Below are 55,592 nucleotides of genomic sequence, written 5' to 3' on the forward strand. Positions count from 1 at the left end.
GCGATCGACGACTGCGGCATCGCCGTGACGCCGCGCGCGACGCCGGCGGAGCGCATCCTCGCCGTCAAGTCGACCGCCGCAGAGCTCGTCGTCGCGCTCGGCCTCGGTGACGCGCTCGAGTCGACCGCGTTCCTCGACGGACCGCTCGAGCTCGAGCCGGGCATGGATGCGGTGCCGACGATCGATGGCTTGCCGTCGCGGGAGGCGGTGCTCGCCCTCGAGCCGGATGCCGTGATCGCGGGCTGGGAGTCGGCGTTCGCGCCAGAGGCGGCGGGCGACCGCGCGGCGCTGCACGAGCTCGGCATCACGACGTGGGTCTCCCCCGCCGCGTGCCGCTCCGTCGACGTCGCGCCGCTCACGTGGGATGCGCTGCTAGGGGAGTTCGGCGATGCGGCTGCCGTGCTCGGCGTGCCCGAGGCGGGCGCCGCGCTCATGGCGGAGCAGCGCGCGGCGCTCGACGCGATCGAGCCGCTCGACGGCGGCGCGACAGCGCTCTGGTACTCGTCGGGCGAGGACGCGCCCTACGTCGGCGGCGGCGCGGGGGCGCCGCAGCTCGTGCTCGACGCCGCGGGGCTGTCGAACGTGGCGGCCGACGTGCAGGATGCGTGGACGACGATGTCGTGGGAGGCGCTCGCCGCGAGCGACCCCGACGTGATCGTGCTCGTCGACGCCGGGTGGCACACCGCCGAGTCGAAGATCGAACGGCTGCGGGCGAACCCCGCGACCGCGCAGCTGAGCGCCGTGCAGGACGGACGCTTCGTCGTCGTGCCGTTCCCGATGGCGGAGGCCGGGGTCGGCTCGGTCGGTGCCGTCGAGCTCGTCGTCGATGGCGTGCGCGCGATGGAGCTGCCGTGACCCGCACCGATCGCCCCGCCGCGCCCGACGCCCGGGGGCTCGGCGCAGGTGGAGGGCCAGCGGCTGTGGAACCGCGCGCACGGGAGCCCATCGCCCTGCATCTGTCGCGGGACGGCGGGCCGCGCGGGCGGGACGGCGCGCGGCGCTGGCGACGCCGCTGGGCGCTGCCGGCGCTCGGGGCGCTGCTGCTCTCGCTCGCGGTCGCGGCCGCGTGCATCGGCGTCGCGGGGGTCGCGCCCGCCGACGCGCTCGCCGCGATCGGCGCGCGGCTCGGGATCGGCTCGAGCGAGCTCGGCCCCGTCGGCGACGCGATCGTCGTCGACCTGCGGGTGCCGCGCATCCTCACCGCGTGCGCCGTCGGCGCGGGCCTCGCGATCGTGGGCGCCGTCATGCAAGCGCTCGTGCGCAACCCGCTCGCCGACCCGTACCTGCTGGGCGTCTCGTCCGGCGCCTCCGTGGGCGCCGTGCTCGTGCTCGTCACCGGGCTCGGCGCGGGCATCGGCGGCGCCCTCGGCGGCGCGCTGCTGCCCGCCGCGGCGTTCGCGGGCGGACTGCTCGCGCTGCTCGCCACCCTCGGCCTCGCTGGCGCGGCGGGCGGGGCGACGCCCACCCGCACCGTGCTCGCGGGGGTCGTCGTCGCATCCGCCGCGAGCGCCGTCGTGAGCCTCGTCATCTTCTGGCGCGCCGATGGCGACGCGTTCCGCGAGATCCTCGCGTGGCTGCTCGGCTCGCTCGCGTCGTCGAGCTGGTCGAGCGCGACGATCGCGCTCGTCGGCGCCGCGCTCGCGCTGCCGCTGCTCGCGAGCGGCCGCATGCTCGACGCGCTGCAGCTCGGCGACAGCGCGGCCGGCGCGCTCGGCGTCGACGTGCGCCGCACGCGCTGGGCGCTGCTCGTGGCGTGCGCGCTCGTGACCGGCGTGCTCGTCTCGGTCTCGGGCGCGATCGGGTTCGTCGGCCTCGTCGTGCCGCACGCCGTGCGCCTCGTCGTCGGCGCCTCGCACGCGCTGCTGCTGCCCGCCTCGGGACTCGCGGGCGCGATCGTGCTGCTCGTCGCCGACACGGTCGCGCGCGCCGCGTTCGACCCGCGCGAGCTGCCCGTCGGCATCGTGACGGCGCTCATCGGCGCGCCCGTCTTCGCGGCGCTCCTGCTCACGGGGCGGGTGCGCACGTGAGCGGGCCGACGATGCGCGGCCTCGCGGTCGAGCGGCTCGCGGTCGCCGTGCGCGGCCGGATGCTCGTCGACGACGCCTCGTGGACCGCCCCCGCCGGGCAGATCACGGCGCTCGTCGGCCCCAACGGTGCGGGCAAGTCGACGATGCTCAGGGCGATCGCGGGTGTCGTGCCCGAGCGGGCCTCCCGGTCGGGCGGCGTGCTGCTCGACGGCGAGCGGCTCGACACGATGCCGGCGCGCGAGCGCGCCCGGCGCATCGCGCTCGTCGAGCAGTCGACGGATGCGGTGCCGCAGCTGACCGCGCGCGACGCCGTGCGGCTCGGCCGCACCCCGCACCACCGCATACTGGGCTTCTCGCTCGGCGACGAGGCTCGGGTCGAGGCCGCGCTCGCCGACGCGGGCGCCGGCCCGCTCGCCGACCGGCAGCTCGGCGAGCTCTCGGGCGGCGAGCTGCAGCGCGTGCACCTCGCGCGCGCGCTCGCGCAGCGGCCCGCGGCGGGCGAGCCGAGCGCGCTGCTGCTCGACGAGCCGACGAACCACCTCGACGTCGCGTGGCAGCTCGAGCTGCTCGCGCTCGTCCGCCGCCTCGCCGACGACCGGGCGGTCGTCATGACGGTGCACGACCTCGCGCTCGCGGCGACGCACGCCGATCGCGTCGTGCTCGTCGACGGCGGTCGGGTCGTCGCGGAGGGCAGCCCGGACGCGGTGCTCACGGCCGACCGCATCCGCTCGGTCTACGGCGTCGAGGCGACGATCGACGCGGCGCCCGACGGCGTCGCGATCCGGTACCGGAGGATGGACGCGTGAGGCCATCGAGGCATGAGGAGCACGGACGCTTGAGGAGCACCGACGCATGAGGATCACCGTGCTCGCGGGCGGCGTCGGCGGCGCGCGCTTCGCGCTCGGGCTGCGCGACGCGACGGCCGCTGCCGACGACATCCGGATCGTCGCGAACGTCGGCGACGACGTGTGGCTCGCGGGCGTGAAGGTGTGCCCCGACCTCGACTCGCTGCTCTACGCGCTCGCGGGCGTCGGCGACACCGAGCGCGGCTGGGGCCGGGCGGGCGAGAGCGAACGCGTCGCGGCCGAGCTCACCGCCTACGGCGTGGGCTGGCCGTGGTTCACGCTCGGCGACCTCGACCTCGGCACCCACCTCGCCCGCTCGGCGATGCTGCGGGACGGTGCGACGCTCACCGAGGCGACGGCGCGGCTCGCCGCCCGCTGGCCGATCGGCGCGACGCTGCTGCCGGCCACCGACGACGAGGTGCCGACGCACGTCGTGACCGACGAGGGCACGATGCACTTCGAGGAGTGGTGGGTGCGCACGCGTGCGCAGGTGCCGGCCCGACGGTTCGTGCAGCACGGTCTCGAGCGCTCGCGCATCTCGCCCGCCGCGCGCGCGGTGATCGCCGACGCCGACGTGATCCTGCTCGCGCCGTCGAACCCGGTCGTCTCGATCGGCACGATCCTCGGCATCCCGGGCGTGCGTGACGCGCTCGAGACGGCGACAGCGCCGATCGTCGGGGTCTCGCCGATCATCGGCGGGCGAGCCGTGCGCGGCATGGCGGCGGCGTGCCTCGACACGATCGGCGTCGAGGCGGATGCGGCTGCGGTCGCCGCGCACTACGGCGCCCGGTCGCGCGGTGGGCTGCTCGACGGGTGGCTGCTCGCCGAGGAGGACGCCGGTTCGCTCGAGCGCGTCGAGGCGCTCGGCATCCGCGCGGCGGCGAGGCCGCTGTGGCTGACGGCGGGCGAGCCGGCGGCGCAGGTCGCGCGCGATGCGCTGGAGCTCTCGGCTGCCGTCCGCGCCTCCGCGCCCGCCGGCTGAGCCGCTCCGCGCCCTCAGGGCGCTGAGCGAGTCGAAACCACGCCCCGACGTGGAGGTGGTTTCGACACGCTCAGGGCGCTGCGCGCCCGGAGCGGCTCAACCAGCGAAGGTCAGGTCGAGAGCGAGGCGCCGTCGAGGACGGCCTGCGTGTGCGCGCCCACCCCGAGGTCGAGCGCGGCGTGCAGGTCGGCGAGCTCGTCGACGTCGAGCCGCAGTCCCGAGTCGTGCTCGACGGGCAGCGGCACGTGCCCCGCGCGCCGGTGCAGCTCGGCGGAGCCCGGCCCGAACCGCGGCCGCAGGGCATCCGCTCGCTGTGCGGCGAGCATCGTCGTGCCGGTCGTGAGCGCATCCGGCACGCACGAGCGCGGCTCGCGCGCCGCGAGCTCGAGGGCGCCGTCGAGCGCGGCGGGCGTGAGCGCGGGGAGGTCGCCGAGCAGGACGGCCGCGGGCGCCGCGGGGTCGAGCGCCGCGACACCGGCGGCGATCGCGGCGTGCAGCCCGCCCTCGGGGTCGTCGACGATCTCGATGCCCTGGATGCCGCCCGTCACCGCGGGATCGCACGTCACGACGACGACGCGGCCCACCGCATCCGCGTCGCGCGCCGCGGTGATCACGTCGCGCGCGAAGGCGACCGCGAGCGCCGCCCGCGCGTCGCCGGCGTCGAGGCGCGACTTGCCGATCGATCCCTTCACGGGGATGACGATCGACCACAGCATGCCGCCAAGCCTACGTCGGCCAGGATGCCCGCCCGACCGCGCACGGCGCGAGGCGCGCTCCGGCACCGGTAGGGCATTGCGGCACCGAGCTGCCCGTGCGTGCCCGGACGCACCCGCAACCCCGTACCGCAGACGCGACGGCCCGCGCCGCCGCTCGGAGCTCCGGTACCGACGTGCGGGCGCGGGCACACGCAACCCGCAAGCTCGTACCGAAGACGAAGGCGGGGGCTCAGTCCTCGGGCAGCGGCGGGATGACGCGGAACAGGCTCGGCGGGAGCACGAGCGCGAGCGCCCGCCGCCACGGCGGGAGCTGCGCGGCGAGCGCCCGCCGCACCTCGCGGACGTCGCCGTCGAGGGCCCCCGGTTCGCGCGGGCCGGCGTCGAAGACGGCGCGCTCCGCCGCGAGCCGCACGCGATCCGACGCCGCCGCTGCGGCGGGCGCCCGCGCGGCGATCGCGCCCTGCACCGCACCCGGGGTGGCCGAGCCCGGGAGCCGCTCCCCCGCATCCGCGAGCGACGCGCGCAGCTCGAGCCACGCGCCCGGCGCCCCGCGCCGCAGTCGCAGCGTGCGCTGCAGCGCCCGCACGGCCCACGGGACCGCGAGCAGCAGCAGCACGCCGAGGCCGATGAGCCACCCGCGCACCGCCGCCCAGTCGATCTGGATGCCGCCCGCGCCCGGCACCGCCGACTCCGACGGTGAGGGCGCGGCCGGCGACGCGGTGGGGCTGGGCGACGCCGTCGGCGTGGGCGTCGCGGTGGGCGTCGGCGTCGGGGTCGGCGTCGGGCTCGGCGTCGGGCTCGGCGTGGTCTGCGCGCCCTCGGGGCTCGCGACGCCCGTGCCCGCACCGGGCGTCGTCTCCACGCGCACCCAGCCCGCACCGTCGACCCACGCCTCGGCCCACGCGTGCAGGTCGTTCGTCGTCACCGACCAGCCGCCCTCGATCTCTGCGCCGGGCAGGAAGCCGACGACGACCCGCGACGGCACGGACGCGCCACGCAGCAGCGTCGCGGTCGCGCTCGCGTAGTGCACGCAGTAGCCCGAGCGTGTCTCGAGGAACCCCTCGAGCGCATCCCACCCTTCGCCGCCCTCACCGGCGAAGCCCGGCAGGTCGAGCTGCTCGGAGTAGTTCCAGAGCCCGCTCGTCATGAAGCCGTGCACGGCGGCGATGCGCGCTGGCGTCGACATGCTGTCGTCGACGAGTGCCGCGCCCTGCGCGCCGATCTCGAGCGCGCCCTCCGGGAGGGCGAGCAGCGCGTCGAAGCCGGTCGAGCCGGCCCCCACGGGCAGCCCGGTCAGGAGCGGCGACCGGCTGCCCGAGGCCGAGTACTCGAGGCCCGCCTGCACGACACCCGACTCGACGCGCAGCGCGTCGTTCGCGTCATCCCAGCTCGAGCCCGCGGGTGCGGAGATCTCGGCGGCGCGCTCCGGCGTCGGCAGGCTCTCGCCGCGCACGTCGCTCATCCGCACGGTCATCTGCATCGGCGCGTTCGCGTCGGCGCCCTCGACGAGGATCGACGGCTCCCCCGCTTGCTGCTCGATCTCGCGGAACCCTGTCGGACCGGCCTCGGGCAGCGTCATGAGCCGCGTCACGGTCGGCTCGCCGTCGGTCGTCGCGTACGTGAACACCGGCCGAGGCTCGGGCCGGCGCAGCTCGTCGCCGAGGTCGATCGAGGCGTCGAGGATGGGCGTGGCCGGCTGGAACAGGTCGTCGACCGTCGGCAGGTCGAAGTCGGCCTCCCGCGGGCTGGGCGCCACGAGCGGCACCGCTGCCGCGAGGAGCGCCGCGACCGCGACGAGCGCGGCGGGTCCGACCCACGCTCGACCGAGGGCGATGCGCTCGTCGATCGAGGGAGCGGCGAGCACGAGGGCGGATGCGGCGACCCCCGGCAGCGCGTGCCACCACGGCACATCGATGCGGAACGCGATGGGCAGCAGCAGCGGCACCGCGGCGAAGAGGATCGCGATCGCAGGCGCGCGCAGCGCGAGACCGATGAGGTCGGCGCTCACGGCGAGCACGACGGCGGCCGCGACGATCGTGGCGAGCACGGGCGCCTCGATCGTCACGGGCGTCGTGACGGTCCACGCGATGTCCTGCACGCCGACGGTGAGCACCCGCAGCGACTCCGCCATCGCGGCGGGCGTCGGCACGACACCGAGCAGCGCGTCGTCCGCCGCGGTGAGCGCGACGACCCAGCCGACGCCGACGACGGCCGCGGCGGCGGAGCCCGCGAACGTCGACCAGGCGGCGCGCACGATGCCGGCCGCGAGCGCCATCGAGACGATCGCGAGCGCGACGGGCCACAGCCACTCGATGCCGAGCACCGATCGCGTCGCGAGCAGCCAGGCGAGCGGCAGCACGCCGAGCGCGATCGACTCGACGAGCCCGGCCCGGATGCGTCGCGCCGGCCGCACGCGCCCCTCGGCCGGGTCGGCGGTCGCCGGCCGCTCCTGCACGGGCGCGCTCATCGCAGCTCCCGCGCGGGCCCGACCCAGTCGAGCCACCGCTGGACGCGCACGCGCGAGCCGGGCGCGAGCCGCTGCGCGGGCGCATCGCGCGCGGCGACGAGCCACAGCGTCGAGCCGGGCGGCAGCGTCCACCGCTCGGGCGCGGCCTCCTCGAGCGCGACGACGTGCGCGGCGGTCGTCGACCGCGCACTGCGCGCGGTGGGCTCGGCGCGCTCCTCGGCTGCGAGCGACGCGAAGCCCGCGAGCGCCGCCGCGCGGTCGCGCCAGTCGGCGGAGGTGATGCTCGGCTCGCCCGTCTCCTCCACCTGCACGACGCGGTCGCGGCCGGCGAGGGCGCGCACGATCGAGCACGCGGCGCGCGCGAGCCGGTCCTCGGCATCGCGACCGTGCCCGACGGCACCCGCGGTGTCGACGAGCACGACGAGGGCGTCGGTCGCGGGGTTCGCCTCCTGCCGCACCATGAGCTGCCCGCGCTTCGCCGACTGGCGCCAGTGCACGCGCCGCTGCGGATCGCCGGGCCGCCACTCGCGCACCATCGCGTCGGTCTCGTCGGCGTTCCGCGACTGCGACTGCCGGCCCGACTCGCGGTTGGAGCGGAGCGCCGACGAGTCGACCGGCAGCAGCGCAGGGCCCACCACGAGGTTCGCGCGCGGGTCGACGGTGCGCTCGGTGCGCATGACGCGGAAGGGGTCGAGCGCGGTGATCTGGACGGGCGCGAGCCGCCAGCGGCCGCGCGGGTGGTCGCCGAGCGGCACCGTCGCGCCGCCCTCGTCGTCGAGCTCGCCCTCGAGGTGCAGGTAGCGCTCGGGGCCGGGCGCCCACGTCCCCCACCGGTCGCCCGCCTGCCGAGGATCCGCGACGATGCGCAGCACGGCATCCTCGCCCTCCTCGAGCACGCCGGGGGCGACGACCCGCACCTTCGAGGCGGTGCCGAGCACCCACCAGGCGCCGAGCAGCACGACGCCGAGGCACAGGGCAGCCGGCACGAGCAGCACCGCTTGCCGCTCCCAGTAGGCCGCGACCGCGAGCGCGACGCCGAGCAGCACGAGCACGACCCCGCGCGCCGTCGGGCGTGCGCGAGCGCGATCGCGGGCCATCAGCGCATGACGGGGGCGACCGTGGTCGCGAGGGCGTGCGCCACCACCCGCCGGGCGTCGTCGTGGCGCGCGTGCGGGTCGTGCATCACGAGGTGGTGCGGGAGCACGTGCGCGGCGAGCTCCTTGACGTCGTCGGGCGAGAGCCAGTCGCGGCCGTGCAGGTGCGCGCGCGCCTTCGCCGCGCGCACGAGCTGCAGCGTGGCGCGCGGGCTCGCGCCCAGGCGCACCTCGGGGTGCTCGCGCGTGGCGCGCGAGAGGCGCACCGCGTAGCGCTCGACGAGCTCGTGGGCGCGCACGGCGCGCGCGACGCCGATCTCGTCGCGGAACTCGTGCTGCGTCGTGACCGGCCGCACCGCGTCGAGCGGCTGCGCGGTCTCGCGCGCCTGCACCATCGCGAGCTCGGCGTCCTGGTCGGGGTAGCCGAGCTCGAGCCGCGCCATGAAGCGGTCGCGCTGCGCCTCGGGCAGCGCGTAGGTGCCCTCCATGTCGATCGGGTTCTGCGTCGCGACGACGAGGAACGGCGTCGGCAGCACGTGCGTGACGCCGTCGACCGTCACCTGCCCCTCCGCCATGCACTCGAGGAGCGCCGCTTGCGTCTTGGGGCTCGCGCGGTTGATCTCGTCGGCGATGACGATGTTGGCGAAGACGGGGCCGGGCTGGAACCGCAGCTCGCCCGTCGTCTGGTCGAGCACCGACATGCCGGTGATGTCGCTCGGCAGCAGGTCGGGGGTGCACTGGATGCGGCGCACGGTGCCGCCGATCGCCGCGGCGAACGCGCGCGCGAGCTGCGTCTTGCCGACCCCTGGCACGTCCTCGAGCAGCACGTGACCCTCGGCGAGCAGCACCGTGAGCACGGTGCGGATCTCCTCGGCCTTGCCCGAGATGACCGAGGCGACGGCCTGCTCGATGCGAGTGCCGGGCGTCGCCGGCAGCTCGGGGACCGCCTCGACGACGGCCTCGCGCTCGTCAGCCTGCATGCGCCGCTCCCGCCTCTGCCAGTGCGTCGATCCTGCCCGCCTCGCGCCCCGCCCGATAGGCCTCGTCGGAGCCGAGCCGGAACATGTCGTCGCCCGACGCTCGCACGAGGCGCGCGGCGCCCGGCTCGTCGAGCCCGGCCACGTGCCGACCGAGGCCGCGCACGAGCACGACCGGCACGGCATCGGCCTTGCCCGCGACGAGCTCTGCGGCACCCGCGATCTCGTCGGCGATCGCCGGCGCGGTGACGAGCAGCGGCCGGCCGTTCGCGTCGACGCTCACGGGCTCGAGCACGCGGATCCCCGCGGCGCCGATGGCCACGTCGGTCTGGCCGACGCGCCAGGCGCGGCCGAGCGTGTCGCTCACGATCACCCCGATCGCGGCACCGAAGCGCGACCGCAGCCGCTCGGCGATCGCGTGCGCCGACGCATCCGAGTCGAGCGGCAGCAGCAGGATCGTGCCGTCGTCGGTGTTCGACGCGTCGACGCCCGCGGCGGCGAGCACGAGCCCCGAGCGGTGCTCGACGATGCGGGTGATGCCGCCGGGGTGGGCGCGCGAGGCGACGAGCCGCACCGACTCCTCGGTGATGGCCTGCTCGCGCTCGGCGGCGGGGCGGATGCGTCCCTCGGCCTTCGAGACGACCTTGCTCGTGACGACGACGATGTCGCCGTCCCGCGGCTCGAGCTCGGAGACCGCGTCGGCGACGATCGCGGGCAGGTCGTCGCCCGGACGGATCTCGCCGATCCCGCGCACGGCGCGGAGCTCGAGGTCTGCGCCGCGCTCGGGATCGCCGTGGCGACCGGTCATCGCTGCTGCAGGAAGGTGGCGACCGCGCGCGGCACGTAGGGGCTGATGTCGCCGCCGAGCTCGGAGACCTGGCGCACGAGGCTCGACGAGACGTGCGCGTTCTCGGGGTTGGGGAGCATGAAGATGGTCTCGACGCCCGCGAGGTTGCGGTTCACGATCGACATCGGCGTCTCGTACGAGAGGTCGGTCGACGAGCGGATGCCCTTCACGAGCACCTCGGCGCCCACCTGCTGGCAGTAGTCGACGAGCAGTCCCATCGACCAGTTGGTGATGCGCACCTCGCCGGGGATGCGGGCCTCCTCGATGGAGCGCTCGATGAGCGCCTCGCGCTCGGGGACCGGGAGGAACGCCGCCTTGTCGGGATTGTGCGTGACCACGACGTGCACCTCGTCGAAGATGCGCGCGGCGCGGTCGATCACGTCCAGGTGCCCGAGGGTCACGGGATCGAAGGAACCGGGCACGACGGCGATGCGAGGCATGCCCACAGCGTACCGGCCGCGACTATGAGGAACCCTCCGCTGCGGGCGCCCGAGCTGCGATGTCACCGGCGGAGGCGATCCGTGGCGGCACGCACGGGCGGAGGCGATCTGGAACGCGCGCGGCGCCGCGCACCTCTGCTCGTGATCCTCCGGGCGATCGGGTCGCGCCGCTCAAGCGGTGACGAGCGCCGCGCGCGCGTCGGGGTCGAGGCGCGAGTGCACGGCGAGGCGCAGCGCGGGATGCGCGACGAGCGTCGGGTCGGCCGCGAGCACCTCGCGAGCGGCCTCGCGGGCGGCCTCGATGATGCCGACATCGCGGGCGACCCGCAGCACGCGCAGCCCGCTGCGCCCGCCCGACTGGGCGGCGCCGAGCACGTCGCCCTCGCCGCGCTGCTCGAGGTCGACCTCGGCGAGCTCGAAGCCGTCGAGCGTGCTCGCGACGGCGTCGAGCCGCTCGCGCGCGGGCGAGAAGGGGTCGGCGGCGCTCACGAGCATGCACAGGCCCGCGTGCTCGCCGCGCCCGATCCGGCCGCGCAGCTGGTGCAGCTGCGAGACGCCGAAGCGGTCGGCCGAGAGCACGACCATCATCGTCGCGTTCGGCACGTCGACGCCGACCTCGATCACGGTCGTGGCGACGATCACGTCGACCTCGCGCGCGCGGAACGCCTGCATGACGGCGTCCTTCTGCTCGGTCGTGTCGGCCCCCGTCAGGGGCGCGATCCGCCGACCGACGAGCTCTGGCCGCAGCCGCAGCCGCTCGAGCGTGGTCTGCACGTCGTCGACCGGCGGCCGGGGGCGCGCGTCGTCGTCGGCATCCGCGCCGGCATCGACCGCCGCCGTGTCGATGCCCTCGAGCTTGCCGGGCGCGATCGCCGGGCAGACGACGAACGCCTGCCGGCCGGCGTCGAGCTCCTCGCGCATCCGGGTCCAGATGCGGCCGAAGAGCTTCGGCTGCTCGCCAGGGTCGACGACGAAGGTCTGGATGGGGCTGCGGCCGGCGGGCAGCGAGCGGATCGTCGAGACGTCGAGGTCGCCGAACGCGGTCATCGCGATCGTGCGCGGGATGGGCGTCGCGGTGAGCACGAGCGTGTGCGGGTGCACGCCCTTCGCGCGCAGCGACTCGCGCTGCGCGACGCCGAAGCGGTGCTGCTCGTCGATGACGACGAGCGCGAGCTCGGCGAAGCTCGTGCGCTCGCTCAGCAGCGCGTGCGTGCCGACCACGATGTGCGCGGAGCCTGCCGCGATGCGCAGCAGGGCGCGCTTGCGCTCGGATGCCGGCATCTGGCCCGTGAGGAGCGTCGGCTGCAGCTCGGCGGCGAGGTCGGGGCCGAGCGCGCGCGTGATCGACCGCAAGTGCTGCACGGCGAGCACCTCGGTGGGCGCGAGGAGCGCGGACTGCCCGCCGGACTCGGCGACGGCGAGCATCGCGCGCGTCGCGACGACGGTCTTGCCCGACCCGACCTCGCCCTGCACGAGCCGGTGCATCGCGGTGCCGCTCGCGAGGTCGGCGAAGATCTCGTCGCCGGTCGCTCGCTGGTCGTCGGTGAGCTGCCACGGGAGCGAGCGGTCGAAGCGCTCGAGCAGCGGTCCCGGGAGCCTCGGCGCGGTCGGCAGGGTGTCGAACCAGTCGCGCGTCGCGAGCAGGTAGGTCTGCAGCAGGAACGCCTCGTGCCACGCGAGCGTGTGGCGGGCGCGGAACGCGTCCTGCTCGACCTTGGGCTGGTGCGCCATGCGGAGCGCCTCGGCGATCGGCATGAGCCGGTGCGCGCGCCGCACGTCGTCGGGCACGGGGTCAGGCACGTCGCCGAGCGCGTCGAGCCCCTGCGCGACGAGCGCCTGGATCTTCGTCGTCGCGAGCGTCGACGTGGCGGGGTAGATCGGCACCGGCTGCTGCGCCCACTCGTCGGCGTCGATGCCCTCGGCCTCGTCGAACAGCTCGTAGTCGGGGTGGGCGAGCTGGCGCTTGCCCTTGTAGACGCCGACGGTGCCCGAGAAGAGCGCGGTCGCGCCCTGGTGCAGCTCGCCCGAGCGCCACGCCTGGTTGAAGAACGCGAGTTCGAGCTCGCTCGTGCCGTCGGTGATCGTGATGCTCGTGAGCGTGCGGGGCCGGCCCTTCGCGTCGCGCTGCAGGTCGCGCTTCTCGACCGACCGCACCTTCGCGACGACCGTGACGTGCTCGCCCGGCACGAGGCTCGCGAGCTCGGTGGGCTCCCCGCGCTTCGCGTAGCGGCGCGGCAGGTGCCAGACGAGGTCGCCGAGCGTCTCCATGCCGAAGGCGCGCGCGAGCTTCGTCGCCGCCGCCTTCGGCAGCACGCGGTCGAGCGGGCGCTGGAATCCGCTGGGCAGCGCCCCGCCCGCATCCTTCGTCGCCACGTGCCCAGGCTAGGCCGTGCCGCCCACGGTCGTGGCGCACGCGACCGGCTCGGTGGGCGCGCTCGTGCGATCGCGGCGCGCGGGCGGCGCCGCCGATGCCAGGATTGCCTGCATGACGCGCATCATCGGAGGGCTCGCGGGCGGCGCGAGGCTGCACGTGCCGGTCCGCGGCACGCGGCCGACGGCTGAGCGCGTGCGCGAGGCGATGTTCAGCGCCCTCGACGCGCGCAGCCTGTGCGACGGGGCGCGGGTGCTCGACCTGTTCGCCGGCTCCGGCGCGCTCGGCCTCGAGGCCGCGAGCCGCGGGGCGGAGTCGGTCGTGCTCGTCGAGCGGGATCGCGGCGCCGCGAAGGTCGCGCAGCGCAACGCCGAGACCGTCGCGAAGGCCGGCGCGACGCGCGCGCTCGTCGAGCAGGTGACGGCCCGCCAGTTCCTGCAGCGGTCGGGCAAGCACTTCGACCTCGTCTTCATCGACCCGCCCTACGCGCTGGCCCACGACGAGCTCTCGGCGACGCTCGCCGACCTCGCGCCGCTGCTGACGCATCCGGCCATGGTGGTCGTCGAGCAGTCGAAGCGCGCCGGAGCGCTCGACCTGCCCGGCGACCTCGAGCTCGAGCGCAGCCGCGACTACGGCGACACGACGCTGCACTACCTCGCGACGACGGGCACGGCTGCCGACGCGGGGCACGCGGACGCCGGGCCCGCCGACTTCGGGCACGCCGAGCCGTGACGGCTGAGCGCCGCGAAGGGCGCCCGGTGACGGCCCTCGCGATCGAGCGCGCCGACTTCGCGGACCCCGCGCTCGTCGCCTTCCTGCAGGCGCACCTCGACGACCTCGCCCCGACCGCGCCGGCGTGCAGCCAGCATGCCCTCGATCTCGGCGGCCTGCAGCGGCCCGACGTGCGGCTGTGGACGGCGTCGGCGGATGCGTCGCTCGTCGGGACCGTCGCGCTCGCTGCCGTCGAGGCGGGGCACGAGGAGCTCAAGTGCATGCGCACCGACCCCACGCATCGCGGCGCGGGCGTCGCCTCGGCGCTCCTGCGGCACGCGCTCGACGACGCGCGCGGGCGCGGCGTCGAGCGCATCTCGCTCGAGACCGGCAGCCAGCCGTTCTTCGCCCCGGCGCGCGCGCTGTACGCGAAGCACGGCTTCGCCGAGTGCGCGCCGTTCGGCCGCTACCTGCCCGATCCGAACAGCACGTTCATGACGCTCGCGCTCGAGGCTCAGCCCGCGCGGTAGGGGTCCCAGCCCCGGGCCTCGAGCGGCTCGCCGTCGAGCGTCACGGTGCCGCCCTCGTCGGCGGCCGGCGCCTCGACGACGCCGATGCGCCGCACGGGGTGCCCGTCGAGCTCGGGCGGCGGCGCGACGTCGGCGGGGATCGTCACGAGCAGCGCGTGGTCCTCGCCGCCGTGGAGCGCCGCCTCGAGCGACGCGCCGGGCGCGGCGAGGGCGACGCCGGTTGCCTCGAGCGCGATGCGCACCCCGGATGCGCGGGCGACGCGGGCGGCGTCGAGCGCGAGGCCGTCGGAGACGTCGAGCATCGCGGTCGCGCCGAGGTCGGCGAGCAGGGCGCCGGCGCCGATCGGCGTCACGGGCGCGAGCTGCGCGTCGATCGAGGCGCCGTGCGCACCGCGGCGCAAGCGCTCGGCGGCGTCGCGGACGGGCTCCGCGGCCTCGTCGACCGCGGCGGCGAAGAGGTGCCGCAGCCCCGTCGCGGCGAGGCCGAGCGCGCCGACGAGCCACACGGCATCCCCCGCGTTCGCCCCTGAGCGCAGCACGGGCGCGCGGCCCTCGAGGTCGCCGAACGCCGTCACCGCGATGACGCCGTGCCGCGCGGTGCCGAGATCGCCGCCGACCACGCCGACGCCCGGCGCCATCGCGGCGATCGCGTCGGCGAGGCCGCGCGCGAACTCCTCGAGCGCCGCGACGCGCGTCGAGGGAGGCACCGCGAGCGCGACGACGAGCGACGTGGGCCGGGCGCCCATCGCCGCGACGTCGATGAGGTTGGTGGCGACGGCCTTCCAGCCGAGGTCGTGCCAGCGCGACCAGCCGAGCCGGAAGTCGGCGCCCTCGAGCATCGTGTCGGTCGTCACGACGAAGCGGCCGTCGGGAGCGGCGACGACGGCGGCGTCGTCGCCCGGGCCGAGCGCGGTCGCGTCGCCCGCGGGCAGCAGCGGCAGGAAGCGCCGCAGCGCCTCGAGCTCGCCGGCCTCGTGCAGGGTGGCGTCGTCCATGCCGCAACGGTAGCCCGAGCCCGCGGGAAGTAGGCTCGAGGGGTGCGCTCCCTCCCCCTCGCCGCGGCCGCGGCCGTCGTCCTCGCGCTCGCGGGATGCGCGAGCGCCGTCACGCTGCCGCCCGCCGAGGACGCGTCCGACCCGGGGTGCGCGGGCGTCATCGTCTCGCTCGGGCAGGCCATCGGCGACGGGAGCCTGACGGAGCCGCTCGAGCGGCGCGACACGACCGGTCAGGGCACCGCTGCGTTCGGCACCCCGAGCGCGGTGACGCTCCGCTGCGGCATGCCGGAGCCCGCTCCCTCGACCGCGCGCTGCATCACCATCGGCGAGGTCGACTGGCTCGAGGTCGCCGCCGAGGAGAACGTCTGGACGTTCGTCAGCTACGGCCGCTCCCCCGCGACCGAGGTCGTCATCGACACCGACGCCGTGAGCGCGGTCACCGCGCTCGAGGGCGTCTCGAGCGCCGTCGCGCGCACGGAGCGCACGGGCGCCTGCTCCTGACCCGGCGCTAGCTGGCGTCGGCGACGAAGACGTCGGGTAGGAAGACGCGCCCGTCGTCGTGGCCCGGGTCGAGCACGATCGCGTGCCCGGCCGGGATCCCGGCAGCGAGCTCGGCGCCCGTGAGCTTGAGGTGCCGCTTCGTGCGCGTCGCGAAGCCGCCGATGCGCGTCGTCGCGGTGAACGCCACGACGAGCTGCATGCCCTTGTGCGGCAGCACGAGGAACCTGCCGGAGGCTGGATCGCGCGGGTCCTCGACGACCGCGGGCACGACGAGCTCGGCCTCGCGGACGACCGCCCACGCGGCGGCGTGCTCGGTCGTCGGGATGGACTGCAGCGCCTCGAGGGTCGGGTTGGCCATGCCTCCATGCTCGCAGACGCCCGCGCTCGGACGGGGCGCCGTGGCCGGTCGTGTGGGCGCGCGCTGGGAGACTGGACGCATGGCCCTCGACTTCACCGCGATCGACTTCGAGACCGCCAACGGCAACGCGGCATCCGCGTGCGCGGTGGGGCTCGTGAAGGTCCGCGACGGGCTCGTGGTCGACCGGTTCTCGACGCTCATCCGCCCCACCGCTCCGTTCGACGAGTTCTGGGAGTGGAACACGCGCATCCACGGCATCTCCGCCCACCAGGTGCAGGACGCGCCCGATTGGGTCGAGACGCAGCGGCAGATCCTCGAGTTCGGCGAGGACGACGTCTACGTCGCGCACAACGCCGGCTTCGACCGCGGGGTGATGCGCGCCGCCGCGAAGGCCGCGCGGCTGCCGGTGCCCGACATGCGCTGGACCGACTCGCTGCGCATCGCCCGCAAGACCTTCACGCTCGAGTCGTACCGGTTGCCGGTCGCGGCCCTCGCGGCCGGCTTCGACGACTTCCGCCACCACGACGCCGCCGGCGACGCCGAGGCGTGCGCGGCCATCATCATCGGCGCGGCGAAGCGCCACGAGCTCGACGAGCTGCACGCGCTCGTCGCGAAGTGCCTGTCGGCGGTCCACGAGATCGGCGAGCGGCACGAGGAGCTGCGCGAGCTCGAGGCTCGGCGGCGGTCGGCGGAGCGCGAACGCCCGTGGTGGCAGTAGTGCGCGGACACGCCGGGCCATAACGAAACCATCACGATCCGGCGGTGAGGATGCATCGGATTCGCCGAGATTCCGCCAATCTTGCCACGGAGAGCCAGAAGGCGGAGTTCTGGCAGCGGGTAGGGTCGAATGTCGGACGGCTCCCCAGGTCGTCCTGATCCATCTGGACGCGACCGTCGGCCCTGTTGCCGACGAGCGTATGGTGCCGCTCGCAGACGATCCCGATCGTCCTGGAACGGCAGACGACTCACCGCTCGCGCGGCTGCACCCGTCCTCGACTGAACGCCCCCGTGGCGTGACAGGAGTGACATGAGCGAACCGCGCACGCACGACGAGGAGCCCCTCGCCGACGACGTCGCCGTCCGCGTCGACCGCCTCACGAAGGTGTTCGGCCGGCGCGCGAAGGAGGCGGCCGACCGGCTGGCCGACGGATCGTCGCGAGACGAGGTGGCGAAGCTCGGCACCGCCGCGGTCATCGATGCCTCGTTCGAGGTGCGGCGCGGCGAGATCTTCGTCGTCATGGGCCTGTCGGGCTCGGGCAAGTCGACGCTCATCCGGATGCTCAACGGGCTGCTCGAGCCGACGCGCGGCAGCGTCGAGATCGGCGGCGAGACCGTCACCGGCATCGACCCCCAGCGGCTGCGCGCCGTGCGCCGCTCGCAGGTGTCGATGGTCTTCCAGCACTTCGCGCTGCTCCCCCACCGCACGGTGCTCGAGAACGTGGCCTACGGCCTCGAGATCCAGGGGGTGCCGCGCGAGCGTCGCCACGAGCAGGCGCGCGCCGTCATCCGCCGCGTGGGGCTCGAGGCGTGGGAGGAGCGGCTGCCGAGCGAGCTCTCCGGCGGCATGCAGCAGCGCGTCGGCATCGCGAGGGCGCTGTGCGCCGACACCCCGGTGCTGCTCATGGACGAGGCGTTCAGCGCGCTCGACCCGCTCATCCGTCGCGAGATGCAGGAGCAGCTGGTCGAGCTGCAGGCGGAGCTCGGGAAGACGATCGTCTTCATCACGCACGACCTCAACGAGGCGATGTTCCTCGGCGACCGCATCGCGGTCATGCGCGACGGCCGCATCGTGCAGATCGGCACGCCCGAGGACATCCTCACCGATCCGGCCAACGACTACGTCGCGCAGTTCGTGCAGGACGTCGATCGCACGCGCGTGCTCACGGCGTCGAGCGTCATGGAGCCGCCCGCCGCAGCCGTGCCGATGACCGTCGGCCCGCGCGGCGCGCTGAAGATCATGCGCGACCTCCAGACCTCCACCGTGCTCATCACCGGCACGGGCCGCACCGTCATGGGTGCCGTCCGCGACCGCGACGTGCTGCGGGCGGTGCAGAAGGGACAGCGCGATCTCAGCCCGCTCATCGATCGAGACGTGCCGCGCGTGAGCCCGGAGACGAGCCTCGCCGACCTGCCGGAGATCGCCGTCAACAGCGACCTGCCGATCGCCGTGATCGGCGACGACGAGCGCCTGCTCGGCGTCATCCCGCGAGTGCTGCTGCTCGCGGCGCTCGGCAACGTCTCCACCGACACCTCCGAGCTCAACGTGATCGACCTGCCTCCGGCGGTCGACGCGCAGCTCGTCACCCAGACTCTCGACGCCACGCAGGAGGTGTCCGATGCTCGATGATCTCCGCCTGCCGCTCGGCGACTGGGTCGAGTCCGCCGTCGACTGGATCACCGCCAATCTGGCCGTGGTCTTCGACGTGATCAAGACGATCGTGCTGGCGCTGTACGAGTTCGTCGAGGTCCTGCTCGTCGAGCCGCCCTTCTGGGTCATGATCCCGATCCTCGCGGCCATCGCCTTCCTGGTGCGCGGCTGGAAGATGGGCCTCGGCACCATCGTCGGCCTGTTCGTGATCGTGCTCGTGAACCAGTGGGACAACGCCATGGCGACGCTCGCGCTGGCCCTCGTCGCCGCGGTGTTCGCCCTGCTGCTCGCCATCCCGCTCGGCATCTGGGCAGCCCGCAACGACCGCGTCTCGAACATCGTGCGGCCGATCCTCGACTTCCTGCAGACGATGCCCGCCTTCGTCTACCTGATCCCGGCGATCATCCTGTTCAGCGTCGGCGTGGTGCCGGGCATCATCGCCACGATCGCGTTCGCGATGGCGCCGGGCGTGCGCCTGACCGAGCTCGGCATCCGCGGGGTCGACAAGGAGATCGTCGAGGCGGGCACCGCCTTCGGCGCGTCGCCCGGACGCATCCTGCGCCAGATCCAGCTGCCACTCGCCCTGCCGACGATCATGACCGGGGTCAACCAGATCATCATGCTGTCGCTGTCGATGGTCGTCATCGCGGCCATGGTCGGCGCCGGCGGTCTGGGACAGCCCATCGTGCAGGCGCTGCAGCGCATCGACGTGGGGCTCGGCGCCGAAGCTGGCCTGTCGGTCGTGATCCTCGCGATCATCCTCGACCGCGTGACGAACTCGCTCGGGAACCTGAAGGACAGCAGCCCGGTCGCGAAGTACCGCGCGCTCGGCTGGGGCTCCAGGCAGGCCATCGCCGCGGGCCGGGTGCCCGTGACGCCCGGCGCAGCCCCCGCAGCCGAAACGACCAACGCGGCCGCCCCCAGCGGTCGTTGACGGACAGATGACACGAAACGAGAGAGGACGAAGCATGAACAAGCGATTCATTCGCGGCACCGCACTCGCCGCTGTCGGTGCACTCGCACTGGCCGGCTGCTCGGCAGCCGACTCGGAGCCGGAGGCGCCCGAGGAGGGCACCTCGACGACCGACCAGATGGACCTGACGATCGGCGTCTTCAACGGCTGGCCCGAGGGCGAGGCAGTCTCCTACCTGTGGGAGGCCATCCTCGAGGAGAAGGGCTACGACGTCGAGCTCGAGTACGCCGACGCCGGCCCCGTCTTCGCGGGCATCGCCGGTGGTGACTACGACGTCGCGCTCGACGGCTGGCTGCCGATGACGCACGCCTCGTACATGGAGGAGTTCGGCGACGACCTCGTCGACCTCGGCTCCTGGAACGACGACGCCGTGCTCACCATGGCCGTCAACGAGGATGCTCCGATCACCTCGATCGCCGAGCTCGCCGAGCACGCCGACGAGTTCGACAACCGCATCGTCGGCATCGAGCCGGGCGCTGGCCTCACCGCCGCGACACAGGACGAGGTGATCCCGACCTACGGGCTCGACGGCATGGAGTTCATCACCTCCTCGACGCCCGCGATGCTCGCTGAGCTGAGCTCGGCGCTCGACGCCGGCGAGAACATCGCCGTCACGCTCTGGCGCCCGCACTGGGCCTACGACGAGTTCGCCATCCGCGACCTCGAGGACCCCGAGGGCACGCTCGGGGCGGCCGAGGGCATCCACACGATCGCCCGCACGGGCTTCGAGACGGACTTCCCGACGCTGACGCCGTGGCTCGAGGCCTTCAAGATGGACTCGGAGCTGCTCTTCTCGCTCGAGAACGCCATGTTCAACAGCGATGCCGAGGCGAGCGACTACCCCGAGATCGTCGAGACCTGGATCACCGAGAACCAGGACTACGTCGACTCGCTCACGCCGACGGCGTAGCCGAGCGCTCGAGCGGCCCCGCATCCATCACGGACGCGGGGCCGCTCCCGTTCCCGCAGCTCATGTGGGTGGCCCCGCATAGCCTCGTCGTGACGAAGGAGTCGACGATGATTCGGAGCGAGCAGGCAGCAGCAGCGGTCGAGGCCGCTCGCGCCCTGCTCGCCGACGCGGCCTCGCTGTCGCTCGAGCCGCAGGCCGGCTTCGTCGAGATGCTCGGCGCCGTCGCCTCGCTGTCGCGAGTGGTCGACAGCCTCAAGGTGCGCCTCGCCGCGGGCGTCGAGGAGCGCTCGCACGGCTGCGCAGACGAGGCGCTCTGCCTCCGGATGGGCTACCGCAGCTCGCGCGAGGCGCTCGCCGCCGTCTTCGGCATCCGTGAGCGCCAGGCATCCGAGCTGCTCACCATGGCCGCCACGACCTCGCCGACGCAGGGGCTCACGGGCCACGACATCCCCGCCCGGTATCCGCAGGTCGCCGGAGCGCTCGCCGACGGCGCGCTGTCGCTGCCGCAGGCGCAGGCCATCGTCGGCACCCTCGAGCCGGTCGCGCCGCGCGCCGACCTCGAGCAGCTGGCCTGGGCCGAGGACGCGCTCGTGCGTGCCGCGACCGATCCGCACGCGCCGCTCGTGCCCGAGCTGCTCGTGACCCAGGCGCGCGCCTACGCCGCGGCCCTCGATCCCGACGGGGTGCTGCCGGGCGACGAGCGGCAGCGCTCCATGCGGTCGCTCCGGATGTGGCAGCGTCGCGACGGCATGTGGCGGACGGAGATGCTCTCGCCTCCCGAGGACGGCTCAGCACTGAAGTCGCTGCTCGACGCCTACACGGGGCCGCGGGTCAGGGTTGGCTTCCGCGACGAGGACGAGGCCGCCCGCGCGGGCGACGACGAGCCGTCGATCGACGACCGCTCGCCCGACCAGAAGCGGCACGACGTCGTCGTCGGACTCGCGCGGGCGCACGCCGCCTCGGGCGACGCGCCGGTGGCCGGCGGGGAGGCACCGGTGCTCGTGCTCACCGGCACGATCGAGGCCTACACCGCGTACCTCGAGGCGCTGAGGCACCCCCAGCGCACCCTGACGATCGAGCACACCGGCGACCTCGTGCCCATCGAGACGATCGAGCGGCTGCTGTGCGAGACGAAGCTGCAGCACGTGGTCGTCAACTCCTGCCAGCACACGCTCGCCCTGGGCCTCACGGAGCGCCTCTTCAACCGCGCGATCCGGCGTGCGCTCGCGGCGCGCGACAAGGGCTGCCGCGTGCCGGGCTGCGGCATGCCCGTCGCCTGGTGCGAGGCGCACCACATCGTCCCCTGGCAGCTCGGCGGCGCGACCGATCTCGACAACGGCATCCTCGTCTGCAGCTACCACCACCACGAGATCCATGCCGGTCGCCTCCGCGTCGAGCGAGCCGGTCCCGAGCGCGGCCACTGGCGCATCGTCGCCGAGCTGCGGCCGCCCGACCGCTACGCCCGCAGCCGCCGGTCCGAGCCGCGCGCGGCGCTGGCGATCGCCTCCGCCGCGTCGCTCCCATCCGACGCCGCGCCGTCGCTCGCCTCCGACGCCGCGCCATCCCTCACCCGCCGGCTGCCCGACGCGGCGCCAGTCACCCGTCGCCGCCCTCGTCGCAGCGCCCGGCGGCTCGGCGTGGAGCCGCACCTGCGTCCGCTCGTCGAGCGGCACTGCCGCGCAGCACCGCGATCGACGCCGTTCGACCTGCGGCCACCGGCGCACATCGTGATGCGCTCCTGAGCGCTCCCGTGCTAGGGCCGCTCGCTCGCCCCCACGTGAGCGAGGAGCTCCTCGGCGAAGCGCTCAGGATCCTCGAGGTGGGGCGAGTGGCCCGCGTCGTCGAAGACCACCTCGCGGTAGGCGCCGCCGTTCGCGGCGTACTGCTCGAGCACCGCGCGCGACTGCGCGATCATCGGCTGCGGCGGCGCCGCCTCCTCCCCCGGCCAGCCCGGCACGATGCCGTGCTTGCCGAGCGTGTTGAAGTCGAAGAACGACGCGTCGCCGACGATCGCGTCGTGCGCGCCCCGCACCCACAGGATCGCCGGCTTGTCGGCGACGTCGACGATCCCCGTGAGGTCGAGGTGGGCCGCCGACATCGTGTTGAGGATGCCGCGGCCGCCCGCCGCGAAGCCGGGCCACGACTCGGAGGCGACGCCGTCGCCCGGGTAGTTGTCGTCGCCCGTCCTCGTCGACAGCATCGACTCCACCCAGAGGTCCTCGCGCCCGTCGTCGAAGCCCGGCGCGACGTAGCTCGAGCGGAACACGTTCCGCGGGCTCGTCGGCTCGTCCGCGGTGGTGTCGCCGGCGGCGAGCCGCGCGACGAAGTCGGGGTTCGCGCCGAGCCCACCGGTGCCTGCCGCATCCGGCGTGCACAGCGAGCCGTCGAGCCTCGTGCCGAAGCCGTGCGGCGGCACCGGCGCCTGCAGCGTCACCGAGCGCACGAGGTCGGGCCGATCGAGGAGGAGCTGCAGCACGACGCCCCCGCCCATCGACCAGCCCACCACGTGCACGCGCTGGAGGCCGAGCGCGTCGAGCACGCCCGCGACGTCGTCGGAGAAGTCGCGCAGCCCTCGGCTCGCATCGACCGGGAGCGTCTCGCTGTCGCCGAAGCCACGCAGGTCGATCGCGATCGTCGGCCGCGGGAGCGCGAGCATGAGCGGCTGGAAGAACAGCGACGACGAGACGTTGCCGTGCACGAGCACGATCGGGATGCCTGTGCCATCCCCCTGGCCGCCGTGGCTGAGGACGGATGCCCGCAGCCGATCGGTCTCGACGAACCGCTGGTCGATCCCGGCCAGGATCGTGCTCACGCGAGGATCTCCGGCCCGGTCTTCTCGCGCAGCTCCTCGATCGTCACGCCCGGCGCGAGCTCGACGAGCCGCAGCCCCTCGGGGGTCACGTCGAGCACGCAGAGGTCGGTGATGATGCGGTCGACGACGCCCTTGCCGGTGAGCGGCAGCGAGCACGCGTCGAGGATCTTCGGCGACCCGTCCTTGGCCGTGTGCTCCATGAGCACGATGACCTTCGCGGCGCCATGCACGAGGTCCATCGCGCCGCCGGGGCCCTTCACCATCTTGCCGGGGATCATCCAGTTGGCGATGTCGCCCGAGGACGACACCTGCATGGCGCCGAGGATCGCGGCGTCGATCTTGCCGCCGCGGATCATCGCGAACGACGTCGCGGAGTCGAAGAACGACGTGCCCGGCAGCGTCGTCACCGTCTCCTTGCCGGCGTTGATGAGGTCGGGGTCGACCGCGTCCTCCGTCGGGTACGGGCCGACGCCCAGGATGCCGTTCTCGCTCTGCAGCACGACGGTCACGTCGTCGGGCACGTAGTTGGGCACGAGCGTCGGGAGCCCGATGCCGAGGTTGACGTACATGCCGTCCTCGAGCTCCTTGGCGGCGCGGGCGGCCATCTCGTTGCGGGTCAGTGCCATGTCAGCTCTCCTCTGGCTCTCTACTGCTCGGTGTCTCTACTGCTCGGTGTGTCTGCTGCTCGATCGCTCTACTGCTCGGCGTCTACTGCTCGGAGACCGTGCGGCGCTCGATGCGCTTCTCGATGTCGGTGCCGACCTCGATGATCCGATGCACGAAGACGCCCGGCAGGTGCACGGCATCCGGGTCGATCTCGCCGGGCTCGACGAGCTCCTCGACCTGCGCGATGCAGATGCGGCCGGCCATCGCCGCGGGCGGCGAGAACTGGCGGGCGGCCTTGTTGAAGACGAGGTTGCCGTGGCGGTCCCCGCGGAGCGCGTGCACGAGCGAGAAGTCGGTCGTGATGGCCTCCTCGAGCACGAACTCCTTGGGCTCGCCGTCGACGTCGAACGTCGCGGTGGGCTTCGGGGCGGATGCCTTGACGACGGTGCCGTCGGCGTCGTAGCGCTGCGGCAGCCCGCCCTCCTGCACCTGCGTGCCGACGCCCGTGCGCGTGTAGAAGGCCGCGATGCCCGAGCCGCCGGCGCGGAGCTTCTCGGCGAGCGTGCCCTGGGGCGTGAGCTCGAGCTCGAGCTCGCCCGTGAGATAGCGGCGCTCGAACTCCTTGTTCTCGCCGACGTACGAGGAGGTCATCTTGTCGATCTGCCCGTTGCGCAGCAGCAGCCCGAGCCCCCAGTCGTCGACGCCGCAGTTGTTCGAGACCACCTCGAGGTGCTGGACACCGCGCTCCTCGAGCGCCCGGATGAGCGCCATGGGGTTGCCGGAGAGGCCGAAGCCGCCGACGGCGAGCGTCGCCCCGTCCTGGATGTCGGCGACGGCCTCCGCCGCGGAGCCGTAGGTCTTGTCGATCGCCATCGGTCAGCGTCCCTCTCTGTTGGCTACTGCTGTGGGGTCGGATGCTGGCATCCGGTCGTGCGCCGGTCCGTGCGCGGTCGCGACGAGCGAGACCGCGTCGGCCACGGCATCCACCCCTCGGCCCATCAGGATCGTGTAGTGATTCGTGCGCTCGACGTCGCGGACCTCGAGCTCGGGCAGCCGCGACGACCATGTCGCGACCCACTCGTCATCGTAGAGGCCCGGCTCCTCGTCGAAGAGCCCGCGGGGGCTGCGCAGCAGCACCATCGGCACGTCGAGCCGCTCGAGCGCCTCGGCGTAGCCGCCGCGGCCGTCGAGCTCGACGAGGTTGGCGACGACGGCGTCGGGCGCGGCGGAGGGCCGCAGCGCGCCATCCGCGTCGACGAGGTCGTAGTCGACGTACTCCTCGATCGCCGGGCTCCAGTGGGGGCCGAAGGCGGGGTGCTCGCGCCAGAAGGCGCGGTAGTCCTCGGCCGACGGGAAGGTCATGCGGAGCCGCTCGATCGCGGGGCCGAGCACGTCCTCGGGGCTCAGCGCACTGCCCTCCGGCGCGGGGCGCAGCGGCAGGCCGCCGTCGACGAGCACGAGCGACTCGACGAGCTCGGATCGCGCGGCGGCGAGCCGCACGGCGACGAACGCGCCCATCGAGTGCCCGACGACGATCGCGCGCTCGAAGCCCGCGGCGACGATCGCGTCGGCGACGTCGGCGGCGTGCTGCTCGAGCCCGAACGGCCCCGGCAGGGATCGCGAGCCGCCGCGGCCGCGCAGGTCGACGGCGAGCACCGGCCCGTCGAGCCGTGCCGCGAGCGGCGAGAACGAGCGGTGGTTGGCCGTGATGCCGTGGATCGCGACGACGGGCGTGCCGCGCGCATCCGCCCGCCAGAGCGTCGCGACGAGCTCGCCCCCGGCGACGTCGATCCGCAGCGGCCGCTCCGTCATCGGGTCGTCCATCCGCCATCCATGACGTACGAGGCGCCCGTGGCCATGGCCGCATGCGGGCCGACGAGGAAGAGCGCGAGGCCGCCGATCTCCTCGGGCTCGAGCAGCCGCTTGATGGCCGGCTCGGTGAGCATGATGCGCTCGAGCACCTCCGACTCGGGGATGCCGTGGATCCTCGCCTGGTCGGCGATCTGCGCCTCGACGAGGGCCGTGCGCACCCAGCCCGGGTTGATGCAGTTCGACGTGACGCCGTGGGCGGCGCCCTCGAGCGCGGTCACCTTCGAGAGCCCCTCGAGACCGTGCTTCGCGGCGACGTAGGCAGACTTGAACGGCGAGGCGATGAGGCCGTGCACGCTCGAGATGTTGATGATCCGGCCCCAACCGCGCTCGATCATGCCCGGCATCGCGGCGCGCGTGAGCAGGAACGGCACCTCGAGCATGAGCGTGTGGATGCGTCGCCACACCTCGGGCTCGAACTCGACGATCGGCGCGACGCGCTGGATGCCGGCGTTGTTGACGAGGATGTCGGCCTCGAGCGAGAGCGACTCGAGCGCCGCGACGTCGAGCAGGTCGACCTCCCACGACTCGCCGCCGAGCTCCTGCGCGAGCGCCGCTGCCGCCGCGCCGTCGCGGTCGGCGATGACGACGGTCGCTCCCTCGGCCGCGAAGGCCCGTGCGATCGCGGCGCCGATGCCTGCGGCGCCACCCGTGATGACGGCCCTGCGGCCGGAGAGCGTGCTCATGAGTCCTCCTTGGTGCGCGCCGCGGTCGCGGCGCTCGTCGTGGTCGAGACGGGCTCGGGCGCGAGCGGCGCGGCGGTGCCGAGCGCACGCTGCACGAACGCGACCATCTCGTCGAAGACGTGCTCGGGCACAGGCGTCGCTGCGGAGCCGTAGGCACCGGAGTCGCCCGTCGGCCACAGCACGTAGCGCATCCCGATCATCTCGCCGACGCCCATGAGCGCCCACGCGGCGACCTCGGGGTCGATGTCGCCGATCTCGCCGGTCGCCTTCGCTCGCGTGAGCCCGTCGCGGTAGCCGTCGACGATGCGCTCGTAGTGCGCGCGCATCGCGCCGGGCGAGACGAACTCGGCCTCCCGCACGACGCGGTAGAGCGCGGGGTGCTCGGCGGTGAAGGCGAAGAACTCGCGGAAGCCCTCTCGCTCTGCCTCCGCGCGGTTCGTGCCGCGCGCCGCGCCGTCGCTCATGGCCTTGCGGACCCGCCGGTTGAGGTCGTCGACGAGCTGCTCGAAGAGGTCGAGCTTCGACGAGAAGTAGAGGTAGAACGTGCCCTGCGCGACGTGCGCGCGCTCGGTGATGCGCGAGATCGACGCCGCCTGGTAGCCCTGCTCGGCGAACACGGTCTCGGCCGCCGCGAGCAGCTTGGCCTTCGTCAGCTCGCCGCGCTTCGTCCTCGGCTCGTTCATCGCGCCTCCGCCCTGGCAGCCTCGAAGGCCGCGGTGAGCGCCCGGCGCAGCGGCTTGCCGCTCGTCGTGCGCGGGATGCTGTCGACGACGAGGAAGCGCTTCGGGTGCTTGAAGTCGGCGAGCCTGCCGTCGAGGTGCGCGCGCAGCGCTGCGGGCTCGGCCGGCTCGGCGAGCACGACCCACGCCACGAGCTCCTCGCCCCAGCGCTCGCTCGGCACGCCGGCGACCGCCGCGTCGGCGACCGCGGGGTGCTCGAGCAGCGCGAGCTCGACCTCGATCGGCGCGATCGACTCGCCGCCCGACCGCACGATGTCCTTCACCCGGTCGACGATGCGGATGCGCCCCGACGCGTCGCGCGCGACGAGGTCGCCCGTGCGCAGCCAGGGGCCGAGGAAGGCGGCCTCGGTCGCCTCGGGGTCGCGGAAGTAGCCGCGGAAGACGCCGGGGCCGCGCACGAGCAGCTCGCCGGCGCCCGCGCCGTGCTCGACCCGTCCGGCGACGAGCAGCGCGACGTCGACGTGCGGATACGGGCGGCCGACGGTGCCGGCGTCGCTCTCGTCGCGCGTGATCGCGACGTTGGGCGCCGCCTCGGTGAGCCCGTAGCCCTGCCGCACGGCGATGCCCTTGCGCGCGAGCTGCTCGGCGGCGCGCGGGTCGAGCATGCCGCCGCCGACGACGGCGCTGCGCACGCTCGAGAGGTCGCGGGCCTGGAAGTCGGGGTGCTGCACGAGCGCGCGGAACGTGGTGGGCACGCCCATGGTCGCCGTCACCCGGTGCCGCTCGATGAGCGCGAGCGCGCGACCGGCGTCGAACGTGCGCTCGAGCACGACGCTCGCGCCGACCCACCACGCGAGGAGCGGCTGGATGTTCCAGCCCGCCACGTGGTGCTGCGGCAGCACCTGCAGCACGACGTCGTCGGGCGTGAGCGGTGTCGCGCGAGAGAGCGAGAGGTTGGCCCACGCGCAGTTGGCGTGGCTCAGCACGACCGCCTTCGGGGCGCTCGTCGTGCCCGAGGTGAAGAGCATGAGCAGCGCGTCGTCGTCCTGCGGCGCCGCGGCGGCGACGGGATGCAGCGCATCCGGCACCGACGACTCCGCGCCGGCGGCGCCCAGCCCCGTCGTCGGGATGCGGGCGTCGGCGAGGCGCTCCAGCGCTGCTTCCGCGACCGGCCGGTGGTCGTCCTCGACGAGCAGCAGCGAGGGATCGGCGATCCGCAGCTGCGCCGCGAGCTCGCCCGCCGTGAGCCGCCACGAGAGCGGCACGAGCGTCGCGCCTGCTTTCGCGCACGCGAACAGCAGCACGACCTGGTCTGCGGTCGATCCCGTGACGGTCGCGATGCGCGCGCCGCGCCCGTGGCCCGCTTCGCCGAGCGCGTGGGCGAGCGCCGTCGCGCGCGCCTCGAGCTCGCCGTAGGAGACGACGACGCCGCGGTCGACGATCGCCGGCCGCGCGGGCTCCGTCGCGGCGCGGTCGGTCGTCCAACGTCCCAAGGTGAAGGGCCCTGGCGATGTCGGGCCCGCCGTCTGCGCGTCGAGAGCCATGCGCCTAGGCTTCCATGTCCTGCAGCACCGCGGGCTCCTCGACGTCCTGCTTGGTGCCCTTGCGGCTCGTGACGCGGTGCGCGATGCCGACGATGCCGCCGGGCGCGAACATCACGACGAGCACGAAGAGCATGCCGAGGATGAACAGCGGCTCCGAGAGCGGGATGCGCAGGATGTCGGGCAGGCCCGCGATCGCGTCGCTCGAGGCGAGCGCCGCGAGTCGCTGGTCGAGCAGCGTGTAGACGATGCCGCCGACGATCGCGCCCCAGCGGTAGCCGACGCCGCCGAGCACGACGATCACGAGCAGGGTGAGCGTGAAGTCGCTCGTCGAGATGCGCGGCGTCGCGCTCGACTGCAGGAGCATGAACCCCATGCCGGCGACAGCGGCGAGCACCGCGGCGGCGGAGAACAGGAACAGCCGCACCAGGTAGGGCCGCAGCCCCAGCACCGTGACGCGCAGCTCGTTCTCGCGCGCGGCCGCGACGACGTGGCCGAGCCGCGAGCGCTCGACCCACACGCACGCGAGGTAGACGATCACGAGGATCGCGAGCGCCATCCAGTAGAGGTTGCGCGTGTTGACGACCCCGACGAGCCACTCGGGCACGACGGCGACGGTAAGCGTGATGCCCTCCTCGCCGCCGGTGAGGCCACCGACATTGCGCCGGATCATGACGTTCATCGCCTGCGCGATCGCGAGCGTGACCATCGCGAACGAGATGCCGCTCACCCGGAGCGCGAGCGCGCCCACGAGGTTGCCGAGCACGAGCGCGACGACGAGCGTGATGGCGATCGCGAGCAGGAAGACGACCTCGCTCGGCATGCCGGTCGGCGCGAGCAGCCGCAGGATGATGCCGAGCCCGTACGCGCCCGCGGCGAAGAACATCGCGTGGCCGAACGACAGCATCCCCGCCACGCCGAAGATGAGGTGGTAGCTGAGCGCGAGCGCCGCGATGAGCATCGCGTACGCGAGCACGGTGAGCGTGCCGGGCGTGTAGGTGGGGCCCGGCAGCACGCCGGGGATGTCGATCGCGAGCAGCGGCAGGATCGCCGCGATGACGACGACCGCGGCGCCGACGAGCAGTCGGCCCCAGAGGGAGGTGAGGAAGGTGCGCATCGCCATCTCCTAGTGCTTGACCTTGCCCATGAGGCCGGTCGGTCGGACGAGCAGCACCGCGGCGAGCGCGAGGACGACCGCGAGGTCGCCGGTGCCGCCGAGGTAGAAGTTGGCGAACTGCTGGATGACGGCGACGAGCACCGACGCGATCGCGGCGCCCGAGAGCGAGCCGAGGCCGCCGATGACCGTGACGATGAACGCGTAGATGAGTAGCGACGTGCCCTGGTGGGCGCCGACCTGGCCGTAGTAGACCGAGGCGAGCACACCGCCGAGGCCGGCTGCCGCGCCGCCGATCGCGAAGACGATCGTGAACGCGCGGCGCACGTCGATGCCGAGCGCGGTCACCATCGTGCGGTTCTCGACGCCTGCCCGGATGACGAGCCCGTAGCTCGTCTTCTGCAGGAACAGCACGATGCCGACGAGCACGAGCACGGCGGAGCCGATGAGCAGCCATCGGTCGTTCGGGATGTTGGCGCCGAGCACGTTCGTCGTCTGGCCGAGCCACTCGGGCAGCCGGATCTGGATCGGGTCGGTGCCCCAGATGCCCTCGAAGAGGGCGACGGATGCGAGGCCGAGGCCGACGGTGACGAGCACCTGCTCGATGTGCCGGTTGTAGAGCGGGCGGATGAACACGAGCTCGGTGATGGCCGCGACGAGCGCGCCGACGACGAGGCCGACGAGCATCCCGACGAGCAGGCCGCCCCAGCTGCCGTCGCCGACGCGGCGCCCGACCTCCCAGCCGAGGAAGCCGGCGAGCGTCAGGAAGGAGCCGTGGGCGAAGTTGAGCACGCCCATGAGGCCGTAGATGAGCGAGAGGCCGCTCGCCACCAGGAAGTAGAGGGCGCCGAGGCCCACGCCGGTGATGAGCAGGAGCAGGACGGTGGTCACGCGGCCTCCTGGTCGGTCGAGACGCCGAGGTGGCGGTGCACGAGATCGGAGTCGAGGAACTCGGCGGCCGGGCCGGTGTGGACCACGCGGCCGCCCGAGAGCACGACGACGGTGTGCGCGAGCGCGCGCACGACCTGGAGGTTCTGCTCGACGAGCAGCATGGGCGTGCGGTCGGCGGCGGCCTCGAGCGCCGTCGTGACGGTGCCGACGATGAGGGGCGCGAGGCCCTTCGTCGGCTCGTCGACGAGCAGCAGTCGGTTCTCGTTCATGAGCGCGCGAGAGAGCGAGACCATCTGCTGCTGGCCGCCCGAGAGGGTGCCTGCCTGCTGCTTCGCGCGCTCGATGAGCTCGGGGAAGAGCTCGGCGACGATCGCGCGGTTGGGCGCTCCCCCGCGCTCGGCGAGCCGCAGGTTCTCCTCGACCGTGAGTCCGCCGAAGACCTCGCGATCCTCCGGCACGTACGCGATGCCCCGCTGCACGATGCGGTGCGTGAGCAGTCCGTCGATGCGGGCTCCGGCGAACGTCACCTCGCCGGTGCGCTCGTAGAGGCCGAGCAGCGCCCTGATGGTCGACGACTTGCCGACGCCGTTGCGGCCGAGCAGCGCGGTGACGCCGTGCTCGGCGACGTCGAACGAGACGTCCTCGACGACCTGCTGGCCGGCGACCTTCGCGTTCAGGCCGCGGACGGTCAGGATGGCGGTCACACGGTCTCCCCGAGGTAGGCCTTCTGGACGGCAGGGTCGGCCATGACGGCCTTGGGCGTGTCGATGGCGAGCAGCTCGCCGTGGTGCATGACCGCGACGCGGTCGACGAGGCCGAGCAGCACCTCCATGTGGTGCTCGACCATGAGCACGGTGCGGCCGGATGCGTGGAGCCTGCGGATGACCTCGACGAGACCGCCGACGTCGCCGGAGCCGACGCCCGCCATGGGCTCGTCGAGCAGCACGACCTCGGGCTCGGTCGCGAGCAGCATCGCGATCTCGAGCTTGCGCTTGTCGCCGTGCGAGAGCACGCCTGCGGCGGTGCCGGTGTGGTGGGCGAGGCCCACCTCCTCGAGGCAGCGCGCGGCCACGCCGCTCGCCTCGTCGTCGGCCCGGGGGAACCGCCACGGACTGGTGGCTCCCCCGAGCTTCGACTGCGCCGCGAGGCGCGCGTTCTCTCCGACGGTGAGGCCGGGGAAGACGCTCGAGGTCTGGAACGTGCGGCCGAGACCGGCCCGCGCCCGCTGGTGCACCTTGCGACCGGTGACGTCGTCGCCGCCCAGCAGCACGCGGCCGCTCGTCGGGACCGAGACGCCCGAGATGATGTTGAACAGCGTGGTCTTGCCAGCACCGTTGGGGCCGATGACCCCGACCATCTCGCCGGTCGCGACCTGCATCGAGACGTCGCGCAGGATGCGCGCGCCGCCGATCTGCAGGCCGACGGCGTCCAGCTGGAGCGCGGGCTCGGTCATCGCTCGCCCTACTCGGCGGCGACGGGCGGGGCGACCGCCTCGGCGTCGACGATCTCGATGAGCTCGGGCATCCACGTGCCGCCGTCGTCGACCAGTCGCACCTGGAACATCGGCTGGATGAGCGCGTGGTCCTCCGCGCGGATCGTGAGCTCGCCCTTGACCGACTCGAACGTCCAGCCCTCGAGCGCGCCGATCATCGCGTCGACGTCGCCGCGACCCTCGGTGATCGCGTGCACGAGCATCTGCGCGCCGACGAAGCCGTCGACCGTGAACAGGTCGGCCTCGTTGCCCGCCTCCTCGAGGAACGCATCCATCGCCTGTGCGGCGTCGGTGTCGGTCGCGCCCGGGAAGTAGTGGTTGAGGAACTGGATGTCGGCGGAGCCGGGACCGTAGGCCTGGTACGACGCGCGGTCGGCGAGGCCGGTGACGACGGTCGTCGACTCGAGCACCTGCTGCTGCGAGAGCGCCTCCCACATGGCGCCGGTGGTCGCGCCGGCCCACGCCACGAAGACGAGGTCGGGCGAGGCTGCCGAGATCTGCTGCGCGAACGGGGTGAACTCCGTCGCGTCCTCGGCGACCAGGATGGGCGTCACGGTCGCGCCCTCGCCGCCGAGCACGGCCTGCACCGAGGCGACGTTGCCCTGGCCGAACGCGTTGTCCTGTGCGAAGACGACGATGTTCGAGCCCTCGACGCTGTCGAGGAAGGTCGCGGCGGTCGCGACGTCCTGGAGCGTCTGGCGGCCGGAGCGGAAGGTCTGGTCGTTGACGCCCGTGATGGCGTCGGCGGCTGCCGGGCCCGAGAGGAAGAGCGTGTTGTTCTGCGCCGCCTGCTCGGCGACCGCGAGCGAGACGCCCGAGGCCGCGGAGCCGCCGATGATCTGGAAGCCCTGGCCGATGACGTCCTTCGCCTGCGTGACCGCGGTGTCGGGGTTGCCCTGGTCGTCGATCCACTCGATGGTGAGGTCGATGCCGTCGATCTCGCCCGTGCCCTCGGTCGCGTAGTCGAGGCCGGCCTCGAAGCCCTGCTGGTAGCTCGCACCGTAGGCGGCGAGCGGGCCGGTGATGGAGGTGATCATGCCGACGCTGACGGCGACCGACTCCTCGGCGCCCTCGGAGCCGGCTGCGGTGCCTGCGGGGGCGGGCGCCGTGGTCGGCGCGCACGCCGTGAGCGCGAGTGCGGCGAGGGCGATGCCCACGCCTGCGAACTTCGTTGTCCTGCGCATGAGTTGCCTTTCGAGCAGTGCGAGCCTCAGCTGGCGCTGCTCGGCGGGCGAGCGAGCACTCCGTCGTGCGGCTTCACGGTGTCTAGAACCTGACAGGTGGTTCAGGTTTCAGGTTCCAGCATGCGAAGGAAGTCGTCGCGTGTCAAATGGGCGCCGCGACCGTGACCGGATCGTGATGATCCGGCGTACGCGTCCGGTCGCGAGATGGACCCGATCCTGGCTCGTGGACACCGAACATCGGGTCCAGGAACCAGGAACGGGTTCGCCGGCAGCGCCCGCTCAGCGGGCGAGCTCGGACCAGCGCACGTCGAGCCGGTCGAAGCCGGCGTCGATGCCCTCGGCCATGCCGCTCGCGTAGGCGCCGTCGCGCATCTCCTTCGACGGATACGTGATGACGGTGCGCATCGTCGTCACCCCATCCGTCTCGGTGAACGTCACGACGTTGTGCGTCGGCGGCAGGTCCATGCCGCCCATCGCCGAGCCGCCCATCTGCTCGCTCGAGACGAGCCGCACGGGCGGCTCGGCCTCGAGCACGTCGCCCTTGATCTCGAGCTCGCCCTGCGCGTCGACCCACACCCAGCGGAACGAGCCGCCGGTGCGCATGTCCATCTCGCAGACGGGGAACTCGGTCTCGGGGTCGGGGCCGAGCAACCAGGTGCGGACGATCTCAGGCTCGGTGTAGGCCCGCCACACCTCGGAGGCCGGCGCCTGGAAGGTGCGCTCGTAGACGATCGAGGTGTCGTCGGGCATCGTGAATCGGGTCTTCATGGTCGCTCCTTGTCGGTTCCCGACTGCAGGTGCGCCTCGAGGCGGTCGAGTCGGGCGTCGACCTGGACCTCGAACTGGGAGACGAAGACGGCAGCGCGGATGAGCGGCGCGAGCTCGATGATCCGATGGATGCGCTGCGCGTCGCGCTCGGCCCGCACGAGCCCCGCCTCCTCGAGCACCTTGCAGTGCTTCGAGACGGCGGGCTGCGTGAGGCCGGCGAGCGCGGTGAGCTCGGTGACGGTCGCGGGGCCCGATCGCAGCCGCAGCAGGATGCGGCGGCGGGTGCGGTCGGAGAGCGCGGCGAAGATCCGGTCGAGCGTCTCGTCGTCGAGCTCGGGCTCCATGTCCATCACCTCCTGATTCTATAACCAATTGGCAATGTACGCGTGGCCGGCGCGAGCGTCAACCCCTGCCGTCGAGCTGCTCCGCGCTGCCCATCGCGGTGCCGCGAGCGGTCCCCCGCAGCCCGGCCGCCGCATCCGCGCAGCGCCCGATGAGCGCCTCGAGCGGTCCGCGCGCGGCCGTGCCCGCGAGCAGCGCCCCGATCCCGAGCGCGATCGCGACCTGCAGCGCCCACGCGATCCAGCCATCCGCGAGCCACGACGCGCTGCCGGCGGCGAGCGACTGCAGCCCCGACAGCAGCGTGATGTGGACGACGTAGATCGTGAGCGGCGCGCCGCCCGCCGCGCGCAGCGGCTCGACAGCCCGCCGCACGCGGCTCGGCAGCAGCGAGACGATGAGCGACAGCAGCGCGATGACGAGCAGGGCGATGCCGACGGTGCGGGCGATGTCGGCCGGCGTGCCCGTGTGGGGCGCCGCGAGCAGCTGCCAGAGCGGGTCGACGCTCGGCACGCTGCCGTAGCCGTTGCCGAGCAGCACCTCGCGCGCGAGCGCCGGCTCCCCCGGGTGCCTCGCGTCGCCCAGCAGCCGCAGCCCCAGCTCGCTCGCGCCCACGCCGAGCGCGACGAGCACCGCGCCGAAGCCCGCGAGCCCGACGAGCGCCCCGCGCTCGCGACCGCGCGCGCGGGCCGCGGTGAGGGCGCGCGCGACGAGCATGCCGATGAGCAGGTAGGCGAGCCACGTGATCGCCGGGTAGACGCCCGTCAGCACGATGTCCTGCAGCGTGCCGAGCGGATCGACGACGAGCGTCGCGATCGAGTGCGTCCCATCGAGCACGCCGAGCCGGTCGCGCGCGGTCGCGACGAGCGAGCCGACGAGCGCCGTGAGCGCGAGCGCGCTCGCGGCGACGACCCACGTCGGCAGCAGCAGGAAGACGGATGCGGCCATGATCGCGACGCCGAAGGGCGCGAGCACGACGAAGACGGCGGTCGCGATCGGCACGATGAGCAGGCCGAGCACGGCGACGAGCAGGCCGCGCGCGAGCGTCGAGCGCACGGCCGCCGCGCGCTCCCCCGCCGCGAGCCGGGAGCGGGCGGCGAGCGCCACGCTCACGCCCCCGAGCACGGCGAAGAGCGTCGAGGGAGGGCCGTCGATGAGCGCCGTGACGCCGGCGCCGACGGGCGGGTCGGTGAAGGCGAGCGTATGCGCGGCCATCATCCCCGCGACGGCGACGAGCCGCGCGAGGTCGACGCCCACCAGGCGCTCCGAGCCGCTCACGCCCCCATGGTCTCGCACCCGCGCCCCCGTGCGTCGAACGTCCCCGAACGGCGGGTTTCGCGGACGGGAACCCGCAGTTCGGGGAAGCTCGGCGTACCGGAGCGGGTCAGTCGCGGTGCGAGTCCTTCTCGAGCCACTTCTCGGCGCGGTGCTCGGCGATGACGCGGCGGGCGGTGCCGGTCTTCGAGCGCAGCACGAGCGACTCGGTGCGGATCAGCGGCCCCTTGCGGCGCACGCCGTCGAGCAGCTGGCCGTCGGTGACGCCGGTGGCGACGAAGTAGGTGTTGTCGCTCGAGACGAGGTCGTCGAGCGAGAGCACGCGCGAGAGGTCGTGCCCCGCCGCGATGACCCTGCGGTGCTCCTCGTCGCTCTGCGGCGACAGGCGCCCCTCCATGAAGCCGCCGAGCGCCTTGATCGCGCACGCGGTGATGACGCCCTCGGGCGTGCCGCCCGCGCCGGCGCACATGTCGATGCGGCTCTCCCAGCGGGATGCGTTGATGCCGCCGGCGACGTCGCCGTCGCGCATGAGCCGGGTGCCGGCACCCGCCGCTCGGATCTCCTCGATGAGCTCCGCGTGTCGCGGCCGGTCGAGCACGGCGACGACGATCTCCTCGACGTCGCGGCGCTTGGCCTTCGCGAGCTCGCGGATGTTGTCGCCGATCGACTGCTCGAGCGAGATGACGCCGATCGCCTCGGGGCCGCCCACGAGCTTGTCCATGTAGTACGCGTCGACCGGGTCGTACATCGTGCCGCGGTCGGCCACGGCGATGACGCTGAGCGCGTTCTGCCGGCCGGCGGCGGTGAGCGACGTGCCGTCGATCGGGTCGACGGCGATGTCGCAGGACGGGCCGCGGCCGTTGCCGACGTGCTCGCCGTTGAACAGCATGGGCGCCTCGTCCTTCTCGCCCTCGCCGATCACGATCACGCCGTCGAACGCGACGGTCGCGAGGAACGTGCGCATCGCATCCACCGCCGCGCCGTCGGCCGCGTTCTTGTCGCCGCGGCCGATGAACGGCACGGCGCGGATGGCGGCGGCCTCGGTGGCTCGCACGAGCTCCATCGCCAGGTTGCGGTCCGGATTGTCGAAGACCGGGGCCTTCTGCGAGTCAGTGTGCTGCGCCACGGTGTTCCTCCATCGGTGAGCCTGCTTCGAGCGTAGTGAGCGAGAGCGGTGAGCCAGGCCACCGGGCCCGGAAAGTCCGACCGTTCCTTCGCCCGGACGAACGCGAAGGCCGGATCGGGTGTCGCGGTTCCCGATCCGGCCTTCGTCCGTGCATCCGCGGGACGCACGCTGGTGTCGCCGCTGCGCGACGACGGTCCTGTCAGTGGCCGGGGGCCACGGAGTCGACGTCCTCCTCGTCGAGCAGCGCATCCGCCTTCGCGCTGAACCACTTGGTGCCGAAGAGCATCGCCGCCGCGAGGAACGCGAAGACGCCGAGCGAGACGACGCCCCAGGCGCCCGACTCGGTCGGGACGGCCTCGTTGATGCCCGTGCGCATGAGCGGCGCGACGAAGCCGCCGAGGTTGCCGAGCGAGTTGATGAGGCCGATGCCCGCAGCCGCCGCCGTGCCCGTGAGGAACGCCGTCGGGTACGACCACGTGATCGGACCGACCGAGAGGAAGCTCGACACCGCGATGGTGATGAACAGGATGCCGAGGATCGGCTGCCCGTTCGCGCCGGCCCACGCCGAGGCGAGGATCGCGACGCCCGTGATGATGTAGAACGCCGTGCCCCAGTTGCGGCGGCGGACGATCGTGTTCGCCGCCTTGCCGAAGAAGTAGCACGCGAACAGGCCGACGAGCCACGGGATGGCCGCGACGAGGCCCACCTGCCAGCCGACGTCCTGGCCGATGAGGCCCGAGACCTGCTGCGGGAGGTAGAAGGTCGTGCCGTAGACCGCGATCTGCAGGCAGAAGTAGATGACGGTGAAGTACCACACCTTCCAGTTGCCCATCGCGCGCCAGATGCCCGTGGGGCCATCCGACTCGCGGACCGTGTCCTCCTTGGCCATGACGTCGATGAGCGCGCGCTTCTCGTCGTCGTTGAGCCACTTCGCGTCCTGCGGCCCGTTGATGAGCAGGAAGATCGCCGCGATGCCGGCGACGACGGCCATCATGCCCTCGACGAAGAACATCACCTGCCAGCCCGCCCACGGGGTGAGCGTCTCACCGAAGCTGATGAGGCCACCGGAGAGCGGGGCGCCGAGCATCTGCGAGAAGGGCTGCGCGAGGTAGAAGATCGCGAACATCTGCACGCGGTGCTTGTTCGGGAACCACTCGGAGAGGAAGAGGATGACGCCCGGGAAGAGGCCGGCCTCGGTGACGCCGAGCAGGAAGCGCAGGATGATGAACGACGTGTCGTCGGTCACGAACGCGAACGCCGCGGCGACGATGCCCCACGTGATCGCGATGCGCGCGAGCCAGAAGCGCGCGCCGAACTTCTTGAGCAGCAGGTTCGACGGGATCTCGAAGATCGCGTAGCCGATGAAGAAGATGCCGGCGCCCAGCGCGAAGGCGCCCGCCGAGATGCCGCGGTCCATCTGCAGCGCGTCCTCGGCGAAGCCGACGTTCGTGCGGTCGAGGAAGGCGACGAAGTACAGGATGACCAGCATCGGCATCAGATGCTTGGCGGCCTTCTTGATGGCCGAGTCGAGGGCGGGGTTCGCCCTCGATCCGGCGCTCAGAGTCGTGTCGGACACGGGACTCTCCTTTGAGTGCGGGTGATGGAGGTTGTCAGAGGAAGGACGGGAGGATGAGCCACAGCCCGACGCCCACGAGGACGACGCCGAGGGCGAGGAAGAGGATGCGCGACTTCGACCAGCTGCCCACGATCAGTGCATGTAGAGGCCGCCGTCGACGTTCAGGGTCTGCCCCGTCACGAAGCCCGCGTCCTCAGAGATCAGGTAGCCGATGGCCGCCGCGATGTCGCGCGGCGTGCCGATGCGCGGGAGCACGCCGTCGGCCGCCATGGCCGTCTTGCGCTCGTCGGTGAGCGTGCCGCCCATGATGTCGGTGTCGATCGGGCCGGGCGAGATCGCGTTGACCGTGACGCCCTGCGGGCCGAGCTCGCGCGCGACCGAGCGCGTGAAGCCGATGACGCCGGCCTTCGCGGCCGAGTACACCGTCTTCGAGAACGTGCCGCCGCCGCGCTGCGCCGAGACCGACGACAGGTTGACGACCCGCCCGACCCCGTGCTGCACCATCGACTCGACCGCTCGACGGGTGGCGTAGTGCACGCCGTTCATGTTGATGCCCATGACGCGGTCCCACTCGTCGGCGGTCACCTCGAGGTAGGGCACGGGGCTCGAGACGCCCGCGAGGTTCACGAGCGCGACGACCTGCGGGAGCGCGGCCTCGAGCTCGTCGAACGCCGCGCGGACCTGCGCCTCGTCGGCGACGTTCGCGCCGGCGCCCGCGGCCTGCACGCCGTGCTCCTCGGCGATCTCGGCGGCGACGGCCTTGGCCGCATCCGCGTCGAGGTCGATGATGCCGACGTTCCAGCCGTGCTCGGCGAGGTAGTGGGCGGATGCGCGGCCGATGCCGCGCGGGGATGCCGCGCCGGTGAGGACGACGGTCTTGGACTCGGGGAATGCAGCTGCCATGGCGGTCTCTCCGGTGCTCAGTGGATGGGGGCCGGGCCGAGCTCGTCCATGAGCTTCTTGATGGCCACGTATGCCTTGTTGCGGTATGCGATGAGCTCGGCGGTGCGCTCCGCGGGCACCTCGAGGTAGCCGGCGCCCGACTTCGTGCCGAACTTGCCGGCGTCGACGAGCTCCTTGAGGGAGTCCGGCGTGGCGAAGCGCTCGGGCCAGCGCGTCTGCAGCGAGGCGTAGCAGAACGCGTAGACGTCGAGGCCCGCCATGTCGGCGATCGCGAACGGCCCGAAGACGGGCAGGCGGAAGCCGAAGGTCGTGCGCACGATCGTGTCGATGTCGTCGGGCGTCGCGACGCCCTCCTCCACGAGCTGGGTGGCCTCGTGGAACAGGGCGTACTGCAGGCGGTTGAGCACGAAGCCGGTCGCGTCGCCGACGCGCGCGGTCTCCTTGCCGGTCGCCGCGACGATCTCCTCGACGACGGGCAGGATGGCGGCATCGGTGCCATCGTGCGCGATGAGCTCGACGCCTGGGATGAACGGGGCCGGGTTCGAGAAGTGCACGCCGAGGAAGCGCTGGGGGTGCTCGACGGCCTCGGCGAGCGAGCTGATGAGGATCGTCGAGGTGTTCGAGCCGATGATGGCGTCGGGCCGGGCGGCGGCCGAGATGCGCGCGAGCGTCGCGTGCTTGATCTCGAGCTTCTCGGGCACGGCCTCCTCGATGAAGTCGGCGTCGGCGACGGCCGACTCGATCGACTCGGCGGCCGTGATGCGCGCCTCGATGCGCTCGACGGCGTCAGCCGGGAAGAGGCCGTCGGCGACGAACTGCGCGGCCTCGTCGAGCAGCCGCGCCCGGTTCTGCTGGGCGATCTCGGCGCTGATGTCGGCGATCTGGACGTCGTAGCCGGCGAGCGCGAGCACCTGTGCGATGCCCCCGCCCATGTAGCCGGATCCGACGACGGCGATGGTCTTGGTGGTCATGTCAGCCCTTCGGGAGGAGCGAGCGCAGGTAGCGCTGGTTGGTGGAGCAGTTGCCGAGGCTGTCGCCGCCGTAGTGCTCCATGAGGAAGATGCCGTCGAAGCCGAGCTCGAGCGCGTCGCGCACGACCTGGCGGTAGTTGATGAGGCCGCCCTCCATCGTGGAGGGCACGCTCGTGGCCCACGAGCCGTCGGCGGCCTCGTCGCGGGTGTAGTTCTTCACGTGCCAGTAGTTGGCGTACGGCAGCGTCTTCGCGTGCATCTCGCGCCAGTCCTCGATCGGGCGGTGCAGACGGATGAGGTTGGCGATGTCGGGGTTGAGGCCGACGTTGTCGAGCCCGATGTCCTGCACGAGGCGGACGGCGGAGTCGGCGGTGCCGAGGAACGTGTCCTCGTACATCTCGAGCGACATCTTCAGCCCGACGTCGGCGGCGTGCTTGCCGAGCTTGCGCAGGCGCGTGACCGCGGCGTTCCACAGCTCCGGGTCGTCGGGGTCGTTGACGGGCCCCTGGGCGGTCCAGAACCACAGCGCCTTGCGCTGCGCCTCGCTGAACGGCTCGTGCAGGCCGGTCGAGAAGACCTCCATGCCCCACTCGGCCGCCGCGTCGATCGTCCGGTGCGCGTACTCGAGGTTGCGCTCCTCGTGGCCCGGCATGATCACGCTCTGGCGCTGCAGGTGCACCGAGGGGATGCGGATGCCGTGCGTGTCGAGGATCGAGAACAGCTCGTCCTTGCGGCTCGGCTCGAGGTCCGCCGGCCGGATGTGGCTGTCGGCGAGCTCGGCGAGGGAGAAGCCGACGTCGGCGACCTGCGCGAACGCGTCGTCCCAGACCTCGGGCGCCGCGTCGTGCAGGGCGACGCCGTCACGCGAGACGGAGGGGATGCCGTGCAGGCACGTGGCGATCGGCCAGGTCTCTGCGGTGTATGCGGGCTGCACTGCCATCATCTGCTCCGTTGCACTCGGCGGGCACGCGATGCCCTCGAAAAGATCCTATAGGAAAGATAGTGATGCGGCTCGGATGCCGCAACCCCCACCGTCGGTCGGCGAGTCGGCGAGTCGGCGCGCTAGGACGCCTGCTCGTCGCGCACCGAGCGCGTGCGGACGCCCTCGATGTGCGCGCGCATCGCGGCGACCGCGGCCTCGGTGTCGCCGCGCTCGAACGCGTCGAGCACCCGCGAGTGCTCCATGCGCGCCTCCCTTACATCGCTCGTGCCGCGCAGCACGGCCTGCCGGAGCCGGTGGGTCATGGCGCCGAGGTCCTCCTGCATCGCCAGCAGGTAGCGGTTGCCCGAGGCCTCGAAGATCACCCGGTGGAACGCGCTGTCGGCGTCGAAGTACTCGTGCGTCGTCCGCACGGGCACGTCTCCCCCGTGCTCCATCGCCTCCACGAGCCGGTCGGCGGTCTCGGTGTGCCGGCGGTGCGCCTCGCGCAGGTCGTCGACCACCTCGGCAGCGCGAGGAGCGACGAGCCTCGTCGCCTCGACCTCGAGCATGAGGCGCGCGTCGAAGAGCTCCGAGAGCTGGTCCGGTCCGAGCGGCGGGGCGACGCGGTAGCCCTTGAGCGCCTCGCGCGTCACGAGCCCCGTGCGCTCGAGCTGCACCATCGCCTCGCGCACGGGCGTCGGCGAGACGTCGAGCTGCTTCGCGAGCGTGTCGATCGAGAGGCGCGAGCCGGGCTCGACGTCGCCCTCGAGCAGCATCTCGAGGATGAGGTCGTAGACGCGGTCGCGGAGCCCCCTGCGCTCGAGGTCGCCGATCCGCAGCGGCAGCTGCGCGGTCATCGCGCCACCTGCAGCTCGAGCGCCTCGTCGAGGATCGCGCCGAACGCGGCGGGGTCGTGCGCGAAGCGGCCGAGGAACATGCCGTCGACGCTGTCGGCGATGCGCGGCAGGAGACCCGGTCCCGCGCTCCCGCCGTAGATCACCTGCGCGTCGAGCGCATCGTCGGCGAGGTGCGCCCGCAGCGCGCCCGCGACGGCCCTGATGTGGTCGTCGCCCGCAGGCCGCGGCGCACCGATCGCCCAGACGGGCTCGTACGCGACGACCAGCCGGCCGACCGCATCCGTCTCGCGCGCGAGCGCGAGCGACGCCTCGAGCTGGCGGATGCACGCGGCGGCCGCGTCGTCGGGCGCGCCCTCGCGCGTCTCGCCGATGCACAGCACCGGTGCGATGCCGTGCCGGAGCGCTGCGGCGACCTTGAGCGCGACCGTCGCGTCGCTCTCGCCGAACATCGCTCGGCGCTCGGCGTGGCCGATCTCCGCGAGCGCCACCCCGTGCTCCGCGAGCTCGAGCGCCGACACCTCGCCGGTGAAGGCGCCTGCGTCCTCCCAGTGCAGGTCCTGCGCGCCCACGAGCATGCGCGCATCCGTCGCGATCGGGACGACGTCGGGGATCGACGGGAACGTCGGGATGACGAAGGGCTCGACGAGGCCGCCGCGCACCGCCGGGTGGTCGGCGCAGATCGCAGCGACCGCGCGCGTCCACTCGAGCGTGCGCGCGCGCCCGAAGTACATCTTCAGGCTCGAGCCGATCAGCATCCGCGGCAAGGTCAGCCCTCGTACGCGCAGATGTCGTCGACGTTCGCCTGCGAGTGGCTCGACGGGTCGAACGTGTAGGTGAGCCACTCCTTGGCGAGGCGCTTCGCGAGCTCGATGCCCACGACGCGCTGGCCCATGCAGAGCACCTGGGCGTCGTTCGAGAGGATCGCGCGCTCGACGGAGTAGGAGTCGTGCGCGGTCACGGCGCGGATGCCCGACACCTTGTTCGCCGCGATCGCGACGCCGAGCCCGGTGCCGCAGACGAGCAGCGCCCGGTCGGCCTCGCCGCGCGCGATGCGCTCGGCGGCCTCGATCGCGACCTTCGGGTAGGAGGTCGCGCCGTCGGCGTCGTCCACGCCCACGTCGACGACCGACTCGACGAGCTCGTGGCCGTCCAGCTCGCCCTTCAGGATCTCCTTGTAGTCGAAGCCGGCCTTGTCGCTGCCGACGATGAGGCGAATCGCCATGGTCACTGCTCCCTGTCTGTCGTGAGGACGTCGTAGATCGTGTTGCAGATGAGTGCGAACGAGACCGCGCCGGGATCGGGCGTGCCGATCGACTTGTCGCCGTGCGACTTCGCGCGGCCGAGCGTGGCCTTGAGCGCGGCCGTCTCCTGCGCCGCCTCGTCGGCGACGCCCGCGGAGTGGCCCCACGCTTCGCGCAGCCGCTGGCCGTCGGCGATGCGGCGGGCGAGGTCGTCGGCGAACGGCACGATGGCGTCGACCATCGTCTTGTCGCCCACCTTCGCCTTGCCGAAGGCCATCACGGCATCCTTCGCGGCGACGATGCCGTCGGCGACGGTCTTCGCGGTCACGTGCCGGTCGTCGCCGACCTGCTCGCCGAGCGTGCGGAGCATCTCGCCCCAGATGGCGCCCGAGGTGCCGCCCGCCCGATCGCTCCAGGCGTCCGCCGCCCGCGTGAGGGTCGTCTTCGCGCCCGCCCCCGCGCGGACGGCTGCGGTCGCGGCGTCGCTGCCCGCGCGCGACCCGCGCTGCATGCCGATGCCGTGGTCGCCGTCGCCCGCGACCGCATCCATATGGCCGAGCTCGTCGGCGGCCTCGTCGATAGCGTCCGCGACGGCGGCGAGCGACGCGGCGATGAGGTGCGCCGCGTCGCGCGACTCGGCGCTCGACTCGGGCACGTCCTGCTCGTCGACGACGGTCGAGACCGCATCCGCCTGCTGCTGCGGCGCGATGGAGCCCTTGCGGAAGCCCGAGCTGTCGGCCGGTGCCGCCCAGAGGCGCTCGAGCTCCTCGTCGAGCCACAGGAGCGTGAGCGAGGTGCCAGCCATGTCGAAGCTCGTGCAGAGCTCGCCGACCTCGGGCTCGACGACCGTGATGCCGCGCTCCTCGAGCAGCGCGTGCACGCGGCGGTAGACGACGAACAGCTCCTCGTACTTCACGCTGCCGAGGCCGTTGAGGAGCGGCACGACGCGCGCGCCCTCGAGCTCGACGCCGTCCGGCACCTCGTCGAGCAGCTTCTCGACGAACATCTCGGCGAGCCCGTCCGCCGTGGGCACGTCGACCTCGTCGATGCCGGGCTCGCCGTGGATGCCGAGGCCGACGGCCATCTTGCCCTCCGGCACGGTGAACAGCGGCTCGGCGGCGCCCGGCAGCGTGCAGCCCGAGAAGGCGACGCCGAACGAGCGCGTGCGGGCGTTCGCGAGCTGCGCGACGCGCTCGACGCCGTCGAGGTCGTAGCCGGCCTCGGCCGCGGCGCCCGCGACCTTGAAGACGGTGAGGTCGCCGGCGATCCCGCGACGCTGCTCGAGCCGGTCCTTCGGCGCGCTCCAGATGTCGTCGGTGACGGTGACGGTGCGCACGTCGATGCCCTCGGCCCGCAGCTGCTCCTGCGCGTGGTCGAAGTGCAGCACGTCGCCTGCGTAGTTGCCGTAGCTCAGCAGCACGCCGAGGCCCTGGTCGGCCTGCTTCGCGATCGCGTAGACCTGCTGCGACGACGGCGAGGCGAAGAGGTTGCCCATCGCGGCGCCGTGGGCGAGGCCCGGGCCGACGAGGCCGCCGAACGCCGGGTAGTGGCCGCTGCCGCCGCCGATGACGAGCGCGACGGTGGGCTCATCGCCCTTGGTCGATCGCACGACGCCACCGGGCGCGGCCTGCACCCAGCGCGACGCCGCTGCGGCGAAGCCCTCGATCATCTCGTCGGCGAACTTGGACGGTTCGTTGAACAGACGCGTCATTGCGCTCTCCTCGGGTAGGAACCCCGGGTGGGGCTGGCACGTGCAGAAATCCTATAGGAAGTCGGGTTCCGGTGCCACCCTGCGCATCCGCCCCGGGGTCCGCACCCCCGCCGACCTAGACTGAGGGCGATCCCGCGCGGCCCGTGCCTCGAGGCCCGCGACCAGACGAGTCAGGAGCCACGACATGCCCGTCGCAACCACCGAGCAGTACGCAGCGATGCTCGACAAGGCCAAGCAGAACGGCTTCGCCTACCCCGCCATCAACGTGTCGTCATCGTCGACGATCAACGCCGTGCTGCAGGGCCTCGCGGAGGCCGGCTCGGACGGCATCATCCAGGTCACGACCGGCGGCGCCGACTTCTTCGCCGGCCAGAGCGTCAAGAACCGCGCTGGCGGTGCGATCGCCTTCGCGCGCTTCGCCGCCGAGGTCGCGAAGGCGTACCCGATCACGGTCGCGCTGCACACCGACCACTGCCCGAAGGACGCGCTCGACGGCTTCGTCTTCCCGCTGCTCGACGCGAGCGAGGAGGAGGTGCGGGCCGGTCGCGCACCGCTCTTCCAGTCGCACATGTGGGACGGCTCGGCCGTGCCGCTCGAGGAGAACCTCGAGATCGCGAAGCAGATCCTCCCCCGCACGCACGCGCTCGGCCAGGTGCTCGAGGTCGAGATCGGCGTCGTCGGCGGCGAGGAGGACGGCGTGAGCCACGAGATCAACGACCAGCTCTACACGACGCTCGACGACGCGATCGCGACCGTCGAGGCGCTCGGGCTCGGCGAGCACGGCCGCTACATGGCGGCGCTGACCTTCGGCAACGTGCACGGCGTCTACAAGCCCGGCAACGTGAAGCTGCGCCCCGAGCTGCTCGGTGAGATCCAGGCGGGCATCGCCGCGAAGTACGGCACCGGCGCGAAGCCGCTCGACCTCGTCTTCCACGGCGGCTCCGGCTCGAGCGACGAGGAGATCGCCGAGGCGGTGCGCAACGGCGTCATCAAGATGAACATCGACACCGACACGCAGTACGCCTACACGCGCTCCGTCGCCGGCAGCATGTTCGGCGGCTACGAGGGCGTGCTGAAGATCGACGGCGAGGTCGGCAACAAGAAGGTCTACGACCCGCGCTCGTGGGGCAAGGCCGCGGAGTCGGCGATGGCCGCGCGCGTCGTCTCGGCGACGCAGCAGCTCGGCTCGGCGGGCTGGTCCAGCAAGTAGCAGCGACGACGAAGCGCCCCTCCGCCTGCACTGCTCAGCGGAGGGGCGCTTCGTGCTCCCTCGATCACTCCCAGTCGGAGTCGTCGACGATGCTGTCGGTGCCCTCGGGGAGGGTCGTGTCGTCGACGCCGTTGTCGTCGGTGTCGACGCCCGCCTGCGTGCCGCCGTGCTCGTCGGGGATGTCGGCGGGGTCGTCACCCTCGAACTCCTCGTCGCGCGCCTCGGCGCCCTCGGGAGCGTCGTCGTCGTCGATCTCGTCGAGCTCATCGGTCGCGAGCACGCGGTCGTCGTCCGAGCTCTCGCCCATCGACTCGTCGAAGTCCTCGCCGTCGGCCATCTGCTCCGCCCATCCGTCGCCGGTGTCGGCGTCCGCGCCGCCATCGACCGGGGTCGTCGAGATCGCGCCGAGCGCGCCCTCCTCGTCGTCGACCTGGTCGACGTCGATCGCGTCCGCCTGGCGGACGGCGTCGACGCCCTCGGGTGCGATGCCGCCGGCACCGTCGTCGACGGCTCCTGCCGCGGTCGCCTGGACGCTGTCTCCGTCTCGAAGCTGATCAGTCATGCCGCGAGCGTATCGACGGGCGCTGGGAGCGCGCCAGGAGGCGCGAGCGCCGCGGCCTCAGCGGTTGCGGCTGGGGCGCAGCTCCTTGGGCAGCGAGAAGATCAGGTCCTCCTCGGCCGTGCGCACCTCGCGGATGTCGCGGTAGCCGGCATCCTCGAGCTCCGCGAGCACCTCGCGCACGAGGCCCTCGGGCACGCTCGCGCCGCTCGAGACGCCGATCGACCGGACGCCCTCGAGCCACTCCTGCTGGATCTCGGTGGAGTAGTCCACGCGATAGGCGGCCTTCGCGCCGTACTCGAGCGCGACCTCGACGAGGCGCACCGAGTTCGAGGAGTTCGCGCTGCCGACGATGATGACGAGATCCGACTCGGGCGCGACCTTCTTGATGGCGACCTGGCGGTTCTGCGTCGCGTAGCAGATGTCGTCGCTCGGCGGGTCCTGCAGGTTGGGGAAGCGCGCGCGCAGCCGCCGCACCGTCTCCATCGTCTCGTCGACCGAGAGGGTCGTCTGGCTGAGCCACACGAGCCGGTCGGGGTTCTGCACCTGCACGGTGTCGGCCTCGTCGGGGTTGTTGACGATCGTCACGCGATCGGGCGCGTGGCCCGCGGTGCCCTCGACCTCCTCGTGGCCCTCGTGGCCGACGAGCAGGATCTCGAAGTCGTCGCGCGCGAAGCGCACGGCCTCCCGGTGCACCTTCGTCACGAGCGGGCACGTCGCGTCGATCGCGTCGAGACCGCGGTCGGCGGCCGCTTGCACGACGGCCGGGCTCACCCCGTGCGCGCTGAAGATGACGCGCGCGCCCTCGGGCACCGCCTCCACCTCGTCGACGAAGATGGCGCCCTGCTCCTCGAGCGTCGAGACGACGTGCTTGTTGTGCACGATCTCCTTGCGCACGTAGATGGGGCCCTCGTACTGCTCGAGCGCCTTCTCGACCGCGAGCACCGCTCGGTCGACGCCCGCGCAGTAGCCGCGCGGCGTCGCGAGCAGGATGTGCTTGCCGCCCTCGACGGGGAGGTCCTGGAGCCGACCCCGGCGGAGTGCTGGACGCGGGGCGTCGAGCGGGACCCTTCCGTTCGTGATCGTCACCCGTCCAGTCTACGTTGGACTGCGACGCGCCGCCCCCAGCGGCCGGACAGGAGCGGCATGGCGGAGCGCATCACGGGAACGCCCGACGAGCCGTGGAGCGTCGAGCGCCTCGGCGGCGAGCTGAAGTCGTACATCGGCCGGCTCGGCCACCTGTGGGTGGAGGGCGAGATCACCCAGTGGTCCGCCTCGCGCGGCAACGTCTTCGGCAAGCTCAAGGACGTCTCGAGCGACGCGACCGTCTCCTTCAACGTCTGGAGCTCGACGCTCTCGCGCATCGAGGGCGAGTTCAAGCAGGGCGACCGCGCCGTGCTGCTCGTGAAGCCCGACTACTGGCCGCGCGCCGGCACCCTCTCGATGGTGACGGCGCAGATCCGCCACGTCGGGCTCGGCGACCTGCTCGCGCGGCTCGAGCAGCTGCGGCGCTCGCTCGCCGCCGAGGGGCTCTTCGACGCCGCGCGCAAGCGCCCGCTCCCCTTCCTGCCCGGCACCGTCGGCCTCATCACCGGCCGCGACTCGGATGCCGAGAAGGATGTGCTGCGCAACGCCCAGCTGCGCTGGCCCGGCGTGCGGTTCCGCGTCGAGCACGCGGCGGTGCAGGGCGACCAGACGGTGCCGACGGTGCTCGCGGCGCTCGAGCGGCTCGAGGCCGACCCCGAGGTCGAGGTCATCGTGATCGCGCGCGGCGGCGGCGACTTCCAGAACCTGCTGGGCTTCAGCGACGAGCGGCTCGTCCGCGCCGTCGCGGCGGCGACGACGCCGATCGTCTCGGCGATCGGGCACGAGGCCGACCGGCCGCTGCTCGACGACGTCGCCGACCTCCGCGCATCCACCCCGACGGATGCGGCGAAGCGCGTCGTGCCCGACGTCGCGGAGGAGCTCTCCCGCATCGCGCAGGCGCGCGCGCAGCTGCGCGCGAGGGTGACGCAGCACGTCGCGCGAGAGACGGACCGGCTCGAGGCGGTGCGCACGCGGCCGGCGCTCGCACGACCCGAGTCGATGCTCGACTCCCGCGCCGAGGACCTCGCGCGGCTCACGGCTCGCGCCGACGAGCTCGCGGCGCGCGTCGTCGAGCTCGGCGGCCAGCGGCTCGACCACTTGCGGCAGACGCTGCGCGCACTCAGCCCGCAGTCGACGCTCGACCGCGGCTACGCCGTCGTGCAGACCGCGTCGGGCTCGGTCGCGCGCGACGCCGCCGCGCTCTCGGCGGGCGACGCCCTGCTCGTGACGCTCGCGAGCGGCACGCTCGACGCCGACGTGCGCGCGGCGCATCCCGAGCGCTGACGGCCGCGGCGCGACTGCGCGACGCCCCGGTCGCGAGCAGCGGCCGGGGCGTCGTCGAGCACGCGGTCAGCGCTGCAGGTAGCGCTTCCGCACGAAGTACAGGCCGACGAGCGAGAGCACCGCGATCGCCATGTAGTAGAGGCTCGGCGCGTTGAGCGAGCCGGTGACCTGGAGCAGCCACGTGAGCACGAGCGGCGCGATGCCGCCCAGCAGCGTGACGCCCACGTTGTACGTCACCGACAGGCCGGAGCCGCGGATGCCGGCGGGGAACATCGACGAGAGCAGGCCCGGCAGCGGGGCGAAGTAGAACGCCATGATGACGCCGAGCAGCGCGATCGCGATCACGAGCGCCACGACGCTGCGCAGCGTCACGATGAGCTGGAAGATCGGCCACGCGAGCAGGAGCGCCGCCACCGCCGCGTAGGTCATGATGCGCGCCGGCCCGAAGCGGTCGGCGAGGTGCCCGACCCAGGGCGAGGCGAACACCGTGATCGTGCCGGCGACGACGCCGCCGAGGTACGCGGCGATCGGCGGGATGTCGAGGTTCGTGACGGCAAAGGTCGGCATGTACAGGATCATGTAGACCGAGATCGTCGCGACGCCGATGATCGCGGAGCCCGCGAGCAGGCGGCCCCAGTGCTCGCGGAAGAGCGTGCCGAGCGGCGACTTCCGGCGCTCGGTGACGCCGAGCTCGTCGGGCTCGGCGAGCCGCGCGCGGATGTAGAGGCCGACCGGGCCGATGAGCAGGCCGACGAAGAACGGCACGCGCCAGCCCCACGCGTAGAGGTCCTCCTCCGAGAGCCACGTGTTGAGCGCGAAGCCGAAGGCCGACGCGAGCAGCATCGAGGCGCCCTGCGCCGCGATCTGCCACGACGCGTAGAACATCTTCTTGTGCGGCGCCGTCTCGATGAGGAACGTCGTCGCGGTGCCGAACTCGCCGCCCGCGGAGAAGCCCTGGATGAGCCGCGACAGCAGGATGATGACGCCGCCCCAGACGCCGACCATCGCGTAGGTGGGCGCGACCGCCATGAGCAGCGTGCCGACCATCATGAGCAGCAGCGTGAGCGTGAGGGCGTTCTTGCGGCCCCTGCGATCGGCCCAGCTGCCGAGGATCATGCCGCCGAGCGGGCGGATGAGGTAGGTGGTCGCGAAGGTCGCGAACGTGTAGATGAGGCCGTACTCGCCCGCGTCGGGGAAGAAGTTCGCGGTGATGACGACCGCGAACGACGCGTAGACGATGATGTCGAACCACTCGAGGGCGGCGCCGATCGAGCTCGAGATCACCGCCTTCTTGGCGGCGGCGAGCCGCTCGGGCGTCACCTCGGTCGTGGGTGCTGCGGTCGTCATGCTGACTCCTCGGTGGTCGAGAGGCCGGCGATCAGCCGGTCGATGAAGGCCTCGCACCGCGCGATCTGCGCGAGGTCGATGAACTCGTCGGGGGCGTGCGCCTGCGCGATGTCGCCGGGGCCGCACACGACCGTGGGGATGCCGGCCTGCGCGAACAGCCCTGCCTCGGTGCCGTACGTCACCTTCATGTCGCTCGGTTCGGCGCCCCACGCCGCGGCCATCGCGACGATGTCGGCGTCGGCGGGCGTGTCGACGCCGGGCGCGGCGGCGGTGGTCGTGAGCTCGACGCTCGCGCCGGGGTGCTGCTCGCGCATCGCGGCCTCGATGCGCCGGCACTCGGCGCGGAACCGCTCGACGAGCGCCTCGTGGTCGACCGTCGTGAGCGCGCGGAACTCGAACTGCACGGTGCACGCTGCCGGGATGGTGTTCACCGCGATGCCGCCCTCGATGCGGTTGACGCTCACGGTCGTGAACGGGACGACGTAGGCCTCGTCGAAGGGTCCCTCGACGCGCATCTCGTCGGCGATGCCGTGCACGAAGCGCACGAGCTCGGCCGCGTGCTCGATGGCGTTGACGCCCTGCGGCGTGAGCGAGGAGTGCGCGGCGAGGCCGCGCACGTCGACCCGGAACACGTTCATCGACTTGTGGCCGCGCACGATGCGCATGCTCGTCGGCTCGCCGACGATGCAGCCGCGCGGGGCGAGGCCGCGCCGCACGATCTCGTCGACGAGGTCGATCGCGCCGACGCATCCGACCTCCTCGTCGTACGAGAGCGCGAGGTGGATGGGCTCGGCGAGCCGCGCCGCTGCGAGCTGCGGCAGCTTCGCCACGACGACGCCGAGGAACGACTTCATGTCGGCGCTGCCGCGCGCGTAGAGGCGCCCGTCGCGGATCTCGGGCGCGAACGGCTCGCTGCTCCACACCTGGCCGTCGACCGGCACGACGTCGGTGTGGGCCGAGAGCACGACGCCGCCGGTGACGGTGCCGTCGGCCGCGGGGAACGTCGCGAGCAGGTTGGCCTTCGTGCCCTCGGCGTTGGGCAGGAGCACCGGCTCGACGCCGACCTCGGCGAGCCGCTCGACGACGTGGTCGATGAGCGGCAGGTTCGAGTCGCGGCTCGTGGTGTCGAAGCCGATGAGCGACTGGATCTCGGCCATGGTGGTGTCGGCCATGGAGTGGTCGGACGGAGCGGTGGGCACAGGGGGTCCGAACACAGCGGGTCCTCACGATCGACGGATGTCAGACAGCGATTGTGGCACGGCCATCACGCCGGTCGGGGTACACGCGGCCCCACCCGGTCCCGCGCCCGCCGCGATAGACTGACCGGGTGACCACCCCCGACTCCGCGGCGCCGGCCGCCGACCTCGTGCCCGTCGTCGAGCTCGGCTACGAGGCCGCGCGCGACGAGCTCGTGCGCGTCGTGCACGCGCTCGAGTCGGGTGGCGCGTCGCTCGAGGAGTCGCTCGCGCTCTGGGAGCGCGGCAACGCGCTCGCCGACCGCTGCGAGGAGTGGCTGCAGGGCGCGAAGGCGCGGCTCGACGCGGCTCGCGCCGCGACGCCGGGCACGACGGCCGCGGGGGCCGACCAGGCATGAGCCGCGATCGCCGCATCGTCGCCGAGCTCGGTCGCCCGGAGACGCCGGAGGAGACGGCCGCGCGCAAGGCGGCCGCCTCGAGGCGCCACCGCGACAACCAGACGTTCACGAACCTCATCGCCGCCCTCGTCGTGTGCCTCGGGCTCGTGCTCGTGATGGTGCTCGTCGTCGTGCGGCCCGGCATCCCGGAGCGCGAGCCGATCGACGTCGCCGCGGCCGCAGCCTCGGCGCAGCGCACGATCGACGCGCCGCTCGTCTCGCCCGACCTGCCAGAGGGATGGGCCGCCAACGTCGCCGAGGTGCGCGGCGGCGCCGACGGCGTCACCACCTGGTACGCGGGCTTCGTCACCCCCGGCGACCCGCAGCCGCAGTTCCTCTCCTTCACCCAGGCCATCGACGCGAACCCCACGTGGCTCGCCACCGCGATCGAGGGCGCGCCGCAGACGGGCGAGCGCACGATCGACGGCATCACCTGGGCCGAGCACGACCAGCGCGCCGCCGAGGACCCCGGCAACCTCGCGTACGTCCTGACGACCGAGGTGGGCGCATCCACCGTCGTCGTCGCCGGCACCGCGGGCGACGCCGAGCTGCAGATCTTCGCCGAGGCCGTGAGCGCCGAGCTCGCGGCCGCGGAATGACCCACACCCACCACAGCGGGCCCCAGCACCGAGGGCACGACCACGACACCGGAGGCACGACGACGTGAACGCGCAGGATCAGTACCGCATCGAGCACGACACGATGGGCGAGGTGCGCGTCCCCAAGGACGCGCTGTACGCCGCGCAGACGCAGCGCGCGGTCGAGAACTTCCCGATCTCTGGCTCCGGCCTCGAGCCCGCGCAGATCGTCGCGCTCGCGCGCATCAAGCGCGCGGCGGCGATCGCCAACCGCGAGCTCGGCATCCTCGAGGCCGACGTCGCCGACGCGATCGTCGCGGCGGCCGACGAGGTCATCGGCGGCGCCCACCACGACCAGTTCCCGGTCGACACCTACCAGACCGGCTCCGGCACCTCGTCGAACATGAACATGAACGAGGTGCTCGCGACGCTCGCGACGCGCCACCGCGGCAGCGCTGTGCACCCGAACGACCACGTCAACGCCTCGCAGTCGTCGAACGACGTGTTCCCCACCTCGGTGCACATCGCCGTCACGGGCGCGCTCATCGAGCAAGCCATCCCGGCGCTCTCGCACCTCGCCGAGGCGCTCGAAGAGAAGGCGACGCTGTGGGCGGATGCGGTGAAGCCGGGCCGCACGCACCTCATGGACGCGACGCCCGTCACCCTCGGCCAGGAGTTCGGCGGCTACGCGGCGCAGATCCGCTACGGCATCGAGCGCATCGAGGCGGCGCTCCCCCGCGTCGCCGAGGTGCCGCAGGGCGGCACGGCCGTCGGCACGGGCATCAACACGCCGCTCGGCTTCCCCGAGCAGGTCATCGCCGAGATCGCCGCGTCGAGCGGGCTGCCGATCACCGAGGCGCGCAACCACTTCGAGGCGCAGGCCAACCGCGACGGCCTCGTCGAGGCATCCGGGGCGCTCCGCACCATCGCCGTCTCGCTCACGAAGATCAACAACGACCTGCGGTGGATGGGCTCCGGCCCCAACACCGGCATCGGCGAGCTGCGCATCCCCGACCTGCAGCCGGGCTCGTCGATCATGCCGGGCAAGGTCAACCCCGTCGTGCCGGAGGCCGTGCTCATGGTGTGCGCGCGCATCATCGGCAACGACGCGACGGTCGCGTGGGCCGGCGCCTCGGGCTCGTTCGAGCTCAACGTGCAGATCCCCGTCATGGGCACGGCGCTGCTCGAGTCGATCCGGCTGCTGTCGAACGCCTCGCGCGTGCTCGCCGACAAGACCGTCGCGGGGCTCGAGGCCGACATCGAGCGCGCCGCGGCCCTCGCGGGCATGAGCCCGTCGATCGTGACGCCGCTCAACCGCCTCATCGGCTACGAGGCCGCCGCGAAGATCGCGAAGCACTCCGTCAAGCAGGGCATCACCGTGCGCGAGGCCGTCATCGACCTCGGCTACGTCGAGCGCGGCGAGCTGTCGGAGGCCGACATGGACAAGGCGCTCGACCTGCTCTCGATGACCCACCCGGGCGTCGCGAAGTAGCCGCGCGCTTCTCCCGGCTCGATCGCCGAACTTCCCGAACCGCGGGTCTCGACCGCCGAGACCCGCGATTCGGGGGAGTTCGCCGTCGTAGGGTTGGCGGATGCGCTACCCCGACGTGAGACGAGACGACACCGTTGAGACCGTGCACGGGGAGGCGATCGCCGACCCGTACCGCTGGCTCGAGGACGGCGAATCGGCCGAGACGCGCGCCTTCATCGAGGCGCAGAACGCGTTCGCCGAGCCGATGCTCGCGGCGCTGCCCGCCCGCGCGGCGTTCCGCGAGCGCGTCACGGCGCTGCTGACCGCCCCGACCCGCGGCTGCCCGTGGGTGCGGGGCGGCCGCGCGTTCGCGTGGCACAGCGACGGCCAGAACCAGCCCGTGCTCGTCACCGCTGACTCCGTCGACGGACTCGACGCCGAGCCGCGCGTGCTGCTCGACCCGAACGCGCTCTCGAGCGACGGCACGGTCGCCGTCACGATGGCGAGCGTCTCCCCCGACGGTGCGCTGCTCGCCTACGGCGCGGCCGACGGCGGCTCCGACTGGCGCACCATCCGCATCCGCGACGTCGCGACGGGCGACGACGTGGGCGACGAGATCGCCTGGACGAAGTGGAACAGCGCGGTCTGGCTGCCCGGCGACCGCGCGTTCAGCTACTGGGCGTACGACGCGCCGACCGGCGACGCGCTCACCGACGAGATGGGCGCGGGTCGCCTCATGCGCCACGAGGTCGGCGCCGACGTGGCCGACGACGCCGTGCTGTTCTCGATGCCGGATGCGCCGCGCATGTTCGCGCGCCACTGGCCGCGCGACGACGAGTGGTTCGTGCTCTCGACCGACACCGGCTCGTCGAGCGGCAACGACCTCGCCGTGCGCCGCCACGACGACGGCCCGGATGCGCTGCGCCAGCTCGTCACGGGGCACGAGCAGGAGTGGAACGCGGTCGGCATCCGCGAGGGCCTGCTCTACGCCGTGACCGACGACGGCGCCGCCCGCTACCGGCTCGCCGCCTTCGACCTCGCGACCGGCGAGCAGTCGACCGTCGTGCCCGAGCACCCGGAGGACGTGCTGCTCGACGCGTCGCTCACCGCGACCGGCCTCGTGCTCGAGTACTCGCACGACGCGAGCCACCGCATGCAGCTCGCCACGTTCGACGGGCTCCTCGGCGACATCCTGCCGCTCGGCGACGGCATCTCGATCACCGGCGCCGACGCCAGCGAGCGGTCGAGCACCGTGCTCGTGAGCACCGAGAGCTTCGTCGACCGCGGCACGCGGCACGTCATCGAGGTCGACGGCGCGAGGCTCGTCTCGCACCGCACGCTGCCGACCCCGGGACCGGCCGCGCCCGCCGCGGTGACGCAGCGCATCCGCACCGCCTCGAGCGACGGCGAGATCGTGCCCGCCTTCCTCGTGCGGCCCGAGGGCGATGTGGGCGACCAGCACCGGCCCACGCTCATCTGGGCGTACGGCGGCTTCAACATCGCGATGAACCCGGGCTTCCGCGCCGTGCTCGCGGCCTGGGTCGACGCGGGCGGCGTGCTCGTCGTGCCAAACCTGCGCGGCGGCGGCGAGTTCGGCTCCGATTGGCACAAGGGCGGCACGAAGGAGCGCAAGCAGCAGGTCTTCGACGACCTCTTCGCGATCGCCGAGCACCTCGTCGCGACCGGCGTCACGACGCACGAGCAGCTCGCGCTGCACGGCCGCTCGAACGGCGGCCTGCTCGCCGGGG

Annotated in this window: 55 protein-coding genes (1 of these 55 cut by a window edge); 18 read left to right on the forward strand and 37 right to left on the reverse strand. The window is 73.0% G+C overall.

The window, feature by feature from the left end:
• The 4 genes from ABD106_RS14120 to cofD form a co-directional block, all read left to right on the forward strand.
• The coding region (locus tag ABD106_RS14120) for an ABC transporter substrate-binding protein (RefSeq protein WP_343921477.1) at nucleotides 1–855 on the forward strand (855 nt) is incomplete at its 5' end.
• 65 nt (nucleotides 856–920) lie between these two features.
• Nucleotides 921–2,027, forward strand: coding sequence for an iron chelate uptake ABC transporter family permease subunit (locus ABD106_RS14125; RefSeq protein WP_343921479.1), 1,107 nt, complete (start codon nucleotides 921–923; stop codon nucleotides 2,025–2,027).
• Nucleotides 2,024–2,833: an ABC transporter ATP-binding protein gene (locus tag ABD106_RS14130; protein WP_343921481.1), complete on the forward strand. Its 810-nt coding sequence runs from the start codon at nucleotides 2,024–2,026 to the stop codon at nucleotides 2,831–2,833. The genes ABD106_RS14125 and ABD106_RS14130 overlap by 4 nt, the downstream gene beginning before the upstream one ends.
• Before the next feature lie 46 nt (nucleotides 2,834–2,879).
• Nucleotides 2,880–3,854: a 2-phospho-L-lactate transferase gene (gene cofD / locus ABD106_RS14135; protein ID WP_343921483.1), complete on the forward strand. Its 975-nt coding sequence runs from the start codon at nucleotides 2,880–2,882 to the stop codon at nucleotides 3,852–3,854.
• 110 nt (nucleotides 3,855–3,964) lie between these two features.
• Here cofD and cofC read toward each other — a convergent pair whose 3' ends face one another.
• The 7 genes from cofC to ABD106_RS14170 all read right to left on the reverse strand — a co-directional run bounded on the left by cofC (nucleotide 3,965) and on the right by ABD106_RS14170 (nucleotide 12,768).
• Nucleotides 3,965–4,570, reverse strand: a complete 606-nt coding sequence (gene cofC / locus ABD106_RS14140) for a 2-phospho-L-lactate guanylyltransferase (protein WP_343921485.1) — start codon at nucleotides 4,568–4,570, stop codon at nucleotides 3,965–3,967.
• A gap of 229 nt (nucleotides 4,571–4,799) precedes the next feature.
• Nucleotides 4,800–7,037: a transglutaminase-like domain-containing protein gene (locus ABD106_RS14145; protein WP_343921487.1), complete on the reverse strand. Its 2,238-nt coding sequence runs from the start codon at nucleotides 7,035–7,037 to the stop codon at nucleotides 4,800–4,802.
• Nucleotides 7,034–8,134 (reverse strand): DUF58 domain-containing protein, encoded by a 1,101-nt coding sequence (locus ABD106_RS14150; protein ID WP_343921489.1) that lies wholly within the window; start codon nucleotides 8,132–8,134, stop codon nucleotides 7,034–7,036. Before ABD106_RS14150 ends, ABD106_RS14145 begins: the two co-directional genes overlap by 4 nt.
• Nucleotides 8,134–9,111, reverse strand: coding sequence for an AAA family ATPase (locus tag ABD106_RS14155; protein WP_343921491.1), 978 nt, complete (start codon nucleotides 9,109–9,111; stop codon nucleotides 8,134–8,136). Before ABD106_RS14155 ends, ABD106_RS14150 begins: the two co-directional genes overlap by 1 nt.
• Nucleotides 9,101–9,916 carry a coenzyme F420-0:L-glutamate ligase gene (cofE, locus tag ABD106_RS14160; protein WP_343921493.1) on the reverse strand — a complete coding sequence of 272 codons (816 nt, stop codon included), beginning with the start codon at nucleotides 9,914–9,916 and terminating at the stop codon, nucleotides 9,101–9,103. Before cofE ends, ABD106_RS14155 begins: the two co-directional genes overlap by 11 nt.
• Nucleotides 9,913–10,395: a pantetheine-phosphate adenylyltransferase gene (coaD, locus tag ABD106_RS14165; protein ID WP_343921495.1), complete on the reverse strand. Its 483-nt coding sequence runs from the start codon at nucleotides 10,393–10,395 to the stop codon at nucleotides 9,913–9,915. Before coaD ends, cofE begins: the two co-directional genes overlap by 4 nt.
• 171 nt (nucleotides 10,396–10,566) lie before the next feature.
• Entirely contained in the window at nucleotides 10,567–12,768 is a 2,202-nt protein-coding gene (locus ABD106_RS14170) for an ATP-dependent DNA helicase RecG (RefSeq protein WP_343921497.1), read from the reverse strand.
• A 112-nt stretch (nucleotides 12,769–12,880) separates the two neighbouring features.
• Here ABD106_RS14170 and rsmD point away from each other — a divergent pair, with 112 nt between their 5' ends.
• On the forward strand, nucleotides 12,881–13,498 hold the full coding sequence (rsmD, locus tag ABD106_RS14175; protein WP_343921499.1) for a 16S rRNA (guanine(966)-N(2))-methyltransferase RsmD: 618 nt from the start codon (nucleotides 12,881–12,883) through the stop codon (nucleotides 13,496–13,498).
• A gap of 26 nt (nucleotides 13,499–13,524) precedes the next feature.
• Nucleotides 13,525–14,007 carry a GNAT family N-acetyltransferase gene (locus tag ABD106_RS14180; protein ID WP_343921501.1) on the forward strand — a complete coding sequence of 161 codons (483 nt, stop codon included), beginning with the start codon at nucleotides 13,525–13,527 and terminating at the stop codon, nucleotides 14,005–14,007.
• Here the strand turns inward: ABD106_RS14180 and thiL are convergent.
• Nucleotides 13,992–15,002, reverse strand: a complete 1,011-nt coding sequence (thiL, locus tag ABD106_RS14185; RefSeq protein ID WP_343921503.1) for a thiamine-phosphate kinase — start codon at nucleotides 15,000–15,002, stop codon at nucleotides 13,992–13,994. The genes ABD106_RS14180 and thiL overlap by 16 nt on opposite strands.
• Nucleotides 15,003–15,044: 42 nt before the next feature.
• Here thiL and ABD106_RS14190 point away from each other — a divergent pair, with 42 nt between their 5' ends.
• On the forward strand, nucleotides 15,045–15,503 hold the full coding sequence (locus tag ABD106_RS14190; protein ID WP_343921505.1) for a DUF3515 family protein: 459 nt from the start codon (nucleotides 15,045–15,047) through the stop codon (nucleotides 15,501–15,503).
• A gap of 7 nt (nucleotides 15,504–15,510) precedes the next feature.
• Here ABD106_RS14190 and ABD106_RS14195 read toward each other — a convergent pair whose 3' ends face one another.
• A complete protein-coding gene (locus ABD106_RS14195) occupies nucleotides 15,511–15,861 on the reverse strand; it encodes an SseB family protein (protein ID WP_343921507.1) in 351 nt (116 codons plus the stop codon).
• Nucleotides 15,862–15,940: 79 nt separating this feature from the next.
• Between ABD106_RS14195 and ABD106_RS14200 the strand changes: the two genes are divergently transcribed.
• The 5 genes from ABD106_RS14200 to ABD106_RS14220 all read left to right on the forward strand — a co-directional run bounded on the left by ABD106_RS14200 (nucleotide 15,941) and on the right by ABD106_RS14220 (nucleotide 21,854).
• On the forward strand, nucleotides 15,941–16,579 hold the full coding sequence (locus tag ABD106_RS14200; protein ID WP_343921509.1) for an exonuclease domain-containing protein: 639 nt from the start codon (nucleotides 15,941–15,943) through the stop codon (nucleotides 16,577–16,579).
• A gap of 309 nt (nucleotides 16,580–16,888) precedes the next feature.
• Nucleotides 16,889–18,208: a quaternary amine ABC transporter ATP-binding protein gene (locus ABD106_RS14205; RefSeq protein WP_343921511.1), complete on the forward strand. Its 1,320-nt coding sequence runs from the start codon at nucleotides 16,889–16,891 to the stop codon at nucleotides 18,206–18,208.
• Complete coding sequence (locus tag ABD106_RS14210; RefSeq protein ID WP_343921513.1) at nucleotides 18,198–19,163, forward strand: ABC transporter permease; 966 nt, start codon at nucleotides 18,198–18,200, stop codon at nucleotides 19,161–19,163. The genes ABD106_RS14205 and ABD106_RS14210 overlap by 11 nt, the downstream gene beginning before the upstream one ends.
• 34 nt (nucleotides 19,164–19,197) lie before the next feature.
• On the forward strand, nucleotides 19,198–20,112 hold the full coding sequence (locus ABD106_RS14215) for a glycine betaine ABC transporter substrate-binding protein (RefSeq protein ID WP_343921515.1): 915 nt from the start codon (nucleotides 19,198–19,200) through the stop codon (nucleotides 20,110–20,112).
• Between the two features lie 89 nt (nucleotides 20,113–20,201).
• Nucleotides 20,202–21,854 (forward strand): HNH endonuclease signature motif containing protein, encoded by a 1,653-nt coding sequence (locus tag ABD106_RS14220; RefSeq protein WP_343921517.1) that lies wholly within the window; start codon nucleotides 20,202–20,204, stop codon nucleotides 21,852–21,854.
• Between the two features lie 11 nt (nucleotides 21,855–21,865).
• Here ABD106_RS14220 and ABD106_RS14225 read toward each other — a convergent pair whose 3' ends face one another.
• The 24 genes from ABD106_RS14225 to ABD106_RS14340 all read right to left on the reverse strand — a co-directional run bounded on the left by ABD106_RS14225 (nucleotide 21,866) and on the right by ABD106_RS14340 (nucleotide 44,676).
• Nucleotides 21,866–22,924: an alpha/beta hydrolase gene (locus tag ABD106_RS14225; protein ID WP_343921519.1), complete on the reverse strand. Its 1,059-nt coding sequence runs from the start codon at nucleotides 22,922–22,924 to the stop codon at nucleotides 21,866–21,868.
• Nucleotides 22,921–23,550: a CoA transferase subunit B gene (locus tag ABD106_RS14230; protein WP_343921521.1), complete on the reverse strand. Its 630-nt coding sequence runs from the start codon at nucleotides 23,548–23,550 to the stop codon at nucleotides 22,921–22,923. The genes ABD106_RS14225 and ABD106_RS14230 overlap by 4 nt, the downstream gene beginning before the upstream one ends.
• Before the next feature lie 82 nt (nucleotides 23,551–23,632).
• Nucleotides 23,633–24,403 (reverse strand): CoA transferase subunit A, encoded by a 771-nt coding sequence (locus ABD106_RS14235; RefSeq protein WP_343921523.1) that lies wholly within the window; start codon nucleotides 24,401–24,403, stop codon nucleotides 23,633–23,635.
• Between the two features lie 3 nt (nucleotides 24,404–24,406).
• The gene (locus tag ABD106_RS14240; protein ID WP_343921525.1) at nucleotides 24,407–25,354 is read right to left on the reverse strand and encodes an alpha/beta fold hydrolase; all 948 of its coding nucleotides are present in this window, start codon (nucleotides 25,352–25,354) and stop codon (nucleotides 24,407–24,409) included.
• Nucleotides 25,339–26,085 (reverse strand): 3-hydroxybutyrate dehydrogenase, encoded by a 747-nt coding sequence (locus ABD106_RS14245; RefSeq protein ID WP_343921527.1) that lies wholly within the window; start codon nucleotides 26,083–26,085, stop codon nucleotides 25,339–25,341. Before ABD106_RS14245 ends, ABD106_RS14240 begins: the two co-directional genes overlap by 16 nt.
• A complete protein-coding gene (locus ABD106_RS14250) occupies nucleotides 26,082–26,768 on the reverse strand; it encodes a TetR/AcrR family transcriptional regulator (RefSeq protein ID WP_343921529.1) in 687 nt (228 codons plus the stop codon). Before ABD106_RS14250 ends, ABD106_RS14245 begins: the two co-directional genes overlap by 4 nt.
• A complete protein-coding gene (locus tag ABD106_RS14255) occupies nucleotides 26,765–28,309 on the reverse strand; it encodes a class I adenylate-forming enzyme family protein (protein ID WP_343921530.1) in 1,545 nt (514 codons plus the stop codon). Before ABD106_RS14255 ends, ABD106_RS14250 begins: the two co-directional genes overlap by 4 nt.
• A 4-nt stretch (nucleotides 28,310–28,313) precedes the next feature.
• The gene (locus ABD106_RS14260; protein WP_343921532.1) at nucleotides 28,314–29,423 is read right to left on the reverse strand and encodes a branched-chain amino acid ABC transporter permease; all 1,110 of its coding nucleotides are present in this window, start codon (nucleotides 29,421–29,423) and stop codon (nucleotides 28,314–28,316) included.
• Between the two features lie 9 nt (nucleotides 29,424–29,432).
• On the reverse strand, nucleotides 29,433–30,311 hold the full coding sequence (locus ABD106_RS14265; protein ID WP_343921534.1) for a branched-chain amino acid ABC transporter permease: 879 nt from the start codon (nucleotides 30,309–30,311) through the stop codon (nucleotides 29,433–29,435).
• Complete coding sequence (locus ABD106_RS14270; protein WP_343921536.1) at nucleotides 30,308–31,015, reverse strand: ABC transporter ATP-binding protein; 708 nt, start codon at nucleotides 31,013–31,015, stop codon at nucleotides 30,308–30,310. Before ABD106_RS14270 ends, ABD106_RS14265 begins: the two co-directional genes overlap by 4 nt.
• Nucleotides 31,012–31,764: an ABC transporter ATP-binding protein gene (locus ABD106_RS14275; RefSeq protein ID WP_343921538.1), complete on the reverse strand. Its 753-nt coding sequence runs from the start codon at nucleotides 31,762–31,764 to the stop codon at nucleotides 31,012–31,014. The genes ABD106_RS14270 and ABD106_RS14275 overlap by 4 nt, the downstream gene beginning before the upstream one ends.
• An 8-nt stretch (nucleotides 31,765–31,772) precedes the next feature.
• Entirely contained in the window at nucleotides 31,773–32,987 is a 1,215-nt protein-coding gene (locus ABD106_RS14280) for a substrate-binding domain-containing protein (protein WP_343921540.1), read from the reverse strand.
• A gap of 279 nt (nucleotides 32,988–33,266) precedes the next feature.
• A complete protein-coding gene (locus ABD106_RS14285) occupies nucleotides 33,267–33,755 on the reverse strand; it encodes an SRPBCC domain-containing protein (RefSeq protein WP_343921542.1) in 489 nt (162 codons plus the stop codon).
• On the reverse strand, nucleotides 33,752–34,105 hold the full coding sequence (locus tag ABD106_RS14290) for an ArsR/SmtB family transcription factor (protein WP_343921621.1): 354 nt from the start codon (nucleotides 34,103–34,105) through the stop codon (nucleotides 33,752–33,754). Before ABD106_RS14290 ends, ABD106_RS14285 begins: the two co-directional genes overlap by 4 nt.
• A gap of 52 nt (nucleotides 34,106–34,157) precedes the next feature.
• Nucleotides 34,158–35,372, reverse strand: coding sequence for a heparan-alpha-glucosaminide N-acetyltransferase domain-containing protein (locus tag ABD106_RS14295; protein ID WP_343921544.1), 1,215 nt, complete (start codon nucleotides 35,370–35,372; stop codon nucleotides 34,158–34,160).
• Between the two features lie 106 nt (nucleotides 35,373–35,478).
• Nucleotides 35,479–36,432 (reverse strand): class II fructose-bisphosphatase, encoded by a 954-nt coding sequence (glpX, locus tag ABD106_RS14300; RefSeq protein WP_343921623.1) that lies wholly within the window; start codon nucleotides 36,430–36,432, stop codon nucleotides 35,479–35,481.
• A gap of 262 nt (nucleotides 36,433–36,694) precedes the next feature.
• The gene (locus ABD106_RS14305; RefSeq protein ID WP_343921546.1) at nucleotides 36,695–38,071 is read right to left on the reverse strand and encodes an MFS transporter; all 1,377 of its coding nucleotides are present in this window, start codon (nucleotides 38,069–38,071) and stop codon (nucleotides 36,695–36,697) included.
• A gap of 132 nt (nucleotides 38,072–38,203) precedes the next feature.
• A complete protein-coding gene (locus ABD106_RS14310; RefSeq protein ID WP_343921548.1) occupies nucleotides 38,204–38,974 on the reverse strand; it encodes an SDR family NAD(P)-dependent oxidoreductase in 771 nt (256 codons plus the stop codon).
• A 17-nt stretch (nucleotides 38,975–38,991) separates the two neighbouring features.
• A complete protein-coding gene (locus ABD106_RS14315; protein ID WP_343921550.1) occupies nucleotides 38,992–39,945 on the reverse strand; it encodes a 3-hydroxyacyl-CoA dehydrogenase family protein in 954 nt (317 codons plus the stop codon).
• Between the two features lies 1 nt (nucleotide 39,946).
• On the reverse strand, nucleotides 39,947–40,885 hold the full coding sequence (locus tag ABD106_RS14320; RefSeq protein WP_343921552.1) for a sugar phosphate isomerase/epimerase family protein: 939 nt from the start codon (nucleotides 40,883–40,885) through the stop codon (nucleotides 39,947–39,949).
• 122 nt (nucleotides 40,886–41,007) lie between these two features.
• A complete protein-coding gene (locus ABD106_RS14325; RefSeq protein ID WP_343921554.1) occupies nucleotides 41,008–41,724 on the reverse strand; it encodes a GntR family transcriptional regulator in 717 nt (238 codons plus the stop codon).
• Nucleotides 41,721–42,479 carry a triose-phosphate isomerase family protein gene (locus ABD106_RS14330; RefSeq protein ID WP_343921625.1) on the reverse strand — a complete coding sequence of 253 codons (759 nt, stop codon included), beginning with the start codon at nucleotides 42,477–42,479 and terminating at the stop codon, nucleotides 41,721–41,723. The genes ABD106_RS14325 and ABD106_RS14330 overlap by 4 nt, the downstream gene beginning before the upstream one ends.
• Nucleotides 42,480–42,490: 11 nt before the next feature.
• Nucleotides 42,491–42,946: a ribose-5-phosphate isomerase gene (locus ABD106_RS14335; protein ID WP_343921556.1), complete on the reverse strand. Its 456-nt coding sequence runs from the start codon at nucleotides 42,944–42,946 to the stop codon at nucleotides 42,491–42,493.
• Between the two features lie 2 nt (nucleotides 42,947–42,948).
• Nucleotides 42,949–44,676: a dihydroxyacetone kinase family protein gene (locus ABD106_RS14340; RefSeq protein WP_343921558.1), complete on the reverse strand. Its 1,728-nt coding sequence runs from the start codon at nucleotides 44,674–44,676 to the stop codon at nucleotides 42,949–42,951.
• A 184-nt stretch (nucleotides 44,677–44,860) separates the two neighbouring features.
• Here ABD106_RS14340 and fbaA point away from each other — a divergent pair, with 184 nt between their 5' ends.
• Entirely contained in the window at nucleotides 44,861–45,886 is a 1,026-nt protein-coding gene (fbaA, locus tag ABD106_RS14345) for a class II fructose-bisphosphate aldolase (RefSeq protein WP_343921560.1), read from the forward strand.
• Nucleotides 45,887–45,950: 64 nt separating this feature from the next.
• On the opposite strand, the gene ABD106_RS14350 is transcribed toward fbaA, so the two are convergent.
• Together ABD106_RS14350 and ABD106_RS14355 are read right to left on the reverse strand one after the other, a co-directional pair.
• Entirely contained in the window at nucleotides 45,951–46,448 is a 498-nt protein-coding gene (locus ABD106_RS14350) for a hypothetical protein (RefSeq protein WP_343921562.1), read from the reverse strand.
• Nucleotides 46,449–46,505: 57 nt separating this feature from the next.
• Nucleotides 46,506–47,528 (reverse strand): 4-hydroxy-3-methylbut-2-enyl diphosphate reductase, encoded by a 1,023-nt coding sequence (locus ABD106_RS14355; protein ID WP_343921627.1) that lies wholly within the window; start codon nucleotides 47,526–47,528, stop codon nucleotides 46,506–46,508.
• Nucleotides 47,529–47,591: 63 nt separating this feature from the next.
• On the opposite strand from ABD106_RS14355, the gene xseA reads away from it, so the two are divergent.
• Nucleotides 47,592–48,815 (forward strand): exodeoxyribonuclease VII large subunit, encoded by a 1,224-nt coding sequence (xseA, locus tag ABD106_RS14360; RefSeq protein ID WP_343921564.1) that lies wholly within the window; start codon nucleotides 47,592–47,594, stop codon nucleotides 48,813–48,815.
• A 66-nt stretch (nucleotides 48,816–48,881) separates the two neighbouring features.
• Here xseA and ABD106_RS14365 read toward each other — a convergent pair whose 3' ends face one another.
• Both ABD106_RS14365 and argE read right to left on the reverse strand, forming a co-directional pair.
• Nucleotides 48,882–50,162, reverse strand: coding sequence for an MFS transporter (locus ABD106_RS14365; RefSeq protein ID WP_343921566.1), 1,281 nt, complete (start codon nucleotides 50,160–50,162; stop codon nucleotides 48,882–48,884).
• Entirely contained in the window at nucleotides 50,159–51,334 is a 1,176-nt protein-coding gene (gene argE / locus ABD106_RS14370) for an acetylornithine deacetylase (protein WP_343921568.1), read from the reverse strand. Before argE ends, ABD106_RS14365 begins: the two co-directional genes overlap by 4 nt.
• A 155-nt stretch (nucleotides 51,335–51,489) precedes the next feature.
• On the opposite strand from argE, the gene ABD106_RS14375 reads away from it, so the two are divergent.
• The 4 genes from ABD106_RS14375 to ABD106_RS14390 all read left to right on the forward strand — a co-directional run.
• Entirely contained in the window at nucleotides 51,490–51,756 is a 267-nt protein-coding gene (locus ABD106_RS14375) for an exodeoxyribonuclease VII small subunit (protein WP_343921570.1), read from the forward strand.
• Nucleotides 51,753–52,394: a DUF4245 family protein gene (locus ABD106_RS14380; protein ID WP_343921572.1), complete on the forward strand. Its 642-nt coding sequence runs from the start codon at nucleotides 51,753–51,755 to the stop codon at nucleotides 52,392–52,394. Before ABD106_RS14375 ends, ABD106_RS14380 begins: the two co-directional genes overlap by 4 nt.
• A gap of 64 nt (nucleotides 52,395–52,458) precedes the next feature.
• Entirely contained in the window at nucleotides 52,459–53,865 is a 1,407-nt protein-coding gene (locus ABD106_RS14385; protein ID WP_343921574.1) for a class II fumarate hydratase, read from the forward strand.
• 100 nt (nucleotides 53,866–53,965) lie between these two features.
• Nucleotides 53,966–55,592 carry the 5' portion of a prolyl oligopeptidase family serine peptidase gene (locus tag ABD106_RS14390; protein ID WP_343921576.1) on the forward strand. 473 nt of this gene lie beyond the right edge of the window, so 1,627 of the gene's 2,100 nt are visible here — the first part of the coding sequence; it begins with the start codon at nucleotides 53,966–53,968; its stop codon lies beyond the right edge, outside the window.

The sequence above is a fragment of the Agrococcus citreus genome, assembly GCF_039527715.1.
GTDB lineage: Bacteria > Actinomycetota > Actinomycetes > Actinomycetales > Microbacteriaceae > Agrococcus > Agrococcus citreus.

What these genes read in the sequence shown, in the direction of transcription:
- ABD106_RS14230 (WP_343921521.1), bottom strand. Translation starts at nt 23,550, where the DNA reads ATGGCACTGACCCGCAACGAGATGGCCGCCCGCGCCGCCAAGGAGCTC.
- ABD106_RS14215 (WP_343921515.1), top strand. Translation starts at nt 19,198, where the DNA reads ATGAACAAGCGATTCATTCGCGGCACCGCACTCGCCGCTGTCGGTGCA.
- ABD106_RS14195 (WP_343921507.1), bottom strand. Translation starts at nt 15,861, where the DNA reads ATGGCCAACCCGACCCTCGAGGCGCTGCAGTCCATCCCGACGACCGAG.
- ABD106_RS14260 (WP_343921532.1), bottom strand. Translation starts at nt 29,423, where the DNA reads ATGCGCACCTTCCTCACCTCCCTCTGGGGCCGACTGCTCGTCGGCGCC.
- ABD106_RS14340 (WP_343921558.1), bottom strand. Translation starts at nt 44,676, where the DNA reads ATGACGCGTCTGTTCAACGAACCGTCCAAGTTCGCCGACGAGATGATC.
- ABD106_RS14365 (WP_343921566.1), bottom strand. Translation starts at nt 50,162, where the DNA reads ATGACGACCGCAGCACCCACGACCGAGGTGACGCCCGAGCGGCTCGCC.
- ABD106_RS14275 (WP_343921538.1), bottom strand. Translation starts at nt 31,764, where the DNA reads ATGACCGAGCCCGCGCTCCAGCTGGACGCCGTCGGCCTGCAGATCGGC.
- cofE (WP_343921493.1), bottom strand. Translation starts at nt 9,916, where the DNA reads ATGACCGGTCGCCACGGCGATCCCGAGCGCGGCGCAGACCTCGAGCTC.
- thiL (WP_343921503.1), bottom strand. Translation starts at nt 15,002, where the DNA reads ATGGACGACGCCACCCTGCACGAGGCCGGCGAGCTCGAGGCGCTGCGG.
- ABD106_RS14250 (WP_343921529.1), bottom strand. Translation starts at nt 26,768, where the DNA reads ATGAACGAGCCGAGGACGAAGCGCGGCGAGCTGACGAAGGCCAAGCTG.
- ABD106_RS14155 (WP_343921491.1), bottom strand. Translation starts at nt 9,111, where the DNA reads ATGCAGGCTGACGAGCGCGAGGCCGTCGTCGAGGCGGTCCCCGAGCTG.
- fbaA (WP_343921560.1), top strand. Translation starts at nt 44,861, where the DNA reads ATGCCCGTCGCAACCACCGAGCAGTACGCAGCGATGCTCGACAAGGCC.
- ABD106_RS14205 (WP_343921511.1), top strand. Translation starts at nt 16,889, where the DNA reads ATGAGCGAACCGCGCACGCACGACGAGGAGCCCCTCGCCGACGACGTC.
- ABD106_RS14380 (WP_343921572.1), top strand. Translation starts at nt 51,753, where the DNA reads ATGAGCCGCGATCGCCGCATCGTCGCCGAGCTCGGTCGCCCGGAGACG.
- coaD (WP_343921495.1), bottom strand. Translation starts at nt 10,395, where the DNA reads ATGCCTCGCATCGCCGTCGTGCCCGGTTCCTTCGATCCCGTGACCCTC.
- ABD106_RS14290 (WP_343921621.1), bottom strand. Translation starts at nt 34,105, where the DNA reads ATGGACATGGAGCCCGAGCTCGACGACGAGACGCTCGACCGGATCTTC.
- ABD106_RS14335 (WP_343921556.1), bottom strand. Translation starts at nt 42,946, where the DNA reads ATGGCGATTCGCCTCATCGTCGGCAGCGACAAGGCCGGCTTCGACTAC.
- ABD106_RS14210 (WP_343921513.1), top strand. Translation starts at nt 18,198, where the DNA reads ATGCTCGATGATCTCCGCCTGCCGCTCGGCGACTGGGTCGAGTCCGCC.
- cofC (WP_343921485.1), bottom strand. Translation starts at nt 4,570, where the DNA reads ATGCTGTGGTCGATCGTCATCCCCGTGAAGGGATCGATCGGCAAGTCG.
- ABD106_RS14320 (WP_343921552.1), bottom strand. Translation starts at nt 40,885, where the DNA reads ATGGCAGTGCAGCCCGCATACACCGCAGAGACCTGGCCGATCGCCACG.
- ABD106_RS14240 (WP_343921525.1), bottom strand. Translation starts at nt 25,354, where the DNA reads ATGGACGACCCGATGACGGAGCGGCCGCTGCGGATCGACGTCGCCGGG.
- cofD (WP_343921483.1), top strand. Translation starts at nt 2,880, where the DNA reads ATGAGGATCACCGTGCTCGCGGGCGGCGTCGGCGGCGCGCGCTTCGCG.
- ABD106_RS14150 (WP_343921489.1), bottom strand. Translation starts at nt 8,134, where the DNA reads ATGGCCCGCGATCGCGCTCGCGCACGCCCGACGGCGCGCGGGGTCGTG.
- ABD106_RS14145 (WP_343921487.1), bottom strand. Translation starts at nt 7,037, where the DNA reads ATGAGCGCGCCCGTGCAGGAGCGGCCGGCGACCGCCGACCCGGCCGAG.
- ABD106_RS14285 (WP_343921542.1), bottom strand. Translation starts at nt 33,755, where the DNA reads ATGAAGACCCGATTCACGATGCCCGACGACACCTCGATCGTCTACGAG.
- ABD106_RS14200 (WP_343921509.1), top strand. Translation starts at nt 15,941, where the DNA reads ATGGCCCTCGACTTCACCGCGATCGACTTCGAGACCGCCAACGGCAAC.
- ABD106_RS14315 (WP_343921550.1), bottom strand. Translation starts at nt 39,945, where the DNA reads ATGACCACCAAGACCATCGCCGTCGTCGGATCCGGCTACATGGGCGGG.
- ABD106_RS14325 (WP_343921554.1), bottom strand. Translation starts at nt 41,724, where the DNA reads ATGACCGCGCAGCTGCCGCTGCGGATCGGCGACCTCGAGCGCAGGGGG.
- rsmD (WP_343921499.1), top strand. Translation starts at nt 12,881, where the DNA reads ATGACGCGCATCATCGGAGGGCTCGCGGGCGGCGCGAGGCTGCACGTG.
- ABD106_RS14350 (WP_343921562.1), bottom strand. Translation starts at nt 46,448, where the DNA reads ATGACTGATCAGCTTCGAGACGGAGACAGCGTCCAGGCGACCGCGGCA.
- xseA (WP_343921564.1), top strand. Translation starts at nt 47,592, where the DNA reads ATGGCGGAGCGCATCACGGGAACGCCCGACGAGCCGTGGAGCGTCGAG.
- ABD106_RS14310 (WP_343921548.1), bottom strand. Translation starts at nt 38,974, where the DNA reads ATGGCAGCTGCATTCCCCGAGTCCAAGACCGTCGTCCTCACCGGCGCG.
- ABD106_RS14330 (WP_343921625.1), bottom strand. Translation starts at nt 42,479, where the DNA reads ATGCTGATCGGCTCGAGCCTGAAGATGTACTTCGGGCGCGCGCGCACG.
- argE (WP_343921568.1), bottom strand. Translation starts at nt 51,334, where the DNA reads ATGGCCGACACCACCATGGCCGAGATCCAGTCGCTCATCGGCTTCGAC.
- ABD106_RS14280 (WP_343921540.1), bottom strand. Translation starts at nt 32,987, where the DNA reads ATGCGCAGGACAACGAAGTTCGCAGGCGTGGGCATCGCCCTCGCCGCA.
- glpX (WP_343921623.1), bottom strand. Translation starts at nt 36,432, where the DNA reads ATGGAGCTCGTGCGAGCCACCGAGGCCGCCGCCATCCGCGCCGTGCCG.
- ABD106_RS14255 (WP_343921530.1), bottom strand. Translation starts at nt 28,309, where the DNA reads ATGGCTCTCGACGCGCAGACGGCGGGCCCGACATCGCCAGGGCCCTTC.
- ABD106_RS14235 (WP_343921523.1), bottom strand. Translation starts at nt 24,403, where the DNA reads ATGGCGATCGACAAGACCTACGGCTCCGCGGCGGAGGCCGTCGCCGAC.
- ABD106_RS14245 (WP_343921527.1), bottom strand. Translation starts at nt 26,085, where the DNA reads ATGAGCACGCTCTCCGGCCGCAGGGCCGTCATCACGGGTGGCGCCGCA.